The following is a 56,568-nucleotide window of genomic DNA, read 5'->3' on the forward strand; positions in this document are numbered from 1 at the left end:
GCGAACGAGAGCAGGATAAGGCAAATCGTGACGACGACGGCCGCAACGATCAGCCTGACCACGCCACTTTGCCGTGGTACCTTCGGGCCGGGTCCGGTAATCCCGATCGTCATGGCTTGATCATAGCGGAAACGAGGGACGCTCGCCGCTTGATTCGTGGGAGGGATTGCCCCGCCAAGGCGCGATGAGTGCTCGAAGCTCCGTCACCGGGACACGAATGAGCACAAGGCGGCAACTGCTCAGGCGGCCGGCGTGATCAATCAGTCGTCGAGCAGGAAGGCCTCACGAAAGGAGCCGTATCGTACAATGCCGTGGAATAGGGTATATTGGCGCTCCCTAGTGGAGAGCATCAACCTCGCGTTATCAAACACTTAGCCGATGATTTGGGGAAATCATCCAGCATTGAAACTCAAAGGGTTTCTGAGGCCGACCCCGAATTCGAGCCTCTCGAGCATTCCGTCTATTTCGGCCGCTAGCGGCTGGGGGCGGTACGAGCGCGTCTCGGCAAAGCGGTACGCTGCCTACGTTGCAGCCCCCGGGGCGCTTTGGCAGGCGCCGCGAGGCTTAGTCGGCCATCAGCCGAGCAAGCTTCCAGGGCCGCCCAATGAACGCCCTTTCGACCGCTGCGGCGGCTCTCTACGAAGCTATCAATTCCGCAACCTCGCCCGACGAGCTGGATACCGTTTCAGATGCAATCTGGCACCGCCACTGGCCCGTTGGAGCAATCAGCGACGATGAGGCTCAGTTTCTCGCTGAGGCCATTCAGAAGCGGAAACCGCAGCGCAGGTTCGTCGCGCAATCGCCTGTGGGCAAGCTTCAAGCACGCGTGTCGTCGCGCTTTACGACTCGGCAACGGCCACGTTCATCGGATCGTCAGGCCTCGCGGGGATCGGCGGCGCACGCTCGGCAGTTCGTCAGCCATGCCACCCGCAATGAGGGCGAAGGGCAACGCGCTGTGCTCGCCATCGTTGCTGGCGAGATCAAACATCACGGCGTTTGTGATCTGCCTTATGACAGTCGGATGGCAAGGCCAATGCTAACGCTGATGGTGAGAGAGGCTATGACGTACCCAACGTACACGGCCATAGATCGAGTTCACCCTGATGTGAAAATCGGTTCAGTTCATTGAAATCGTGATCGTGCTCAAGTTGGCGGCGAACTCCCAGCCACCCCTTGGACCGCGCAGCTCCATCGTGACGCCCTTGTCGTTCCGCAGGTGAACGGCACCAACGCCGCCGACGAGTGATGCCCCACCGCCGACAGAACTGTACGTACCGGCAAAATCGGAAATCTCTCGAATTCCTGACGCCGACCCCTCGAGTCGGCCGACAGTCGCGCCGGCCGTGACACCGAGGCTGATGCCAGACCAGCGAAAGCGATAATTGCGGCCCCGATAGCTCAACACGCCGCTGCCCGCGCCTGCACCCACGAGCAAGCCCGCTTTTACGATCTTGAGCTGGACAAAGGCGGGGGCCTGAGCGAAGGACGGCGTCACGGGCACGGCGAACGCAAAAAACGCGATCGCCGCAAAACCGGTGAAGCATGTCCGCAGGACAGTCTGCCTGCCCTCAGGGTTTCGTGGCATCGACTTTCCTCCAAGTCTGGTCCGGATCGAACAGCATGATCCGCTTGGCGATGATCCCAGTGTGCTTTCCCAGATCCCGCTGGTAAACGGTACCGGCATGATTGACCAGGAAGGTCATCACGCCGGAGTTGCCATATTCGGCAGGATAGGCGATCAGCGCGAAGCCGCCGATCATCTTGCCTCTGACGACGTAGTAGAGCGCGCCGCCCGGCGCATCGGAGCCCTGCCCCTTCAATATCCGGAAATAATATCCGTGATAGGGCGCCCCTTGCCCGTCGACCTTGTAGCCTTCATTTGATGCCTGCGCCGCCAGTTCGCCGAGCGGGCTCGGGTCGCGGTCGTCGCGCCAGAACAAGCCGTCCTTCTTGCCGGAACTGCTCACGATGCGTTGTGCATAGACGCCCGCGCCGTCGCCGCGATCCTTGTCCGCATATTCATTCTCGGCATCGACGAAGGCAAGGCAGGTCTTGATCGCGTCCAACTCATTACGACCGATGCGGCGATAGAGAATCTCGATGCGGCCTGCGTCCGTGTCGAACTCCCAGCCGCTCTTGGTGTTGACCAGCGGAATCGGGAACGGGAAGTCATCGGCGCCGAGAACGAGCGTGGCCTTCTTGTTATCCTCTGTCTTGACCGAATGCCTGGCATTATAAGCAGAAGTAAAGCCTTGGCGCGTCGCGGCATCCGCAACCTCATCGCCGGAGGCAACGAGGTCCTCGGCAGCGTTGCCGAGCACTTTCAAGACTGCCCGGTTTGTGCCGCTCTTGACCGCGGCAGCCAGCGCGGCTGCGGCGTCCTCTGGCGTCGGATAGGCCTGCTGCGCCTGGGACGCAGACGTCAGCAGTGCAAGCGCCATGATGCCTGGCAAAGCTGCGCGATGGAGCGTCCTCAAATTGTTCATGGCTTCATCTCCGCGGGGATCCTTGCACCTTCTGCGAGCCAGTCTCTGTAGCTACGCAGCTTCAATCCGAGCCTTTCATAATAGACACGCAAGTAGCCGTCGCGGCCGCGGGTCACGGCCTGCGGCATCACGCCTTCCACTTCCTGCGCTATGACGCCGACATAGGCCTTCTGGCTGCCAAGATAGCTGAAGCGATAGAAGCCGAGGCCGTTGGCGAGATGCCCGAGCAGGACGATGTCATGCTTCAGCGCAATGTCGGACCGCCGTCCTCCACCGCCTCCGCCACGTCCGCCTCCACCACCGAAGCCACCGCCACCACGCATGGCGCCACCGCCGCCACCGCCACGCCCGGCGAAGCTCGCCCCGCCGCCGCCACGGGCGCCCATGCTGGCTTGACCGCGGGCTGAGGCGGCGGCAGCCGCCCTACCCGACGACACGTTCATGGCGCCGCCGCGATTTTCGCCGCCGCGGCGCGCCGCATTGCCAGCATTGTTGGCAGCCCTCGCGCGATCTGCACCGCCTTTGGTAGCAGCTTTGCCGCCCCCCTTGGGAGCACCCTTGCCGCTTGCCTTAGCGCGATCTGCCGTGCTCGAGCGGTTGGCGCGATCACCGCTCCCGGGGCCGTCGCGTGCGCTCGCGCGATCGCCACCGCGATCCGCGGCCCGATCTCCGCCACGATCCCCGGCGCGATCAGCGACACCGGCACGATCCTTGAGCACTTGCTGTCCATCACGGCCGCGGAAATCCATTCGATCAGCAGCACCGGCCTTCAGATTGTTGTTACCGAAACGCTGCTGAACGTTTGTGTTATTGTATCGTACCCCTTGGCGATGCGCCGGATTGTGCTGCCAGTTGTTTCCGACGTTGTTGATCCTGTTGTAGTGGTTGACGTAGAGGTTGCGGTTGCCCCAGTTGCAGCCGCCGCCCCAGTAATTGCCCCAACGCCCGATTGCCCATCCTGCCCCAAAGGCAACGCCAGCTGCGATCACGCCTGCACCGATATAAGACGGATACCCGAAATAGTAGGGCGGATATTCCGTGTAGGGCCAAGTTCCGTACACGGTGGCCGGATCGTAATACGGCACGTAGATCGTATCCGGCTCAGCCTGTTCGATCACGACCACCTGCTTGTTCTCCTGAGTCTGAACGCTGACCTTCTGCTGTTTAGTGGTGACGAGTTTCTTGTTGTCGTACGCCTTGGTGCGCAGCCGCTGGATCGCGTCCATCACGTCCGGTTGCTGCGCGAGCACGGCATCACCCAGGCTTTTGATCCATTCGAGTTTGTCGCTCATCATCGTCAGGACATCGGCGGTGCTGGTGAGCGCCTTGATGCTATCGTCCCAAGCCTGCTTGTCGACCTCCTTCTTGAGCGCATCGCCCTTCAGGTTCTTGCGCTCCTTGAGCCAGCGGTCGGCCTGCACAACTTCCAGCGGGTAAGTCGACGCCGCCAGCACATTGGCGAGCAGTTCGTCCGGATAGAGCGCGATCGGCGCGACAAGCGCCTCGAGTTGCTCAGGCTTCAACAGCTGGTCGGCCGGTTGAGCCGGGCTCGCCGGCTGCGCCTGACCGCTCTGAGCAGGCGGCTTCTCGGCGGTCTGCGCCATCGCGGCGATCGGAATGCCCAGCAGCAACGCGAGCACGAACAGGATTTGGCCGCAACGAGACATCGACACCTCCCTCGCCTTCCAGCGGGAAACTTCGGCGTTGCCGATGGGGCAAGCTTGATCAAGATCAAGGAAACCGGTCATTCAGGGACGCGGCGCCTGTTGCAGAGCAAGAGAGATGCGGCGGTCGTGGATCAGATTTTCGAGGCGATGAGCCGCAACATTCGCAGCCGTGACTTCGCGTTCGGTTTCCTCGTCGGCCACACCCCTGGCCCGTTGCGCCCGCAGTACCCGGTCGATCTCCCGCTCGATCTCGTCGAGATCAGCCTCGCGGTCGCTCGCACGGATCCTTGGGCCGAGAGCATAGAGCGCATCCAGCGCCACCTCCGCGGGCAATGACACGTTGCCGGCGCGAAGGAATTTCCAGGCATAGGCGAGGATCGAGACAAGGCCGCCCGCGATCATCGGCGCAAGAAAGATCGCATTGCCCCATTTATCAAGGAAACCGAGCCGCGAGCCGTCATAGAAGGCGGCAGCGCCTGGATGCAGCTGAAGGTAGGCGTCCTTGCCGGTATCCGGCTCCGAACTCTGGGCCAGGATCGGCATCTCGGCAAGCAAATCCCTGCGCGCTTTCATCAGCGACTCCGTGAGGTCGGAGACAACATCGTTACCGAGCTTCTTCTGCGCTACGAGATAGAAGGAGGTCCGAAGTGTCGTGACATCGTCCGGCGGAATGGTCGGCGAACCGCGCAGCGTGCCTTTCGGGACATCGAAACTCTCGTAGGCACGTTCCCGCTCGGCGATCGCGCCAGCGGACTCAACCGCGATCAGCACCGGACCGCCTTTCCCCTGTGCAAACAAGCCGCGCACCAGAGCGAGATACTTTTCCGCCAGCGGAACGACCAACAGGACGGCGCGCACCTCCTTGGTTTCAAGCGACCGCCGCGCTTCCGCCGGCGCGAGAGGCTTGAATGTCACGTTCGCACGTCCGAGGTCGTAGGCATCGGTCAGAGCATTGATCAGCTTTTGATTGATCTCGCCTCCGATCACACCGATCGTTGCGCGCTTCAGCTCCGCCAGGTCCGTGACCGTGGATCCGGGCGGCGCGATCAGCAGAACCGCGACATGCGCAACAACGAGCACCGCCTGCGCCAGCCTGAGATCGCCGGCATCAGCTCGCACCACCGCGAGGTCGACGTTACCGGCCGCAAACGCTTTGGCCGCTTCGAGCGCTCCAGGCGTCGGAACGATAGTGAGCCGCACCGGCGCATTGGATTGCACGAGCTTGCTGGCGAGGGCATTAACGACCAAATTGGCTTCGCCATCCAGCGACCCAACAGCGATCGTCAACGTCACTGGCCGGGAGTACCAGCGATAAGCAAAGAGCCCCGCCCCGCTGGCCAGGATCACCAGCCCGCCTAACAGGACGACGCGAAACCATTTTGGCAATCCAGCCGCGCTCATCGGGTTGGGCGGTCAGCAGCGAATGCCGCTCGCCCGTGAGCATCGATGACCGGTGTGCATGTCGGCGCGACGCATGCGGCTGCGGCGCCAGCCGCGCGCAAAAGAACAGCGACGCTCAGCGCGGGTCGCATCATCAGTTCAAATGTCGTGACAGGCTCCATACCAGGACTCCATTGGCTCGAGGTATTTGAGGAATATCGGAGCGCCCTGGCTTTGACCCTGAATTTTGCAGGTTGATCGGCGCGCAGACGAGCCGGCGGGCTAGATCTTGCAACGGTGATAGTTCGTATCCATCCCGTCCACGCCCGGGAATAGCCGCGTGACCGTATCGTCATCGATGACCTTCAGGAAGAACTGGATGTTGGAAAGCATGACACCGTTCGCACAAGCGACAACCAGATTGATGGATTCACCGTCGTCCTTTCTGGCCTTGATCGTGCAGGTTTCAAACTTGCTGCGCAGGCGGTTGGCCTCGACGAGGAAGCCACCGCCATAGGCGCCAGAGAAGTTGGTGAAATCGACCTGATTTGCGCGCCCCTTCCGCGCAAACACCTTGCTGCATTGATCCGCTTTGGCCGCCCAAGCGCCCGCGAGCTCGAAGGCATCTGACCGCTGCGTTATCGTTTGGCAGGCGATGACGAACGTCGCCGCGACGAACAACCTGCATAACCTCACGGTACGACGCCCCCGCTCATGCGGACTCTCCTGGTTGCCTTCGATTTTATCGGATCGGGCAGCGGTGATAGGTGATCTCCATGCCGTCCATGCCGGGGAACAGCCGAACAATACTGTTCGCATCCAGTTCCTTCACGCTGAACTGAACGCTCGACAGCATGATGTCGGTTGCACAGCCTGCGATCAGGTTGACGCTCGGGCCGCTCTCCTTTCTGGACTTGATCCTGCAGTGCGCGAATTTGCCGATGATCTGGTCACCATCGATGATGAAGCCGCCGCCATAGACGTCGGACATCTCGGTGAAGCCGGGCTTTCCGCCCTGGCGGGTGAACACCTTGTCGCACTGATCGGCGTCGCCGACCCAGGCGCCATTGAGGTCGACAGCATCCGCACGCCCGGCCGTCGCGACCACTGAAGCGAACAGCAATCCAGCCAAGGTGCCGAGTTTTCGTGGACAAACCATCCATTCACTCCTTCTTACGTCTTCAGTGACCGCCCAGCACAAGCGTCTGGATCGGCAGCACTAACGCCTGGATTCGCAGAAGCATGGCATGTACGAGGCCGACGCCGTCGACGACGTGCAACGCGATCTTCCGACCGACGCTGGTGTCCTTGGCGGAAATCTCCTCGTGGTTGCTGGTGTAGGCGTTGACGATGCAACTGCTGCCCGCCGTGACCCCTTCGAGACCGCCTTTGTAAAGCGGCTCGAGGTACACCAGAATCGTACCGGGCTTTGCGATGTTCTGGGCCTCGATCAACTGCTCCCCACCGCGAAACTGACCTGTGGCGACGTAGTCCTGAACAGTCGTGACCACCATCGGAATAATCACCCATGGCTTGGACATGCAGGCCGCCTCGGCCGGCATTCCTTCCTTCATCACCTGGGCCTCGATCTGACCAAATCCGGCGAGCACCGCGCGCTGACCGGCGCCTTCGGGTATGAGTATCCCCGCGGGACGCATCAGCGGGTTGACAATATCGCCGACACGAAGAAGGAACTGCTCGACCCGGCCGTTGACGCCGGCGCGGACGACGGTCTTGTCGAGATCAACCTGGGCCTGCGCCAGCGCCGCTTCGGCGCTTGCCTTCTCCGCCGGCAAGAGTGCCGAGACCCGCAACGTCGTCGATTGCTTGGCCGCAGTGGCGGCATCGATTCCAGCCTGCCGCTGATCGACCAGTACCTGGAGCTTTTCGATATCGCGCTGCGGCACAATGCCGGGATTGCGGCGCTGCAGTTCGGTCTTGACCTCCAGTTCGTCCCTGGCTTGTTGATGGTTCGCCCTGGCCTCCTGGATCTGGGCTTCGGCCTTGACCACGTCTGACTGCGCGGTTTCCATGGACGCATCGACCTCGGCGACCTTGCGCCTGGCGGTTTCGAAGGCCGCCTCCTGCTTTGAGCTGTCAAGTTTGAACAGCACGTCGCCCTTCTTCACCGCTGCGCTATAGCCGAGATCGACCTCGGCCACCCGTCCCGAACCTTCAGGGAGAATTGGGATCGTGCGAAAATACAACGCGGCTGAGTTGGTCGCCGGATGAAAATAGAAGATCATCGTGATCAGCGATATCGTGAGCATCAGGCAGCCGGTGATGCCCCATCGCAGCTCATACCAGACCGAATAGAACGTGATCTCCTTGCCGAAGCGCTTGCCTTGGGCGTAGCGGCGGAACAGATAGTCAGGCAGTATCGTCAACAGGGAGCAGAACATAAGCTCAAACATTGCTTTGCTCCCTCGCCTTCACCGGACCGGGCTTCTCAGTCGGCGGAGAATTGGCTTGGCCGTCGGCCGGCAGAGGTGACGGCGCGGCTTCGTTTCCGTCTCCCGGCGTCGTCTCGGCGATCTTCTCCACCGAATCGGCAATGCTGCGCAGCGGGGTGCCGAAATCGGGAATATCGATCAGCGCGAGAAACAGTCCTATCACCCAGAAGAGATGGTTATGCGTGAACAAGGACAGCAGGCCGAGAATGGCCACGATTTCGAATTGCAGCTTCTGTGACTTGTGCGCCATCCGCTCGGGGAGGCTGTGCAGGCGCCAGTAGATCGTTCCGACCCAGAATACGGCGCCAACCAGGAAGATCCCCATCAGCACCATCAGCGTATCGGTCCCGTTCGCCGGGGCCAGATAGAAGGGCAGATGGTGCGGCGCCATCGGGTGAAGCTGCTCGCTCAACGTTCCCTCCCTTGACGGCAACCGGCCGGCTCCCGTAGCCAATCCCCAGATTGACCAAACCGGGGATGAGCCCGCTTGATCTGGATCAAGGGATCGAGCCCTTCCGGCCCTACCCTTACAGGAACGCTGGAGCAGCAAACCGACCGGGAGGCGTCAGCCATGTCCAACGCCATCGACGATCTCATTCCCAACGCGATGCAAATCCGGAAGGAAGCAGCGCTCAAGGAGGCCGAAAAGGTGGACGAATATGCCCGCCTTGCCGCCGCAGCCGAGGCCGAGAAACACGCCTTGATCGATCGATTGAGCAAACCGTCAGGCAAGACCGAGGAGGAAAAGATCAAGCTCGCCTCCACCATCATCCAGCGTGCGGTACGAAATGGGATGACGGACGTCCAGGTCTATCGCTTCCCCAATACGCTGTGCACAGACAAGGGCCGCGCCATCAATCAGATGGAAGCTGGCTGGGAGAACACCCTGACGGGAATCCCGAAGGAGATTTTCCAGCTCTGGACGGATTATCTGAAGCCACGTGGCTATCGCATCGCCTACCAGATCATTGATTTTCCGGGCGGCGTGCCTGGCGACATCGGCATCACCATCTCCTGGGGAGATTGAAGGCCGTTCGGTCGCTTTGAACCTGAAATAGCGAAAAATGCGCATGGCAAAAGACGAGCCCGCGGAGCGGATGAAGCGCAAGGAATACGAGAAGGAGCTCGAAAAGCTTCAGGTCGAGCTTTGCCATCTTCAGGACTTCGTGAGGGCGAATAAGCTTCGGGTCATCGTCCTGTTCGAAGGCCGGGACGCCGCCGGCAAGGGCGGCACGATCAAGGCGATCACAGAGAAGGTCAGTCCCCGCGTGTTTCGCGTCGTCGCGCTTCCGGCGCCGTCGGATCGAGAAAAAACACAACTCTTCTTCCAGCGCTACATGGAGCAGTTTCCGGCCGGCGGCGAGATCGTGATCTTCGACCGGAGCTGGTACAACCGCGCCGGCGTCGAATATGTGATGGGCTTCTGTACGCCCGCCGAGCACGACCGCTTTCTTTCGCTCTGCCCCCAGATGGAGAAGTACATCATCGACGGCGGCATCATCTTGATCAAGATCTGGCTCGAGGTCGGAATGGATGAGCAGGAGCGCCGCTTCAAGGCGCGTATTGACGATCCGGTACGACAATGGAAGCTGAGCCCGATGGATCTGGAATCCTATCGGCGCTGGTACGACTATTCGCGCGCCCGCGACCTGATGTTGAGAAAGACGAGCACGAAGCACGCACCTTGGTATGTCATCCGATCCGACGACAAACGGCGCGCGAGGCTCAATTGCATCGCGCATCTCCTGAAGGCGATCCCGCACAAGCGCGTCAGGAAGGACAAGGTCAAGCTGCCGAAGCGTTCCGACAAAGGGCGTTACAACGACCAGGCGGGCCTGCGCGGGATGAGATTCGTCGCGGAGCGGTATTGAGCAGACCAGGCCGCGCATCGCGCGGCCCAATCGCTCGCGCCACTATTTCAAGCGAATCGTCACACCGCCTACTGCGGCCGACACCTCCGCGCCTACTTTCGGGCCGCTGAGCTGCAGGATCACCCCATTGCTGTTCTGCAATTGCACGCCTCCTGCGCCAGCCGCAATCGCGCCACCCGCTCCGGCCACGGCGTAAGAGCCTTCGATCGAAGCCGGCCCCCTGAGATTGATGGCCCGGCCGACAAGCTTGGTGGTCGATGCGCCGATCGTGAAACCGACGCTCATGCCGGATACGGTAAATGGGTATCGCTTGCCGCGAAGAATGAGCACGCCCTCACCGCCGCCGACCCCAACGATGAATCCGCCTTTGGTGAAGATCACGCCGACCTGACCGGTCTCGGCACGCGATGGCGTGCTGAAGCCAGCTACGCCTGCAAGAAGGGCGACGAAAACGGTGGGGATAGCAAATCTTCTCATGGCTTTCTGTCCTCTGAGGTTATGACGCCAGGCTATTGGGCCAGGAGCATCGCGAAGTAACCGAATACGGTAAGCAGGATGCCCGAAACGGCATAGCCGACCGGGAATCCGATCCAGGGTACGGAACTCTGGATTTCCACCGCGGCCTCGCGGCACGGACCTGAATGCGATCGTGCACCGGCGACACCGCCCATCAGCACGGCTGGATTGATCTTGAAGATATGAAAGCCAATCGCCCAGACGATGAACGGGGGAATGGTGCAGGCGACGAAGCCGACGATGAATATCTTGAGCGCGACGGCGCCCGAGAGCTGTGCAAGCAGGCCCGCTCCCGCATTCACGCCGACGATTGCGACGAATACGATAAGGCCGAGATCCTCCAGCACATTACGCGCCGCGTTCGGCGTATTGCCGAAGAAACGCAGCCGCGACACGATCGACGATACGATCACGCCCGACAGCAAAAGGCCGCCGGCGTTGCCAAGACCGATCTTGGCGCCGAAGGCCGGAAATTCGATCATGCCAATCAGGAAACCGATGATCATTCCCACGGCAAGCGTCAGTAAATCCGTCGACGTGTTGGTTCGCGCGATGCGTCCCCACATCTCGCCAAGCTCGCTGACGGCGGACTTCAGACCGACCACCGAAATGATATCCATCCGTTGCAGCTCGGTCTTGAGGCCTGCCGGAATCTGCACGCCTCCGCGCTCGACTTTCGTGACCTGCAATTGGCCGGCAAGCGCCTTGTCGCGGAAGGATTCGAAGGTCCGCCCGACAACTTCCTTGTTAGTGACGAGAATATCCGCCTGATCCATGGGCACGCTGAGCGCCTTGGCGTCCGCGACCTCGGGACCGATCAGCCCCATTTTGTCGGTGAGATGCTCGGTCGCGCCACCCAATGCGATGACGTCACCCCTTTGCAGGACGAGATCGGGATCGGCCCCCAACGATTCGCCCGCACGCAACACGTTGATGATACGATACTCGGGATTGCTCTTTCGGAAGCCGGCGATGCTCATGCCGACTTGGGCAGCGTTTTCCAACCGGTATGCGCGCAAGCCAAATTGCCGATAGCCGGTGAGGCCGCCGCCTTCGAGATCCTTGACCCCGAATTCCTGTTCGTACTGCTTCGCCGCAGCCTTGGCGTCAACTCCCCACCAACGCGGCAGGTATTTGCAGATCAGGATGATGCCAACGGTGCCCCAGATGTAGGTGATGCCGTAAGACAGTGCGATCATGCCGGTCGCGTCCTCGGGCTTCATCCCTTCCGGCAGCTTCACCACGCCGGAAGTGATTGCCTGCTCCGCCGAGCCGATCGCCGCCGACATGGTCTGCGAACCCGCCAGCATGCCACCTGCCGCGCCGATGGGCAGCGAGAAGAGCTTTGCGCCGATGACGACAAGCGCCAACCCGAGCACGCTCGAGACCAGCGCCAATACGCAGAATTTGAGACCGTCACCCTTCAGACTGTTGATGAAGGAAGGCCCTACACGTAGCCCAACGCCGTACATGAAGAGGTAGTAAAACAGGCTCTTGGCAAAATTGTTCAGCTCGAGCTTGACCCCGTAAGTTGAACCCCAGACGGATAGACCCGCGCCGACCACGATGGCGCCGGCAACCATGCCGAGGCCATAGCCCTTGATGCTGGCCCGGCCAATCCACACCGCGAGCCCGACAACGAAGAACAGCAGCAAGAACGGATTTTGCTGAAGAAATGTGAAAAAGCCCTGCACGTTCGTTCTCCCTTATGACGCGGCCTTCAGTTTCGGCGCTGCGCCGGGCTTGAGCTTTCCGATCTTCATCAGGGCCTCCGCGCGCACGAGCTTCAGCCCTTCCTTTGCGTCGTAGCCATGGATTTCCTTGACATCGAGCTTCCGCATGAAGTCGATGGTTTCCTGCGTGATGACCTGGCCCGGTACCATGATCGGGAAGCCCGGCGGATACGGGATCACGAAATTGGCCGAGACGAGATCCGGACCTCCCTTCAGGCGACGATCGATCTCGGGATCGGCAAGCCGGATATATTCGCATCCTGCCGCGTCATAGGCCGAATAGAAGCCGCTGCGGATGTCGCCTTCGTTGGTCTTTGCGCCCGCATCGCCGCGGAAACTCGAGTGAAAATGCGAGAAATTCGGCAAGTCCGGCACGTCGGTCATCAGGCTCTTCACCCGCGCCTCGAAGGTCTTCCTTGCATTGGCGCCGCCTTGCGCCAGGCCCCGGTCGACCTCGCTGGCAATCTCCATCAGCACCCGGATCAGATGCGCGACGTCACTGCGCGTGTTGTTGATGTTGGACTGGAACAACACCGAATTGCGCGAGGTCTTGTTGACCTGGATGCCGTACTTGTTCGCCAGAATGCCCTTGAATTGAGTGCCATCAAAACCGGCGGTGCCGCATACGAGCGTCATCCGGGTCGGATCGAGGCAGAATTCATCCTCCTGGAAGCTCTTCAGAGCCGTAACCCAGTTCGTATCGGGCGCCAGGTAGTCGACGAACCCGGTTTGTCGATACTGCGCCGGCACCATGCCGTCCGCACCGAGGATGTGGAAATACTTCGAGATCAGCGCATTGTTGGCGACAGCCTGACGGATGGCGAACGCAATCTCAAAGGCATTGTTAACGAGGCCATAGCCTTCGAGCTCCATCTGTCGCCGCGCGACGTCGAGGCTCCCGATCAGCTGCTGGTTGGGACTGGTCGAAGCATGCGTGAACACCGCCTCGTGAAACTGGGCCTCGACGGTGTGGAATTCGACATCCTTGACGAACAGCATGGAGCCTTGCCGCAGCGCGGACATCGATTTGTGGGTCGAGTTGGTCTGGTACACGCGCAGGCGGATCTGGCGCGGGTCGGGAATCAGCCGGGTCTTGAGCAAGAGTTCATCAGACGGATTTTTGCCAAGTTCCGCCTGCTGCTTCTCGTAAGCCGCGACAGATTTCGGGTCGTGCATCCACGCCTCGATGTCGTTGGCGGCGCCCATCGCGGTCCGCGGCCTCAGGAACGGCGAGAAGCGTGCGAAGCCGAACCAGGCTTCATCCCATAGAAAGATCAGGTTCGGCTTGATCGCCAGGCATTCCTCCATCACGCGTCGGGCATTGTAGATGTGGCCGTCGAAGGTGCAGTTGGTCAGGTCAACCATCTTGATCCTGTCGAGCCGGCCGTCGGCCTTCGCATGCAGCAGAGCCTGCTTGATCGTCTTCAGCGGCACGGCTCCATACATCGAATATTCCGTCATCGGGAACGCTTCGACGTACAGCGGTTGCGCGCCGGCGAGCACCATCCCGTAATGATGCGACTTGTGGCAATTGCGGTCGACGATGGCGATGTCGCCCGGACCGAGCAACGCTTGCACCGCCATCTTGTTGGAGGTCGAGGTCCCGTTGGTCACGAAGAACACGTGGTCCGCGCCGAACGCGCGCGCCGCCTTGTCCTGTGCCGTCTTGATGTTACCGGTTGGTTCCAGCAAGCTGTCGAGGCCGCCTGTGGTCGCGCTGCTCTCGGCCAGGAACAGGTTCGGGCCGTAGAATTCGCCCATATCGCGGATCCAGTCGGACTTGAAGATCGACTTGCCGCGGGCGATGGGCAACGCATGGAACGTCCCGATCGGACGTTGCGCATATTTCTTGAGATTGTCGAAGAACGGCGTGTCATACCGATCCTGGACGCCTTCCAGAATGCAGAGGTGCAGCTCCAGAATTTCCTCGATCGAATAGAAGATGCGGCGTACCACGTTGGCCTCGGGGTTGCCGGCCATCTCCTCTACGTTGCGATTGGACATCAGATAAATATCAAGCTCGGGACGCAGCCGCTTGATGATCTGTGCGAGCCGCAGCGCAGAAAGATCGGACTCCATCTGTGGGCCCATCGAGGCCATCAGGGCACGAAGCACAGGCGCGTCATGACGCGAGCGAAGCGTGAAGCCCTCGTTGATCACGACGGCGGCAAGATCTGGATTCAGGACGGCTGCGCAGAATGCGTCTTCGAGGCTGCCGACAACGACAGGCTCGTAGACGAACGAGTCGATCGGACGCCTCAGCTTGCGCCATTCCGTGCAGAGCCCCGGCCAATTGTTGGAAGAAACGCCGGTGACGATCAGGGTCTCAAAGTAGGGGCGGTGCGCCTCTTTCCGTCCGAACGCGGGCGGCAGCAGATCCGGAACGTCACCCTCGGCTTCGTCATTTACATTCCAGTCGCCGGCGTGCTGACGGAAGGACTTTGTCGTCAGCGCCTGCGCAATCCGCGTCGAAAGCAGGAGCGAGGCCGCCGCGTCGCCGGACGTCGCCGCCTCTTTCAATGCGGCCATCAAGTACAAGCCGGGATAACCATGAAATTCCTCTGTCACCGCGATATCGGCCAAGACCGCATCGTAGTTCGCGCGGTCGCCACCCTGGGCCCATGCCTTTGCGGCTTCAACCAGGTCACGCCAGTCGTCCCCGCGCCCACCGGGGCCGGAAAAGAATTGATCGATCCGCTTCTGGGTGGGCTTGGCGTCCTTGGGCATGTCCCTGTCTCCCGACTGGTGGGCAAAGCTGATGAGGCACCGTGGCTCCCTTCCCTCGTGCTCCCTTGATCCAAGTCAACGGTTGCCGGCGATACTCAACTCAAGATTTCCGATGACGATCACGGGGCGCATACGTCATCGCACTGCAATAATGCGCCCGGGAGGCCGAGAGGATCGCCCGGCTCCGAGATCAGAGCGTCAGTTGGCCTTACCGTTGCCAAGCACGCTGTCGAGCGACCGGAGCCAAAGACCGCTGTCGGTCTTTTCCGCCAATCCTTCCGCCCGCAGCAGGTCGCGCAATTGCGCATGCGCGCCGACGATACAGAACGCGACGTGACGGGCGGCGAGCTCATCATGGAGATCGCGCAACATGCCCGCACCCGCCAGATCGATGTAGGGCGATGCCGAAAGGTCGCAGGCAACGAGCTTGATGTCGGACGATTTCCCGAGCACACCTAAAACAGAGCCCAAAATTGTCTCGGCGTTGATGTAAAGCAGCGAGGCTTCGGGGCGAAAAGCGATCACGCCAACGAGCGGCTCCACGCCCTCATGTCGGGCGCTGTCGGAATAACGCCCGGTTCCAGGAAGGCGCCCGAGGAACGCGATGTTCGGGCTCGATGCGCGTGCCAGCAGCAGGAATATGGACGCAATCGCCGCCAGCAGCACGCCCTGCAAAATTCCGAGGAGGAGTACGGACACCAGCGCAATCGCCGCGGCATAGAAATCAAGCCGGCTGACCTGCCACATCCGCATCAGCGCCCGGATGTCGACCAGCCTGTACACGGCGACGAAGACGATGGCGGCCAGTACGGCTTTTGGCAGATTAGTCAATAGTCCAGTGAAAAACAGCAGGCAGAGCGCCAGGGTCGCTGAGCAGATCACGAGAGCCAACGGCGTGCGCGCACCTGCATTATCATTCACCGCGGACTGCGACAGGCCGCCCGCGACGGGATACCCGTGACCGAACGCCGCCGCGAGATTCGCGGCGCCGAGCCCCAAAAATTCCTGCCGTGCATCCAGATTGTAGCCGTGCTTGGCCGCAAAACTGCGGGCCGCCGAGACCCCCTCTATGTAAGCCAGCAGCACGCATCCCGCCGCGAGCGGAAAGAGATCGTCGAACTCCAAAAGACCAAACGTCGGAAGCCCGAGTGCGGGCAGTCCCTCCGGGATTTTCCCGGTGACCGGCACGCCCGCGGCCGGAAGACCGAGCAGTGTTGCAACCACGATCGAGAGCGCCACGATCGTGATTCCGACCGGCTTGCCTGGCAGAAGCCGTTCGCCGAGCAGCAGCAGCACAAGCGCCGCCGTGCCGATCGCCACGATGAGGAGATTGACGCCGCCAAGCTGACCCGCGAGCTGAAACACGCGCTCGAAGAAATTGTGACCGCCACCGGCGACGCCAAACAGGCTCGGAAGCTGACTCACGATGATGGTGAGCCCGGCGCCGGCCTTGAAGCCGACCAGGATGCTGTCGCTGACCAGGCGGACGAGGACGCTGAGCTTGAACAGCCAGGAGATAAAGCACAGGACAGCCACTGCGAATGCCGCAAGACTGGCGATTTGCGCGTATCGCACCGCGTCTCCGCTCGCGAGCGCCCCGACGGTGCTGGCGATCATGAGCGAGATCGCGGATGTCGGACCAATCGCGAGCTGGCGGGACGAGCCGAGCACCGCGTAGCCGATGCCGCCAAGCATGTAGCCGTAGATCCCAACCTGGGGCGGCAAGCCGGCAAGCGCGGCATAGGCCAGCGATACCGGGATCGCGTAAGCGGCCAGCGTTATTCCGGCAATTGCGTCGAAGGACAACCATTCAGCGCGATAGCCGACAAGCCAGTCGGAAGGCGGAAAAAACCGTGTCCAACCTGCTCGCTGCTCAGATTGCGAATTCATGGGCTTGCCTCGTTAGGTTGAACTTCGCAACGCAGCATAACGATCACCAGGGCAGTCACGGGAATCCCGAGCGCCAGATCCGGGATGTTCTCGGTCGCAAAGGCACCGACGGCCGCCCCGAGGCCGAAGGCGATGCATAGCCCGGTAAAGATGCCCGAGCGGCGGAGCGTCCCGAGCGGACCGCCGCTGCATAGCGCAAGGAAAACGCCTTCGATCGCCTGGCGCATGTTGCCGGTGATCATCACCGAGCTGTAGGCCACGCCCTCGACCTTGGTGAAGATGGCAGTCTGCATGGCGGCGACGAAGGATATCCCCAGCGTTCCCGCGAGATCCGGCAGCCGGTTATGCAAAATGCCGATCGCGACCAGCAGCAGGATCTCGATCAACGTGTTGATCGCGCTGGCCCGCTCGCCGCTGGCCCGGCGCAGCCACGCGGCGGCGACGATGCCGATCGCAAATGCCAGGATCGGAGGCACGAAGCGGAGCGCGTCGCCCCAATTGCCCGCCGTGCCATAGACCCAGAGCAGAACGAGATTGGCGGTTTGGGCATTGGCCATTACGCCATGGATGATCCAGGTGTAGGCGTCGAGATAACCGCCGACAAACGCCAGCAGCAGTGCAATCGACACGGCTTCGTCGCGGGGCGGCAATGGAATGGCTGCGATATCCTGTGAACTCATGTTTGGGACGTTGTGTGTCACCGGTCATGCATCGTTGCATCAACGACGCCTCGGCGCGTGAGAGGATTGATTTGGATCAAGCCTTCATCCGGGTTGGAGGGCTCAATTGAACTCAATCAATGACACTTGGGGCGTACGGCTATGGATACGGTCAGGTGGATCATCGCCACCGCTCCCGAAATCTTTCTACTGTCAGCGATCGCGCTCGGCACCATTCTCGGCCGCGTCAAGGTACGTGGATTTTCTTTCGGCACGACGGCGTGCACGCTGATCGTGGCAGTCCTCATCGGACAGCTCGGCAGCTTTACGTTTCCTTCCGTGCTGAGGGTTGTTCTCTTCAGCCTGTTCGTATTCACCATCGGCTACCGTTCAGGGCCGGAGTTCTTTGCCTCCTTGAGCATGCGGACGCTTGCACAGGTTGCACTGGCGCTGGTGCTCGGCGGCACCGGTCTCGCCATCGTGCTCATTTTTGCTTTTGCCTTCGGGCTCGATCCCGGCACGGCATCGGGTCTCGCAGCCGGTGCCCTGACGCAATCCTCCGTGATCGGGACCGCATCCAGCGCGCTAAACCAGCTCGGGCTCCCAAAAGCTGCGCTGGAACAGCAGGAGGCGAATATCGCAGCCGGTTACGCGGTCACCTATGTGCTCGGCTACATCCTTACGCTCATCTACGTCCCGCTATTCGCGCCGAAGCTGATGGGGATCAACCTCAAGGAAGAAGCGAAGAAGCTCGAGATCGAGCTTTCGGGCGGCAAGCCTCCGAAGGCCGAGAACCTGCATTATCGCAAGTTCCAGGCCCGCGCCTATCGCGTTGCGGCGGCAGCCGGCCGAACCGTCAGGGCGATCGAAGACGAGATCGGCAGCCGCACTGTGATCGAGCGGATCGTGCGCCAAGGCGCGGATATCGAACCGCATCCGGACACTGTTCTCGAGGCCGGCGACGATATCGTGATTGCCGGACGAACGGCCGCCATTGTTGCCGCCAGACCCGTCATCGGCGCCGAAATCGATGCCGACGAGATTCTGAAGGCGATACCCGGGAATGTAATCGACGTTCTGGTGGACAGCCGCAAGCTCCATGGCCGGTCCCTCCAGGAGGTCGCCGATCGCGTCGGCGACAATGCACGCGGCGTCTTTTTGCGCACGCTGACGCGGATGGGCCGTGAGGTCCCATTGAGCCCGGATACCAGGCTCTACGTCGGCGACGTCATGACGTTGGTCGGCAGCACCCGCAACATCGAGCGCGCCGCCACGCAAGTCGGCCAAATCCTGCGTTCCGGCGACCGAACCGACATCGCCTTCCTTGCGACCGGCATCGCCGCGGGCCTGCTCGCGGGTCTCGTCAGCTTCAGGGTCGGCGGCATCGCGCTAACGCTCGGTGGCGGCGGCGGCGCGTTGATTGCGGGTCTCGTCTGCGGCTGGCTGCGCTCACGCCGGCCGACAATGGGCGCGCTGCCGCCCGCTGCGCAGCAGACCCTGAGCGACTTCGGCCTCGGCGGCTTCATCGCAGCTGTAGGGCTGGGCAACGGCCACGCCGCCTGGGTAGCTATCCAGGCGCATGGCGTTCTGCTGGTCGGCATGGGCCTTGTCGTCACGCTGGTGCCACTGATCGTCGCGACCTTGTTTGCCTATCACGTCCTTCGCATGAATCCGGTCATTACCTGCGGCGCGCTGGCCGGCGCGATGACGGTCGATGCCGCCGTGACCGGATGTTGCGACGTTGCCGAAAGCCAGACGCCGGTGCTCGGCGTCGCCGTGCCATACGCCGTCGGCAACGTCGTGCTGACCGTGCTGGGCCCGATCATCGTAGCTCTGACATACACCGGCTGAAGGAGGTTTCGATGCCTCGGCAACCTGCCGCACTGTTCGGCTCGCTTGTGACCGCCCTGCTCTGCCTCGCTTGTTTGATCGCACCGACACACGCCGAGGACAAGGCGGCCTCGCCCCGCATTCAGGAAGAAATCTGGGCTCTGCCGCTGCCATTGCCGATGTTCGCCTATGTGGTCCGCCCGGTCGGCGACGGGCCGTTTCCGCTCGCTATCATGAACCATGGTGTCTCGCTCAATCCGACCGAGCGCAGCTTCTTTCCGCTGGTTGAATTCCGCGATGCGGCCAAATGGTTCGCGAGGCGCGGCTATCTCGTGGTCGCGCCCGTCGGCTCGGGATACGGCGCGGCTGCCATCGATCTGCCGGAACGCGGGCACTACGGTCCATTCTTTTCCAAGGTCGGCAACTGCACCAAACCGAATTTTCGCGATCCCGCCATGGCGGTCGCCCAGGCTGACCTCTGGATCATTGATTACATGGCGGCCGAGAGGCGTATCGTGCCCAAGGATGTTATTGTGGTCGGGCAATCCGCCGGCGGCTGGGCTTCGATCGGGCTGTCGAGCCTGAACCCGCCACAAGTCAAGGCGATCATCACCTTTGCCGCCGGCCGCGGCGGCCGTGTCGGCGGCAAGCCGAACAACAATTGCGCGCCCGACAAGCTGGTCCAGGCAACCGGTGAGTTTGGCCGTACCTCACGGGTGCCGATGCTGTGGATTTATGTCGAGAACGACACGTTCTTCGGCCCAGCCCTGACCCAGCGCATGCACCAGGCCTTCACCGCCGCGGGCGGCAAGGCCGAATACCACCTATTGCCTCCGTTCGGCCACGACGGACACTTTTTCATCGGTTCACCCGACGCGATTCCGATTTGGTCGCCACTGGTGACGAAATTTCTCGACGAACAGCGTTAACGGCAAACGCCGACGCCTGGAGGTGCAATCGTGCCACACGATCCACGTAAGCAAGACCGGCTACAACGCAGTATCGCAAACCCCGCTCTCGCATCACTCCTGGTGGCTTTCGTTCTTGGTGCCTCCTCCATTGCTGACTCCGAGGCGCGGGACAAATCGTCCGTGACGTCGAAACCGATCGCTGGCGAAGCTTCGCCCCGCGGGGAGCGCACGACAAAGGACATAAAGTACGGAGACTGGCGGAAGCTCTGCTTCAAGGCAGGTGGCGCAAAGACGCTTTGCAGAACGACGATCACTGGAACATTCGAAACCGGCCAGATGGCAGTCCGCGTCGATCTGGTCGAGCGCGAAGGCGACCGCACCGCGCGACTTCAACTGTTCGTTCCAGTTGGGATGTATCTCCAGATCCCGGCCAAGCTCACGGTCGACCACGGTCCGCCTTACTCGATCCCCTATAGCTGGTGTCTCGCCAATGCCTGCATCGCGGCCGACGTCGCCGATCCGAGGCTCATCAAGGAATTGGAGGCAGGACACACCCTCGAGCTGGTCGTCGTCGACTCCAGTCTTCTGTCGCTCAAGACCGTACTGCCGCTTACACAGTTCGCCGATGTTCACCGGAGTGCGCCGGCGCCAACGCTTGAGCAGGACATCGATGAATAGCTGCCAGGATTCCTGCACAGGAGATTCACGCAAAAGCCCGGCATGCAAGCCGGGGCTCTGCATGGCTGAGTAGCGAACTTTCTACTCTTCAGCGGCGTCCGACGCGGTTGACGGGACCCCCGCGATTCATCGGCGTTCCGGGACGCACCGCTTCGCGGGCGGCAGCGCGGGCGACGGCGCGCGGCCGGAGCACGACGCCAGGCGTCACGATGCAACCAGAGGGATAGCCCACATATTGGCAGTGTACGGCGGCGCTGGCATCCTTCGAACTGACGGCCGCCAGAGCTGCGATCAACAGGACAGTTGCGAACACGATTGCTGACTTCAGCTGGGTCTCCTCTGGTTGAGTCCAATTGATTCTCGGAGGGCGACCGTAGCTTGATATGGATCAACGTATGCCAACCAAGACAAAGCATCGTCAAATCTCGACGTGAAGATACGGGAGATTCTAATGATCAGGATGATCGCAGTTGCTGCCTTTGCCCTAGCCGTCGCAACGTCGGCGCAGGCCATGTCACCCGCGCCGCTTCATCAGCCCGACGGCATGACCACAATGGTCGCCTTCGGATGCGGAGCCGGCCGAACGCGAGTTGGCGACGTCTGCGTAGCCAGGACCACCAAACGCCAGGTCCGCAGGTGTGCGGTGTGGGGCGTTGGCAACGTCTGCCGTCGGTGGCGTTGAGACGCCGCGGCACTAGCCGGCGAAGAACAACGCGGCGCTCTGCCTTCAGTTTCCCCGGTTGATTGCGGCTGGCTTTTTGGCATGGCTGAGGTGAATCCTCCCGCGGTACACCCAAGCCGTCCAACATCGATTCGAATGTCCGGACCTCACATCTCAACGACGGAACGCTTGCTGCGGGTCATCTTGGCCTGAGGGCTCAATCTTGTTGCTGCGGCGCTTTCGCACTCTCAACCGCCAACAACCTTATAAGCAACTCTCGCTCAGCGTCTGTCTTCACCTCTGCGAGACGCTTCCTGAACAGCGCAAGATTCTGTTCGTGAATGAACTTCTCCATCAGCGAATCGCCATGATTACGCACAGCGGCCTTTCGGACGAGCGACGCTTGCAATCCAGTTGCTCCAGGCCGTCGATTTCATAGGGTCTTCCGGGCTTCCGACTGCACCGACGACATGAATCGCCCTTGGGCATCCCTTGCACGCGGGAAACTCAAACACGCAGAACTCATAGCTCGAACGCGCGCCTGCTGCCGTCATGGAGAACCGGCACTGCACGTTGTCGGACTCATTCCGGTCTGGTTGAATTTCGGACACGTGATGCGCCCTCGTTTTGGCAGGCGGGAGCGCAACACTCTCTGTCACCGGTGAATGCCGAGATCGGAGCGGTGATGACGCTAGTGGATACCTATTGCGCTCATGAGTCGATTGAAAACTGAAGCTCGAGCCTCTCAGTTACCGACAGCGCTATTCACCTATCTTGACCTACGATCGTTGGAGTTCGTTCCCGAACCGGCACGTATAAGTACGGGTCACTCCGCAGGAGCACCGAATTGGCACGAATTGCATAGGCGCCTGCGTCAACTACTCTTCTTGACACATCTTTCGCCGAGGCGAACAAGTATGGTGAAACCGCCGAAGAACGTCCGTTGACGAATGCGCTGCCGGACGACCGTTCTCAATTGATTTTCATCAACAAGATTCCACCACGGTTTATTAACTAGGGCTGATGACGCCAACGCAGCCGATGTCCCACCACTTGGATCACTAGAATAGACTCATTTGCGAAGTAGGGTTTTGCAGCCGCGAGGCGGTGTGGCTGAAGTCATTTGAAATCGAGTTGATCGGTTGATGATCGAGACCGGCGCTGTCGGACGCCGCAGATCAACTGATGCGGGAGAGAAAAGCGCGGCGCGTTCACGGTGCATCTGGAAGGAATTCTGCGAAGTTCAGGAGTTCGGTCATGTTAGTGCGCATCGCGACAGGCCCGACAGGGCGCGCCAATTCCCTTGGCGACTTTGGAATGACCAGCGATTCAAATCCGATCGTCAGCTTGAGCGAGTTTACCTACAAGAGGGGCACTGAAATCTACGGCGAGAAGGAGTCCGCCGAGTACGTCTATCAGGTCAAGTCTGGTGCAGTTCGAAGCTACAAGCTGCTCGCGGATGGACGACGGCAGATCGGTGCGTTTCATCTCGCCGGCGACATCTTCGGGCTCGAGAATAGCGCTTCGCATCGGTTCACGGCGGAAGCAATCATCGAGACCACGGTTCGTCTGATCAGGCGACAAAGCCTTGAACTGGTCGCCGACCACGACCTAGTGGTTGCGAAGAATTTGCTCAGCATGACCACGACCAGTTTGCGGCACGCGGAAGACCATATGCTGCTGCTGGGACGCAAGACATCCCTGGAGCGGGTTGCCGCCTTCCTGATCGAGATGGACAAGCGACTGACCGCGGCGGGCATCATGGCGCTACCGATGTCGCGACGCGATATCGCCGACTATCTCGGCCTTACACTGGAAGACCGTGTCTCGCGCGCTATCGCGGCTGCATGAGCTCGGCATTCTCGGATTCATCGGCAGCACCCAGCGCGAGATCGTTCTGCTGGACCGGGTGCAGCTTGCTCACCTCGACCTTCAAAGCTGAAGCCTGATGGCCCGATCGCTGCGAGATCTTCGCCTCCGCATCGTATCGTTCGGGATCACTTGATGTGAGATCGCCGCCACGATGGTACGTTACCTTCGAAGTCCGCAAGGTCGGTACTTTGCCCAAAAAACGGAGCCCGCGAGAGACGAGAACCTTTCGAAGCGAAGCCGATGCCCGGAGCTTCGCTCGCAGCATAATCGCCGAAGGCCGCCTTGTATTCGCCGGCACGATTAATCCTCACACCCCCAAGCAACTCATCTCTCCCGAACGCATCTTTAGCTGGAGTTGCAATGGAGAGAGCGAGGCGCCGCAAACGTCCGACGAGCGTGCGGACTGAGCAGCAGCGCCGCGGCAAGCAAACCCTTCACGACCTGATTGGTGTCGCAGTCATATTTGCAATGCGCAGCTTTTGATTGAGTGTTGCCATTCTGACACATGGATCTTGTTGCTCGCGAACTAGGCTCGCGGAATAGATCAACGCAATTGCGCTTTACGGAGTAATGAGATGAAGGGAATTTCACTAGTTGCAGCCTTCGCCGTGTCGCTGGGCCTGATCGGCCACGCTTCGGCTGCCGATCTTTCAGCGCGCCCGGTCAAGGCGCCACCCCCCATGTTGACCCCCGTGTATGACTGGACCGGCTTCTATATCGGTGCGAATGGCGGGTGGGGCGAGAGCCGCAATTGCTGGGGCTTCGTTCCCGTGACCGGTGGCGTCATTCCTGATGGATGCAGCACGCGATCGGGCGGAGTTTTCGGCGGTCAGATCGGCTACCGTTGGCAGATGGGTCAGGCCGTTTTCGGCCTTGAAGGGCAAGGCGATTGGGCCGATCTGAAAAGCTCTCGCCTGAGCCTGGTCAACCCGGCCTTTTCAACAACGACAAAGATGGACGCCTACGGGCTCTTCACCGGTCAGATTGGCTATGCCTGGAATGCGGCCCTGCTCTATTTGAAGGGCGGCGCTGCCGTGACCAGCAACCGGTACGACGTGTGGACCACGCTTGGCGGAGTCGGGGTCGCATCTGCGACTTCCACTCGCTGGGGCGGCGCACTCGGGGTTGGCTTTGACTATGGCTTCACGCCGAACTGGTCCGTCGGCATTGAGTACGACCGGCTGTTTATGGGCGACGCAAACAATTCCTTCTCGGTCGCAAATCCGATTGTGGCCGGCGCCCAGAATCGAATCAGCCAGGACGTCGACCTGCTGACCATCCATCTCAATTATCGGTTCGGCGGTCCCGTCGTCGCCCGATATTGATCGTCGAGAACCAATAATCAGAAGGCCCCGGCAGAATTCTGCCGGGGCCTTTTCTTGCACGAACGATTATGCGGGCGAACCGAGGTCGAAGAACCCATATCAGCCGTTGATGCGATTTTCGACTACCGCCAACTGGCTGCGGCTAGAGCATGATCCGGAAAAGTGTGAAGCGGTTTTCCGAAAAGATCATGCTCAAACAAAGAGCTAAAGTGCGATGACGATTCAACCTGACCCCATCGCGCTTCTAGTCTCGATCTTCAGAACTGAAGTCCGGCGCGGCGATCGCCGCCAAATGCTCGAGCGTCTTGCGCAACACTTCGAACAGGACGGCGGTTGACCAGCCGAACATCAGGATGCCGTTCATGGCCGTCATCGGCCCGGTCAGGCGCCACGCCTCGACCGGCGTGATGTCGCCGTAGCCAAGCGTGGTGTAATTGACGAAGGCAAAATAGATCAGATCGCTACCGGCGGGTGCCACCCTGAAAATGCGATATGCCAGCGACCATACCAGGATCTCGAGCGTGTGCGCTATCATCAAGGCAGTCGCAGTCGCGACCATAACGGCCATCAGATGCAATCTCGGCCACGCCGTATGGCGTAGCCCGGCCGACCGGGCGATGCCGATGGCGCCGACAGTTACCATCGCGTGGATCATGATGTTGATCCCGCTGACGACGGCGCCGACCAGGAATTGAAGCGTCATATGGACCAGTCAAGCCTCAGCTGCGTTTAGGCTTGCTTTGGTCAAGACGCAATCTCTGCGCTCGCATCCGCCTGACCTCTTCATTCAGGGCCTCGGTCTTTTCATCGAGCTGCTGATCCCTCGATTTCAGCCGATCGCCACCGCGCAGCTTTTCGAGCGCCTTCTCGACCGAGAGTTTCGTCGTTTCTGCCATGAAGTTCCCCTACGTTCTCGCGATCTGACCGAGCACCGACGCGGCGCCAGGCCAGCTGGACGATTCCAATTCCGATGTCTCTACAGCTTCAGCCCTTGTGGCCGAACATTCCACTTGCAGCCTTCATGGCCGTCTCGCCCATGTTCTTGGCCTGGTCGGTCAGTGCTCGCATCTGGTCCTGGAAGAACTCCGACTGCGTCTTGAGCGCGTCCTGCATGTCCTTAGCCTGGACGAGCTTGTCGCCGAGGTCGAACGTCGCGGTAACGTTGCGCTGCATGAAGTGACAGAACTGCTTGGCCTGGTCGGCGATGGGCAGCGGCGAGGAACTCAAGCCTTTCTCCAGCAGCGCAAAATACTCCTCATTGGCCTTTCGGAGGCGGTCGAGTGTTTCGGTCAGCATCGCGCGCATCTTGTCGGCGGATGGATTGATCTCTGGCATGACAATGCTCCTTTGCTCGTTTGCAGTTACGCGGCAAGTCCCCCGAACCAGGCGCCGAAATAGCCGGCGTAAAGGGCCGGCAGCTCGAGATTCATTGAGTGCCCGATACCGGGTACGATGACGAGCCGACAATCCGGCATCGCCTCGGCCATTGCACGAAGATCCGAAGGCGGAATCCAGCCGTCCCGCTCACCCCACAGCACCAGATGTGGATGGCGGATGTCCCGCATGCGGCGTTCCAGTTCGCCACTCTCCCGCTCACGGGTGAGATTGACCGGCGTTCCGATCCAAATTCCTTCGGAGACGCCAAAGGTCTGTTCGATGATCCGGTCGAACAGCGCCTGGATATCCCCGAGCCCGTCGCGGAATCGCGGGATCGCATTCGGCGCCATGCTGTCCGGCACGAACAGCGAAGACGCCGCCGTGGCCATAACCGTCCGCGTCAGCTCCTTGCTTGCCATCATCGCACGGAAAAGGCCGATCTGGTCCGCATTGAAGGCCATGCCGAGCGGCGTCACCGGATCGAGCGCGAGTACGCGCCCGAACCGATGCGGGTGCATCTCCAGCATCCGCGCGGCAATGATGCCGCCGGTCGAATGGGTTGCGAGATGGCAGAACTTGATACCCAACCCATCCAGCGCCGCCAGCATGTCCTCTGCGTGCTGTTGCATGGAATAGTTGGAATAGTCGGCCGCGGGCTGCGGCCGATCGCTGTCGCCGCAGCCGCGCCAGTCGATCCCGATCACCCGCAGGCCGATGGGAAAGAGCGGCGCGGCGAGCTCTATCCAATCCTTGCTGGCGAGATTGCCGTGGATGAAGACGACGGTGGTGTCGCCTTTGCCCCACTCCCGCCAACCCAATCGCACTTCACCCGCCTGCACCGTTGACATGACCTGGCCTACTTGTTCAGGCCGGCCGTCGGCGCCGCACCGGCCGGCGTCGGCGCCACAGGCAATGCCGATACCACCGCTCCCTTGATCATGCGGTCGGTGCCGAGCGGCGAACTGGTATCGACCGTTCCCTTGGTCACGAAGTCCACGACGTCGACCGGAAACTCCACCGGATTATCCGTATGGATGAAATGCCCGGTCTCCGGGTAGATCTTCAGGATCGGCCGGTTGCCGGCATTGGTCATGCGCGACATGAACGGCGTAATGACGTCGCGTCCGAGGTCCGTCAGCCCGTTGAACGCAGGCGTCGGGATGAAAGGCTCCTTGTCGCCGAACGACAGGAAGATCGGCGCCTTGATCTGGGTAAGCCGTTCGTACAAGTTCTTGGGATCATCCTGCTGCAGCTCCGCCCCGATCGTGTAGACGTCGAAGATGAAGACGTTGCACCACTGCTCCAGCTCCTTGGGATTGCCCTTGGTCAGCCCGACGCGCTGCTCGGTGTGGAAGCGGGCATATTCGCTGTCGCTGAAGAAATAGCCGCTCTTGGCAGCCGACACGGCGTTGGTGTCCGGATCGCGCTTCTTGAAATAGAAGAAGTCGCGGATGTTCTGTTCGGAACGCCCCATCTCCGAAGCGAGGATGCCGGTCTGGTCCCAGGCCTGCTTCCACTTGTCGAAGTCGCGGCCGAAGGCCTCATCGAACAGCCGCGCTCTCTTGTCCTTGGCGATGGTGATGTCGCGCGGATATTCCTCCAGACCGGACGGCGCCTCGAGCGCGAGACCCTGCACTGCGTCCGGCCAGGTCAGGGCGTAGCCCATCACGAACTGACCGCCGAGCGAGTGGCCGAGATAATACGCCTTCTTGACGCCGAGCTGGTTGACCACGAGGTCATAAATGACCTCGCGCATGTCTTGCATGGTGCGCGCCGGGCTCTTGTCGAGATTGCCGGGCCCGGACATGCCGTAATGCGGCAGATCGGGCGCGATGACACGCAACCCGCTGCGCAAAGCATACTGCATGACATTGCCGTAATGCCCGGCGAACGCGCCCTTGCCATGGATGATGACAAGTACTTTCGGGTCCTTGTCGGTGCCGGCGTACTCGTCCATGTAGCCGATTTGCCAGGACGTGCCACGTTTGTCCTTCGCGGTCGCGTATTTGACCGGATACGGATAGGTCACATAGTTCTTCCAGAACGATTTGGTCGGGTCGATGTTCTCGGCAACGCCGGGCACGCGATAGTTCTTGTCGACGTACGTCTGCGCCCGGTCCAGGCTCGCCACATCATCCATGAAGGCGACGAATTTCGGGTCGTTCTTCCGGTGGTTGATGATCGGGAATACGCCGTAATGGGCAACTGGGCTTTCCTCGCCGATGATCTGTGCACCGGGGACCCGATCGACGGCGCGTTCGGCCAGCTTGTAGTTCAGCCACTGGTCGTTGGTGATGTGCATCACCAGGGTACGGGCCTGGATGCGACCGAGATATGGATTGACGTTGTGTGCCTCACCAACGCGGTTACGCCAAACGAGATCAACGGCGTCATACAGCTTGGCGCGCGTGATCACGCTGCTGCCCGCCTTCTCGTTCGGTGGGTCCCAATAAAACACTTCCGGCTGTACTGCCGAAAAGCTTTGCGTCGTTCGGAAGCCGAAATCATAGCCCGTCAAGCCGAGCACCGACCAACCGAATGCCACGCCGAGCATCGGATGCTTCTCTTTGGGCAGCTCATAGTAGTCGCCCTTCGTGGCCTGCCATACCGGATCGGCTTCGATGGCAGCGGTCATCAACTGGAACGTCCAGTTGCCGACCGGATCTTCGGCGTCCGATTGCGTGGTGCCGCCGATCGGCATCAGCCCACCCATAAAATCCGGATGCATGACGCCCCAGACATAGGTCTGCGTACCGCCCATCGAGACGCCAGTGATGAGCGCGGCGTGCGCGATCTTCAAGCCGTCGCGCAGCATGCGGTAGTTCGCCTGGACCATGTCGTAGTAGCTGTACTGCGGAAACTTGATGCCGAGGCCGTCGGACGGCTTGCTTGCGCCCCAGGTGCCGAGCGGATCGACCATGACGACGTAGTAGCGATCGGTATCGATCGGCCGACCCGGGCCAATGATCGGCACACCGCCCGACAGGGCAGCGCCCTTGACCCACTGCTCGTACATGTCGGTGGAATCGCCGGAATAATAGGAATTGATGATCACGGCATTGGTGATCTCGCCGGCGGCGTTGCGACGTGGCGTGCCGACCGCGATGTAGGCGCTATGCAGCTTGCCGGCATCAAGTGATTCCAGCGTGACGCCGCCCTCGCCACCATTCTCCCATTTCGAGGGATCGCTCAGATCGTATTTGCCGCCGAGGCGGAAGTTGGCAATCTCGATCGTCTTCTTGAGCTCATCATGCTGCATCTGCGATGAGCGGCGGGTAAGGGGCTGCGCAACTGCAAGGGCGGTGCCGATCAGCAACAGGAGCACGCTGACAAAGCAATGCCTTGCAAAATTTCTTGCGGTCATGGCCGATTCCTCCTGGCAGCTTTGAAAGGAGGCTAGGTACGGCGTCTCGGTCGACCGTTGATATAGCTCAAGGGATTACCGTTTTCATGGACGAGTATTTATTGTCATTCCTCTGGTGCGGACCGCCGCAATGCCCTTTCTCAGTCACGGCTCATATCGCATACGCTATGAGCTCGAGGGGCCGACGGATGCCCCCGCCTTTGTGCTGGTCAACGGACTCACGCAATATGCCGAGCTGTGGGCGGCCTATCGCGACGCCCTCGTCACGCGTCACTTTCGCGTCGCGACATTCGACCTGCTCGGCCAAGGTGAGTCCGACAAGCCCGCCCTCTTCATCAATCAGGACGACCAGGTCGCAGCGCTTCATCTTTTGATCGGCGAGCTCGGCAAGGTCCCCGTTTTTCTCAGCGGCATCAGCTTCGGCGGCCTGATCGCGCTACGCTATGCCGTCGCGCATGGCGAGCGGCTGGCAGGGCTGGTGCCGATGAGCTGCTTCGCGGAACTTCCGCCGCAACTCCTCCTGCTCGGCAATGCCCTGCGCACCGGGTTGATCCTCGGCGGCACGGGCTATCTACAGGACTTGCTGCTGCCGATGAACGTCTCCGATCAGTGGCTGGAGCCGGTGCTGGACAAGCTCGACAGCGTGAAGCGGCAGGGATGGCTGGTCAACGACGTCTACGCCCTGCAAAACCTGATGGAGTCCTTCCTCGACTTCCAGCCGCTGACACCGCAGCTGCCGTCGATCAGCGTACCGACCATGATCCTGAACGGCGAATTCGACTTCCTGACGCCGCGCGCACTGCACGAGACGCTGCGCGTCCATATCCCCGACAGCTCGCTGGTGATCATCCCGAGAGCCTATCACGCCTTCACGCTGGAAAAACCGGCGCTGACCGCGGACCTGCTCGCGCGTTTCGCGGAGGATGTGCTGGCCGGTCGCTGGCACGGCAACAAGGCGGTCTGGATCGCTCCGGAGGACGCCGGCGGCGAGCTCGTTCCATTTCCGGCCGGCTATGATCATCTACGCGCGATCCCGGTGCAGGGAACGACCCAATGAGCGCATTTTTCGGGCCGCTCGACTCCGAAGGCCGCGTGCCGCCGCGTCAGCAGACGCGCGCCGCCGCGTTCCTGACCTCCGCCCATGGCGCACTGGCACGCCAGTTCGCATTTGCGTTGCCCCCGAAGCTGGAATCCGCCTGGCAGACCGAATTGAACGCGCAGTTCTACCACGAGGCGGAGATCGTTTCTCTGCTGCTGCGCGCGACCACGTGGGTGCCGGATGTCGCGCTGGGCTATATGGCGATGTCGTGGGAGACGGCATGGTTCCCTCGGCCGCCCGAAGAGATTCCGGATCGTCCCCTGGCGCTGGCGCTCGATCTCGCAACGCTTGCACATGCCGTTCATGCCGGCATACGGCCGGCAGCCTTGCTCCCGCTAGAAGCCAATGCCAGCGACCCCTTCATGATGGCGCTGCGCCGCATCGAATTCGAAAGCGGCCGACTCCTGCAGGCACAAATCCTGTTCCTCAAGGGTTCGGCACTCGTGCCATTTCGCGAGGCCGTCAACGCGGCTCTTGAAAAACGTCACGCCGAAGTGCGCAAGCTTTGGAGCGAAGCGCTCGAAGGCGTCGGCGTCATCGTTCGCGAATGATGAGAAGCCTTGATGCAGATCAATGGAGCGTGGTGATGGCACGCCAACATTCATTCACCGTCGCCTTTCTTTGATCGCCTGCAGACCGGAGTTACAATCATGAGGGCCGTTTCCGTCGAAGAAGCTGTCGCGATGATCCCGGCCGGCGCCACCGTCATGGTCGGCGGCTTCATGGGTGTTGGAACGCCGGAGCGCCTGCTTGATGAGGTGGTGCGGCAGCAAAAGAGCGGACTCACCATCGTCAGCAACGACGCGACGGTGCCCGGCAAAGGCGTCGGCAAACTATTCGATGCTGCGCTCGTGTCGCGTCTCATTGCGACCCATATCGGGCTCAATCCGAAGGCACAGCAGCAAATGCTCGCTAACCAGGTCGCCGTCGATCTCATTCCGCAAGGAACGTTCGTCGAGCGCATTCGCGCCGGTGGATGCGGTCTCGGCGGCGTCCTGACGCCGACCGGCGTCGGCACGTTGGTCGCGGAGGGCAAGCGCCAGATCGAGGTCGACGGCAAGCCGTACCTGCTCGAGACCGCACTGCGGGCGCAGTTCGCCCTGGTGCACGCCTTTCTCGCCGACTATCTCGGCAACCTCTCCTACGCGCTGACTGCGCGCAACTTCAATCCGGTTATGGCGATGGCGGCCGATACCGTGATCGTGACGGCGGAGCACATCGTGCCCGTCGGCGTCATCGGGCCCGACCATGTCGTGACGCCGGCGCCGCTGGTCGACTATCTCATTACGAACCCGAACGGGTGAAAGCATGGACGCACAGGAGATCATCGCCCGGCGGGTCGCGCAGGAACTCCATTCCGGCGATCTCGTTAATCTGGGGATCGGAATTCCAACGCTGGTCGCGAACTACGTTCCACCTGGCTTGAACGTGTTCTTTCAGTCGGAAAACGGGTTGATCGGCACCGGGCCGATCCCCGAGCAGGGATTGGCGCATCCGTTGCTGACGGACGCTGGCGGTCGGCCAATCAGCGCCCTGCCCGGCGCCTCGACCTTCGACAGCGCAATGTCTTTCTCCTTGATCCGCGGCGGCCATGTCGATGTCACCGTGCTTGGCGGTCTGCAAGTCGACGCGCACGGACATCTCGCCAATTGGATGATCCCCGGCAAGATGGTACCGGGCATGGGCGGCGCGATGGATCTCGTGAGCGGCGCGAAGCGCGTCATCGTCGCCATGCAGCACGCGGCCAAGGGCAAATCGAAGATCGTCAAGCAATGCAACCTGCCCCTGACCTCGGCGCGGGCGGTTAGCCTGGTGGTGACCGACCTCGCGGTGATCGGCTTCCCCGACGGCAAGGCCACCCTGCTGGAAACCGCGCCCGGCGTCAGCGTCGGCGAAGTCATGGCGGTCACGGACGCCGAACTCGTGATTCCCGATACTGTCCCCGAAATGAAGATATGAGCAGGGAACGAACATGCGGATATTTAGCGACTTCAACGAGATCAAATCCGCCGTCGGCACTGAGATCGGGGCCAGCGATTGGGTCGAGGTGACCCAGGATCGCATCAACCGCTTTGCGGAGGCGACCTGCGACGAGCAATGGATCCATGTCGACCAGGAGCGCGCGAAGAAGGAGTTGCCCGGCGGCACCACGATCGCGCACGGCCTGCTGTCGCTCGCGCTCGCGCCGATGTTCATCCGGTCGGTAATGGGCCTGAAGGGACTGCGCAATACCCTCAATTATGGCGCGGACAGGATCAGGTACCTGGCCCCAGTGCCGGCGGGCTCCAGGCTGCGCGGCCGCGTCACCGTCGCCGAGACGGAGGACGTGCCGCCCGACGGCCTACGGGTCAACTATCATCTCGTCATCGAGATCGAAGGCGGCAAGAAGCCTGCCTGCGTCGCCGAGTTGATCGCCCTGCACTATCGCTGAGCGGTGCGCGCCAGACGCGCGCCAATCACGCTCAATCTATGATGTGATAGCCGCCATCGATATAGAGCACTCCGCCTGTGATCAGCTTGGCGCCGTCGAGCGCCAGAAATGCCGTGGCGTTGCCCACGTCATCGATGCTGACGAGGCTACGACTCGGCGCCTTCGATTGAGCCTTGTCCATCAGCTCGTCGAATTCGGGGATGCCTGACGCAGCCCGCGTGGCGAGCGGCCCCGGCGAGATCGCGTGCACGCGGATGCCCTTCGGCCCCAGTTCGGCAGCAATGTAACGGACGGCAGCCTCAAGCGCCGCCTTCGCCACGCCCATCACATTATAATTCTCGACCACCATCTGGCTGCCGTAATAGGTCATGGTGAACATCGTGCCGCCGTTCTTCATGAGCGGCTCAGCCAGATGCGCCATCCGCATGAACGACCAGCACGAGACATCCATCGTCTTCAAAAAGCCATCGCGGCCGACATCGACCACGCGTCCGTGCAGCGCTTCCTTTGGCGAGAAGGCGATCGAGTGCAGCATGAAATCGAGCTGTCCCCATTCCTTTCCGATCCGCTCGAACACCGCCTCGGTCTGCCCCTCCACCATCACGTCAAGCGGCATGAAGATCGGCGCTTCGAGCGCTTGCGCAAGCGGCTCGACGTGCTTCCGGGCACGCTCGTTCAGATAGGTAACCGCAAGCTCCGCCCCGAGCGCTCGAAATGCCCTTGCACAGCCCCAAGCGATGGATTGATCGTTGGCGATGCCGACGATGATGCCTTTTTTCCCTTTCAGGGCAACCTTGGTATCCGGAAATACTGGGATCATGACACCCTCGCTTGTTTGGGGTTCGGCGATGGCCTGTTGATCAGGAGCGACAGCGTGTGCTGCGCGATCATCAATTCCTCGTCGGTCGGCACGACATAGACCGGAATGAGGCTGTCGGGGCCCGATATGAGGGACGCGTGGCGGGAATTCTCGGCAGGATTCAGCGTGACACCGAGCCATCCCAGCTGCTCTCCCACGCGTGCGCGGATGGTTGCGGAGTTCTCGCCAATGCCGGCCGTGAAGACGAAGGCGTCCGGCCCCTGCAACGCGGCTGCAAGCATGCCGGCATTGAGTCCGATCCGATAAACGAAATAGTCGATCGCCAATCTGGCGTTGGCGTCTTCGCTGGCCTCAAGCTCCCGCATATCGTTGCTGATGCCGGAGAGCCCCTTCAATCCGCAATCACGATAGAGGAAATTCTGCACGTCCGATGCCGACATTCCCTTCTCGGATAGAAGATAGAGCACGACGCCGGGATCGATCTGACCGGGACGCGTTCCCATCGGCAGACCATCCAGCGCGGTGAAAGCCCATGGTGCTCTCGATGCTCCGCCCTTCCTTCAGCGCACACATCGAGGCACCGCTGCCGAGATGGGCGACGATCACCCCGCGCTTCGCGATATCGGGCGCGACCTGTGGCAAGGCTCTTGCGATGTATTCGTAGGACAAGCCGTGAAAGCCGTACCGCCGCACGCCATCGGCGTGGAGCTGACGCGGAATCGCGTAATGATCGGCGACCGCGCTGTGCGTGCGGTGAAACGCAGTGTCGAAACAGGCGACCTGCGGCAATGCCGGAAAGCCGGCGAGGATCGAGCGGATCGGCGCCAGATTGTGCGGCTGATGCAGCGGTGCGAGGCTGACGAACCGGTCCAGGCGGGCGACCACCCCGTGGTCAATCAGGACCGGCCGGTCGAAGTCCGGACCGCCGTGCACCACGCGATGCCCGACAGCTATCGGGTGAATGCGAAGCTCGTCTCGCAACCATGCGCCGGCGATGCCCATTGCGGCCGGGACATCCGGAATGGCTTCAATCGGATAGGCGCGGTCAGCCAGCGGATCGCCGCTCACACCTCTTGCCCGCAAGCGCGGCCGACTGCCAATTCCGTCGACCTGGCCCTTGATCTGCCGCCGCAGTCTGCCCTCCCCCTCGACCAAAAAGATCTGGAACTTTACGCTTGAGGAACCTGCGTTGACGACGAGGATGGTATCCATGCCGATCACGCAGCTACTGTTGGAGCACGCTGGCGTCGCGCATTGGCATAGAGCGCCGCCACGGCACACGATGCCATTCGCGCGCGCGCCGAGTCCGCGCGCGACGTCAAAACGACCGGAACCCGGGCGCCGAGCACGATACCGGCACCATCGGCCTTGGCAAAATAAGCGAGGTTCTTGGCCAGCATATTGCCCGCCTCGAGGTCGGGAACGAGCAGGATCTGCGCCCGCCCGGCGACCTCGGACTTGATGCCCTTTATTCGTGCTGCCTCCAGGTCGATCGCATTGTCGAACGCCAGCGGCCCGTCGAGCACACCGCCGGTGATCTGGCCGCGGTCAGCCATCTTGCAGAGCGCCGCCGCCTCGATCGTCGACGGAATCTTGGTGGTGACGGTTTCGACCGCAGACAGGATCGCCACGCGGGGCGTTTTGCCGAACCCGGCCTCGTTATAGAGATCAATTGCGTTCTGGATGATGTCGCGCTTGGCGTCGAGGTCCGGAAAGATGTTGATCGCCGCGTCCGTCACGAACAGCGTTTCGGCATAGGCCGGCACGTCCATCACGAACACATGGCTGATGCGACGATCGGTGCGCAGGCCGCCCACTTTTGCAGTGACAGCGCGCATCAGTTCGTCGGTGTGCAGGCTGCCCTTCATCAGCATTTCGCCTTTGGCAGCGTGGATCAGTTCGACACTCTTGGAGGCGGCTTCCTCGCTATGCGCGGCATCGACGATCTCGAAGCCGGAGATGTCGAGACCATGCTTGCTTGCAGTGTCCCTGATCTTCCTCTCGGGACCGACCAGGATCGGCCGGATGATGCCAGCCCTTGCGCTCTCGACCGTGCCGCGCAGCGAAGTCTCATCGCAAGGGTGCACGACAATGGTCGGGACCGCAGGCACGGCCTTGGCCGCCGCGATCAGGCGGTCGTACTTGCTGGGTAACTGCGTGTCGGCTGACATGATGCCGTCCCTTCCAACCGGTGTTACGACGCTTTCGCCTTGGGATCGAAAGGGGCAACTTTCGACGCCGCCCCTGCATCGACGCCGAACAACTCACCAACACGATTGAGACGATTGGCGACTTCACCCGAAATTTCGCTGCTGGCTGACAGCACCTCTTGGATCGCCGCAAAGGCCGCGCGACGTTCATTGGCATTCTCGGGCAACAATTTAGATATTGCCGCCAACGCAGCCTCCTGGTCCAGCAGCAGCATGAAGAACTGCTCCCGGACCAGCATCTTGAACTCGGACAGCGTCATGCGCGCACCTGTATCCTGGCGGCGCAAGTTGCGCAGCGCCTCGAGGCTGCGTTCGTCGACCATCCCTCGCACCGATCCGGCATAGAGCAGGCCACGAATTCCCGCTTCGCGAAGGCCGCCGTCACCGATCTTGGACTTCAGTTCCGCGATCCGCTTCTCGAGCATTGCACGGTGTTCGGGCGGCATTTCGCGCCTGCGCGATGGCTCGGCCTTCGGATCGATGCCGACGGCCGCCTGCAGCGCCGGCGAGCCATAGACGTTGAGGAAGATCGCCTCGCTCAGCGCCTCCTGCGAGTCGCGCCAGCTATCCAGCATATGCACGATCTGCTTGGACATCTGCTCCTGAAATACCAGGAAGGGATTGTCCTTCGAAACCGGCTTGCGGCTCTCTTCTATGTCGTCAGCGGCCGACTTAACTGCCGTCATCCACGGATTATGGCTGCTGAGGGCCTCATACTGGAGCCGCAGCGGATGCAGATTGCGCATCGTTTCCGCCATCTGCGGTGTCACCATGCTCTTGATCCACGGCTGGACGAATTTCTTGTAGGCGGCGAGATTGAGCTCCGAGACACGCTTGGCGGTGGCAAAGCGCCGCTCGTCCTCGGGCGAGTTACCGCCCATGGCACGAATGTCGTCGAGTGTCCGTGCTTCGCAGCGCATCACCCATTGGCCGACGACGAGATCGGAGCTTGTGGTTTCTTCGCCCTTGGCCTCGAAGGTCGCTTCGTAAAGTCCGGGCGGCAGCACATCGATCAGATCGATGTTGCTGGAAAATTCCGCATGCTCCTTCTTGGCGACCCCGCCGGACACGAAGATGCCGAGATGGCCGATGCTTTCGTGAACCGTGTAGACGATCGTCTGCCCGTAGGCCCTGATTTCGTCGACGTCGGCGTAGCAATCGAGGATCCAATCCAGCGCCTGCTGCGGCGGGGTGACATTGTCGCCCTTGGAGCAGAACACCACGATCGGAGACCTGATGTTGCGCAGGTCGACCTTCTGGCCGTCGGACATCTCGATCTTGCCGGCGGCGAGGTTGTTGCCGATGAAGAGCTCATCGACGATGAACTGGATCTCCTCGGCATTCAGGTTGACGTGTCCGCCCCACCAGCGCTCGAATTCGAGGTAGCGATCGGCCTCGGTGTCGGCCTTGGAATAGACATTGTACTGCTTGGTCCACAGCGTGTTCGAGGGATTCTGGTTTTCGAAGTTCTGCACCAGCCAGGCGCCGTCGAACTTGCCGGCTCCGAGATCGCTGGTCAGCGCGGTCAACCAGCTCCCGCCCAACAGGCCGCCCGAATAGCGCATCGGATATTTGCCGTGCACACCCGCCCAATAGGCGAGCGGAGCGCCGGCGATGATCAACGGCCCGAACAGCTCCGGCCGCAGCGACGCCAGAATCATGACGGCCCAGCCAGCCTGGCAATTGCCGATCACGCAGGGCTTGCCGTCAGCCTTGGGATGCAGGCTGATAACCTTCTCGATGAACCGCGCTTCGGCGCGCGCGATGCGTTCGATGGTCTGCCCGGGCATCGGTTCCGGCAGGAACCCGACGAAGTAGCAGGTATGCCCAGCCTTCATCGCAACGCCGATCTCGCTATCGGCCTTGAACCCGCCAATTCCGGGACCGTGCCCGGCGCGCGGATCGACCACGATGAACGGCCGCCGCTCCGGATCGATCTCGACGCCCGCGGGCGGAATGATGCGGACGAGCGCGTAGTTGACCGGTTCATCCAGCTTGCGACCGTCGATGATCAATTCAGCGGCATATTGCAGGACATGCGGCGCCGTCTGGGCGACGTGTTCACGGTACTGGTCGCCACGCCGGCGCATGATGTCCAGGAACAGCACGCTCCGTTGCCCTGCATCGACCATGTATTCCACTGCCGAGGCGACAAGCCCGGACATAGCACCGCCCGGCAGGTTTGGAGTTTCCGTCGACATGTTGATCCGACCTCACTGGTATCTCGTCTCATACAAGGTGAGTTGCGGTGCAGGACGTTGATTTAGGTCAACGCTCGCCGGTTACTTGCAAGCTGGCCCGATCCGATCGGATCCAAGGCCACGGCGAGCTCCCAAGCCACCGACAGGATGATCGGCCCGACAAAGAGGCCGACAATTCCGTGCGCAAGCGTGCCGCCAATCACGCCGATCAGGATGACCAGTGTCGGCGTCGTCAGCCCGCGCCCCATCAGCAGCGGCTTCAGGATGTTGTCGAGAATGGCGACGACCCCAAGGAACAACGTCAGCAGGAGTGCCGTGGTGATGTCCTTGTCGGTCCAGATCCAGATGATCACGGGCAGAATGATGATCGTTGCACCGATCTGAACGATAGACAGCAGCAAGACCAGGAGCGCCAACAGGCCGGCGCTCGGGATGCCGGCCATCTTGAAGCCGACACCGGCGAGCAGCGACTGGATGATCGCGACGCCGATCACGCCTTGGGACACCGCACGGATCGTTGCACCGGCCAAGTCAAGAAAATGCTCGCTTTGGTCCGGCACGATCCGCGACAGAAAACCCCTCCCGGCCGCCACAAGCTGCGATCCAAACGGAAGGATGGCGCCCGCCACAACCACGGAAAGCAGGAACTTGATCGCGCCGAGGCCAGCACCGCCCGCAAAGGCAAGTAAAGTGGCCGCGACGCTTTTCAGATGCGGCGCAACTTGATGCAGAACGGAGCGGAGATTGGTTGTAGCTTGGTCCCACAGCTCATAGAGCTGCGATCCTATCAGCGGCCAACTCTTGAGGGCCTGGGGAGGCGAAGGGAGCACCAGATCGCCCGTGGTCAACCGTCCGGCGAAGTCCTTGAGTCCATCCAGCGCGCTCAGGCCGAGCCAAGCCGCCGGCCCGATGACGATGACAAGATTGATCAGTGTGAGCGCGGCCGCCGCAAGCTTCGGCCGTCCGCCGAGGATTTTGGCAAGCAGGACGAACGCGGGATTGAGTGCAGCCGCGAGCACGAAAGCCCATGCCAGGATCGGCACAAACGGTCGCATCAGGACGAATGTCCAGAAGATCAACAAGCCGAGCAGTCCGAGCCGGATCAGGAGCTGGACCATTTCCTCTCCGGTAAGAAGCTGACGAAGGGTTTTCACGTCCGCGCCTCTATCCTCTAGCCGTGCCTGCTGCGACCAAGCGTAGCTGGCGCCTTCGCGCGCCTGTCTTGATCCAGATCAAGCGAACGCGGGCTGCCCGACGGATTCATTCATGGACGCCGGTCGAGATCGCTGCCCCGGCGTAAGACAGGAAAGCCTCTCAATGTCGGATTTCGCCAACTACATCGCCCACGAAAATTCGCGCGACGGTCGGCCGGTCGAAATTCGAGCGCTCCGGCCGGATGATGAAGCCGACATGCTGGCGGCGCTGGAGCAGACCAGTGCCCGGTCGCTCCAGCGCCGGTTCTTCGTGATGAAACGCCATTTCTCCGACAAGGAGCGTGCGTTCTTCCTGGACATCGACTTCAGCAACCACGTGGCGTTGGCGGTACTCGCCGAGCAAGCCGGCCGGAAGGTCATCATCGGCGGCGGCCGATATATCGTCTTCGCGCCCGGGCGGGCCGAGATGGCCTTCATGGTGATCGATTCCTGGCAGGCGCGCGGGATCGGCTCGATGCTGATGCGCCATCTCATCAAGCTCGCGGGTCATGCCGGGCTAAAGGAACTGACCGCGGAAGTCCTGCCGGAAAACGCGGCGATGCTGAACGTGTTCCGCAAGTTCGGCTTTAAACCCGTCTCGACCCGGGATCCACAAACGGTCCATCTTGTTCTGAAGCTCACGTAGCGCTGACGTGGCGGTGAACTTGAAGTGCCAGCCGCACCTGACGGACCCGCGTCAGGGGGCTTGCTGAGCTCCGTGGTCCCGTTCAAACCAGATATTCGCGCTCACCAAGAGCACCCAGAATGGGAATACGACAAGGCTCCAATCGATGAAATAACTGCCGATCAGCAATATCGCCGCCACTGTATAACCCCCATGCGCCAGCCACCGGGGAGTCAGGCCGGTGTAGAGTGCAATCGTCGACGTCGTGATCATGAAAACCGAAGCGGTCTTGACCAGGTAGACGTTGACCATTCCATAGGCCAAGCCGCGGCCAAAATGGAAGGTCGCCGAATTGATCAGCGTTCCGGGTGCTGCGTGAAAGGCAAGAATGACCGCGCCGATGACGGCCGCGGCGGTGAACAGCATAGCGAGCAGCAGTACCGCACTGCCGAGGAAGATCGTCGCAAAGAACTGATCCTCCTGCGCGCCGAGGCGATCGCGAAGAAACCCGACGAACCAAAGAAAGGCGACGCCGGCGAAGGGCACCAGATTGAGGGCCAGTGCCACATTCCCCGTTCCACCCTCGAGCCATGCTCCAGGTTCGAGCGGATCGGCCGGCACGGAGCCGCGCATCAACAGGAATACCGCAAGGAGCAGCAGCGAAAACAGGATGCCGGCCACTGCGGCGACCCGCGGAGCCCGCAGTCTTGCTCGCATCGATCCGGATGACCCGGCGGTCACGATGCAGCCCGTCCGGCCGATTCCATCAATGCGGACCGATCGACTTTGCCGTCCTCGTGCCGATGCGACAAGCCTAGCCCCTGCCGGTCTTCGATACGGGCCGCGGCGCGATCCTGCAGATCGAAGCCCGACCGTTCGATGCTGGAATCGAGATGGCTGAGATAAGCGCGAACTATAACCGCACGCTCACTGCCGATACAGTCGGCAAGCTCCAACAAAGCGGAGCGCAAGCGGCGCATGACCTGAATGGAAGTCGATCCGAACTGCCGAATCTCATCGAAGGCGAGTGCGAGGTAATCTTCCCAGGTTGGCATCCGGTAGATCACCCTCAGAACACCCTCCTGATCATGCGCGCTGCAGGTCTCCAGATCGCATTTTGCCAGCCGCCGCAGCAGGTCCTCGATCTGGTCGATAGCCTGAACCGCCGTTGTGGGATCATTGATTGCTGGAGACAGGGCCTTAATGGCGATATCGACCAGCAAGCGTAACGCGTACTTTGGATCCTGCTCGAAGGTGCGTTGGTCGCCGAGATGAATGCATGCGTTCCACTGCTCCTCCGAGACCAAGGCGACCTTGCCGTGAGCATGCAAGATGGTTGTATCCTGGAGCAACGTATCGCCGACGGCGCAATCCAATGTGACGACTCCGTCGATCCGACGCGCATAGCCTACCAACCCAGCGATATCGATTGACGTAACCGATCGCGGATTTCCGGTACGCTTGACCGTAAGCACCGTCCCTCTGGATGGTTGCTGCGCTTGAATCGTCTCGCCGGATGTCAACCATGGGGCGGCCTGATAGGTGCTGATGATGACTTCCCTGCCCTTATCTCCCAGAATCTGCAGCACCCGCGTAATCTGAAGATTGTTCAAGCGCTCGACCAGCCGCGAAAGCATCAGCACGCTAGCCATCAACATCGCGGCCACGATGGCCGCGGACAGCAAAGGAACGCTTGGCGCGTCCGCGCGATCGACCCAGGCCAGCGTCGCGAGGCTGTACATGAACGTCGCAACAAACATGCCCAATGAATGAAACAAGAGCCGATCGCGTGCGAACCAGACGACGAGACGAGGCGAATAGACGATAGCGTTGAATTGGACGAGCACAAAGGCGATCGAGAAAACGATGCCGGTCAAGGCCATCATTCCAGAAGCAACCGCCGACAGATACGCCTGGGCCGACGACGTCGAAAGGTGAAGGCTGATAGCGAGAAATCTGGACTCGAGGCGCGGCACCACGAAGCCGCCTGCGATGCTCAAAGCGGCATAGATCGTGGGTATGAGCCAGAGCTGCATTTCACGTCCTCGCGACGATTCATTGACTGCTAGTTTTCGGCGCCAGTCTTGACATAGGTCAATCGGGTACGGCTGCGGCACGGAAAGCTGTCCGCGACGGACCGGCGTGGTCCGTTCCTTCTGTCCCGTGCGCGAATTGGTCGCTCACCGGACAGATCTCGTTGTGCTTTGCGACGCAGGGGACACTTGAAGCATGAATTCCGGCTCCCTTCCCTTGCCCTCCTTCGAGATGACCACCAGCCAGTGGATACATTTGGTCGGCATAGGCATCGAGATATTTGGAGTCTTCATCATCGTCGCGGGAATCATATGGTCCAGCCGATACGTCTATCGTCGCGGACTCACGTCCCGTTACGAGGGCTACAAGATCAGCATCGGACGTTCGCTTCTGCTCGGGCTCGAAGTATTGGTGGCAGCAGATATCGTCAAAACGATCGCCATAGAGCTTACCTTTACGAGCCTGGGTCTCCTCGCCGGCCTGGTCCTGGTACGCACCTTCCTAAGTTGGACACTGGCGCTCGAAATCGAGGGGCGCTGGCCCTGGCAGCGAGATGTCGCGTCAATGCACCCGAACAAGCCTCGACAAGAGAGTACGGCTGGTTAGGCCTTGCGCTCCTCAGCCTGGTGGCGGGACCGCATCAAGGTCGATACCTTGTACAACCCGGACAGATGCCGAAATGAAGGCCTTCGAGGACCGATGGGCGTTTGGCACAAAGCAACGCGCGGCTTACGAGCTGATGCTCAACGTTGGCACCGCTCGCTCGCATTGACACCAGCCTGACGACATGGGTGCAGGCCGACGCTGGCGATTTCGAGTACACGAGGCGCAAAACCGGCGTTTCGGTCTTGGTCGAGAAAGCGCAATCCCTTTGCGCCGCCCTCGCCGCACTCCCTCGCAAGCACGTCCGCATCTTGACCACCGAATGGGGCAAGCCATTCACGGTCGACGGCTAAAGCGGATGGATGCGCGATGCGATGACGGAGGCCGGGCTACCGCTTGATTGCCGACCGCATGGCCTTCGCAAGACCTTTGGCCGACTTCTCGCAGACGCTGGCGCGACCGCTCACGACATCATGGCCACGCTGGGCCATCTGACGCTCGGCGAGGCTGAGCGCTACACGCGCGAGGCTGACCGTCGCCGCGGTGGCCGTCGCGCAATCTCAAAGCTTGAAGATCACAAGGCGAACAGAATTCCCCAAACCTCCTCAGTCAGTTTGGGGAAATTGTCAAAAACCGCAGGAAAATCAAAATGAATGGAAGATCACTGGCGCTCCCTAGGGGAATCGAACCCCTGTTTCAGCCTTGAGAGGGCCGCGTCCTAACCGCTAGACGAAGGGAGCGTTGAGGGGGAAGGCAATAGCCTCGAAATCGCCCCGCCGCAAGATGGCTTGTGCGTTGCGGTGGGGATTTTGTCATCCATGCTTACCATGCCGTGCCGGCGGTTTCGGCGCGGCAGCAGCCCCGGAACGCCCCCTGCGCCCTGCGGGGCCTCAGCGCGACGCACCCGCACGGACCAGCGATGCGGCCGCGCCGCTCGCATGATGGCCACCTCCGGATGTCATGTCTCCATCGTGCACGGCCCTGCTTTCGCCAAACGGAAATGCAAAACACCTGGCTGTGAAGTCACCCCGCGGCCTGCCTCTGCTAACATCGCAGTTCTTCACCATGCTGCGCCGGGCAAGGCGCTCGAGAAGCGAGAGGAGTGCTTGGAACAAAGCGCAAGCCTTTGACGTCACCCCCCTTGGCGCACGGCAATTTGGCTCACGAATATCTTGGCAAAAACAAACATCAACGCGGCCGCAGGCAATGGAAGACGTTCCGCCCTGCCCGCACCGGTCAATAGCTTAAGCAGAGCGAGGAAAGACCATGATCAAACTAAAAATCAACGGCCAGGAACAGAATTGGGACGGCGACCCTAATCTTTCGCTGCTCTGGTATCTCCGTGACGAAGCCGGCCTCACGGGCACCAAGTTCGGCTGCGGCCAGGCGCTGTGCGGCGCCTGCACCGTGATCGTCGACAAGGAAGCAGTGCGCGCCTGCATCACCTCGGTCTCCGACGTCGTCGGCCGCGAGGTCACCACCATCGAGGGGCTGCACCCGACCGGCGACCATCCGGTGCAGAAGGCGTGGCGCCAGGTCAATGTTCCGCAGTGCGGCTACTGCCAGGCCGGCCAGATCATGCAGGCCGCGGCGCTGCTGGACCAGAACCCGAAGCCCAACCACGACCAGATCCGCGAAGCCATGTCCGGCAACATCTGCCGCTGCGGCTGCTACCAGCGGATCGAGAATGCTGTCCATCTCGCATCGACGGGAGTGTGACATGAACATCCGCACCAACATACCCACCAATTCTCGCAAGCTCCGCGGCTTCGAGAAGCACGTGAAGGTCGAGAACGTCTCGCGCCGCAGCATCCTCAAGGGTCTCGGCATCGCCGGCTCTTTCGTGCTCGCCGCACCCGTGATGACGCGGCAGGCGTTCGCCTATGAGACCGGTGCCGGCAAGATGCCGCACGGCGTCGTGGTCGACCCGCGCGTGTTCGTCGCGATCGCCCCCGACGGCGTCGTCACCATCCTGGCGCACCGCTCCGAGATGGGCACCGGCGTCCGCACCAGCCTGCCCTTGATCGTCGCCGAGGAGATGGAGGCCGACTGGTCGCGCGTCCATGTCCAGCAGGCGCATGGCGACGAGGTCAAGTTCGGCAACCAGGACACCGACGGGTCGCGCAGCACGCGGCACTATCTGTTCCCGATGCGCCAGATCGCGCGCCTCCGCGCGTTCAATGCTGGAAGCCGCCGCCGCCAAGAAATGGGGCGTGCCGGTCGCCGAGGTGAAGGCGCAGAACCATGAGGTTGTGCACAGCTCAAGCGGACGCAAGATCGGCTTCGGCGATCTCGCGGCCGATGCCGCCAAGGAGTCGGTGCCGAGCATCGAGGGCCTCAAGCTGAAGGATCCGAAGAACTTCCGCTATCTCGGCAAGGGCGAGGTCTCGATCGTCGACCTGCACGACATCACCACCGGCAAGGCTCAGTACGGCGCCGATGTCCGCCTCCCCGGCCTGAAATACGCGGTCATCGCCCGTCCGCCGGTCACCGGCGGCAAGCTCAAGTCGTTCGATGACAGCGCGGCGATGAAGGTGCCCGGCGTCGAGAAGGTCATGGAGGTCAAAGGCTGGCCCTGGCCGTCCAAGTTCCAGCCGCTCGGCGGCGTGGCCGTGATCGCGCGCAACACCGGTGCCGCGATCAAGGGCCGCGACGCGCTGAAGATCGTCTGGGATGACGGCGCCAACGCCAAATACGACTCCGCCACCTATCGTGCCTCGCTCGAGGAGGCCGCGCGCAAGCCCGGGCTCGTGGTGCGGAAGGAAGGCGACGTCGATGCGGCGCTGAAGAGCGCCGACAAGGTGATCGTGGGCGAATATTATCTGCCGCATCTCGCCCATGTCAGCATGGAGCCGCCGGTCGCGGTTGCCGACGTCAAGGGCGACAAGGCTCAGATCTGGGCGCCGGTGCAGAGCCCCGGCGGCACCCGCGAGGACGTCGCTAAGACCCTCGGCATCCCCGAGGACAATGTCACCGTCAACGTGACGCTGCTCGGCGGCGGCTTCGGCCGCAAGTCGAAATGCGACTTCGCGCTCGAGGCGGCACTGTTGTCGAAGGAACTCGGCGCGCCGGTCAAGGTGCAGTGGACCCGTGAGGACGATGTGCATCACGACTTCCTGCACACGGTCTCCGTGGAACGGATCGAGGCGGGTCTCGACAAGAGCGGCAAGGTGATTGCGTGGCGGCACCGCAGCGTGGCGCCGACCATCGCCTCGACCTTCGCCGCCGGCGCCAACCACGAAGCGCCGTTCGAGCTCGGCATGGGCCTGATCGACAACCCGTTCGAGATCGCCAATCTGCAGTGCGAGAATCCGGAAGCGGCCGCGTTCACGCGGATCGGCTGGTTCCGCTCGGTGTCCAACATCCCGCGCGCCTTCGCGGTGCAATCCATGGTCGGGGAGATCGCGCATGCGACGGGCCGCGACCAGAAGGAAATGCTGCTGGAGCTGATCGGAAGCCCGCGGATCGTCAACCTGTCCTCGGTGAAGGATCCCTGGAACTACGGCGAGCCCTATGACAGCTACCCGATCGACACTGCGCGGCTCCGCAAGGTGGTCGAACTGGTCGCCGAAAAGGGCGAGTGGGGCCGTACCGTGCCGAAAGGCCATGGTCTCGGCATCGCCGTGCACCGCTCATTCGTCAGCTACATCGCGACCATCGTCGAAGTGGCTGTTGACGACAAGGGCAAGCTCACGGTGCCGCGGGTCGACACCGCGATCGATTGCGGCACCTACGTCAACCCGGAGCGGATCGCCTCGCAGATCGAAGGCGCCGCGATCATGGGGCTGAGCCTCGCCAGATATGGCGAGATCAGCTTCAAGGACGGCAAGGTGCAGCAGAGCAATTTCGACGACTTCCCGGTGATCCGGATCGACGAGTCGCCTGTGATCACCAACGTCTACATCGTGCCGCCCGGGGCAGACACCCCGCCCAGCGGCGTCGGCGAACCCGGCGTGCCGCCGTTCGCACCGGCCCTGAGCAACGCGATCTTTGCCGCCACCGGAAAGCGCATTCGGGCGCTTCCGATCGGCAAGCAGCTGGAGACCTGAAGCAGGAACGTTAGCTGAAGCGGGCCGTTCTCATCGATCCGCGGCATGATCCGGAAAAGTGCGAAGCGGTTTTCCGAGAAGATCATGCCCCAGCAAATCAGCTAAAGCGCGATCCAGATCGCGCTTTAGAGGAGCAGATCGATGAGAACCCCACCTCGAAAATTCAAGACGCTCGCGGCGATCTTGTCCGCGGGCGTCTTTCTCTTTGCGACACAGGCAGCGTTTGCGCAGACCGCCTCGCCGCCGAGCACGACCGCGACGCGTCCAGCGAAAGTGCTGCCCGACCAGACTTCGGTTCCGAGCAGCGGCCCGCCCTCGACCACCGGCCAAACTACCGGCGAGGCCAGCCGTGATCCTACGATCAAGCAGATGAACGAGGACGAGAAGCAGAAGGTCGACACCAAAGGCAAGTAGCGCATGATACGGAAGGATCATGCTGAAAGCCAAAGCGGACCGGGAAGCGGCGGTCTCCCCAACCGCCGCTTCCCGATCGCATCGCCCCCTATCGGCGAGAAGCGCTTTTCTGGAGCTTCGGTTCTGATTCAATAGAACCGAAGCTCCGATCGCGTGCCTTATTTCTTGTCGAGCGCGAACACCCAGATCACGCCGCCTTGCGGGACGTTGTTCTCGAAGCCCCCAACCTTGCCGGCGAGCGCATCCTGGATGCGCTGCGCGTCGACGCCCCAGCCCGACTGGACCGCGATGTATTGCGTGCCATCGACCTCATAGGTCATCGGCATCGCCATGATGCCGGAGTTGGTCTTCTGCTCCCACAGCAGTTCGCCGGTCTTGGCATTGAAGATGCGGAACATCCGGTCATTGGTGCCGCCGGCCAGCACCAGGTCGCCCGCAGTCGCCGTCACCGCGCCGAACAATTGCGAGGTCTTGTAGTCATGCTGCCAGACCTTCTTGCCGGTGACCGGATCCCATGCCTGCAACTCGCCGAAATGATCGGCGTTCGGTGCCGGCGTCAGGCCGATGTCCTCCGGCTTGGTGCCGAGCCAGAGCTGGCCGGGAACCAATGGCTGCTTCTCGCCCGTGAAGCCGCCGCAGAAATTCTCGTTGGCGGGAACATAGACGAGCTTGGTGTTCTGGCTGTACGCCGCCGACGGCCAGTCCTTTCCGCCCCATAGCGACGGGCAGAACTCGACCCGCTTTCCAAGCACGGGCTTGTGCTCGGGATCGAGGATCGGCCGGCCGGTCTCGGCCTCGATGCCCTTCCAGACATTGGTCTTCACGAACGGCCAGCCGGCGACATAGTTGATCTTGTCCGGCTTGCGCTCCAGCACCCAGAAGATCGCATCGCGCCCGGGATGGACCAGGCTCTTGAACGACCGCCCGTCGCGCTGCATGTCGATCAGCATCGGCGCATCGACCTCGTCCCAGTCCCAGGAATCGTTCTGGTGATACTGGAAGTGGGTCTTGATCTTGCCGGTGTCGGGATCGAGCGCCAGCACCGAGCTGGTGTAGAGATTGTCGCCGGCATGCATCGAGCCGGGCCATGGCGCGGCGTTGCCGACGCCCCAATAGACCGTCTTGGTGTCCTTGTCGTAGGTGCCGGTCATCCAGGCCGATCCGCCGCCGGACTTCCAGTCGTCGCCGCTCCAGGTCTCGTGACCGGGCTCGCCTTCGCCGGGGATGGTGAAGGTGCGCCAGAGCTCCTTGCCGCTGTTGGCGTCGAAGGCGACGACATAGCCACGCACGCCGAACTCACCGCCGGAGCCGCCGACGATCACCTTGCCGTCGACCACCAGCGGCATCAGCGTCATGTACTGACCCTTCTTGTAGTCCTGGACCTTGGTGTCCCAGACCACCTTGCCGGTCTTGGCATCGAGCGCGACGACGTGGTCGTCGGTGGTGGCGAGATAGAGCTTGTCCTCCCACAGCCCGACGCCGCGGCTGGTCGGATGCAGCTGGAACAGATCGTCGGGAAGCTGCCGCTTGTAGCGCCAGTACTCTTCGCCGGTCTTGGCGTTGAGCGCGATCACCTGCCCCATCGGGGTCGCGACGAACATGACGCCGTTGTTGACGATCGGCGGCGCCTCGTGGCCTTCGATCACACCGGTCGAGAAGGTCCAGGCCGGCTTGAGGTCCTTGACGTTGGACGTGTTGATCTGGTTGAGCGGACTGAAACCCTGTCCGTCATAGGTCCGGCGATAGAGCATCCAGTTGCCGGGTTCGGGATTTTCGAGACGCGCGGAGGTCACCGAACTGTAGTTTTCGATCGGCCCCGCGACGGCGTAGGTCGAAATGAGGCACGTGAATGCGACACAACTCGACAGTAATAACTGCTTGCTTGTCATGAGATGCTACCTCCCTGCTCTGTTTTGTTTTTTCAGTTTTGTTTGAGCATGATCTCCGCGCAAACGCGTTCCGCGTTTGTCGCGCGGAAAACCGCTTCACACTTCTCCGGATCATGCTTTAGGTCGTGCAGAAATCCCGATGTGGCCTCATCCTCCCTGCTGAGCACCCACCTTCCCGACGAATGGCGCGGCGACCGTGATCGCGCCGTCGGCAACCGTCAGCGGCAAGGCCGCGAGGCGACGTGGCGCCGGCCCGAACACGACCTGCGCATTCTGCCGCGGATCGTATTCGGAGTTGTGACAGAGGCATTTCAGAACGTTCTTGTCGCCCTGATCTTGCTTCACCCAGGCGGTGATCGGACATCCGGCATGCGAGCAGATGATCGAGTAGCAGACGATGCCGTCAGGCGCGCGGGCACGCGTGGCGTCGTCGAGCTCGTTCGGATCGAGCTTGACGAGCACGACCTCGTTGAGCCGCGAACCTTTGCGGACGACGGAAGTTTTCGGGTCCTGCGGCCAGGCGCGAACGGGCGGTCCGCCCAGCGTCAGATCATCCGACTTGATGACCTGGCCGGCCTTGTCGCCTTCGGCGCGCACCAGGACGTCGGCTTTTTGCGGTCGCTCACTGGCGCCGGGCTGCTCTTCATCGTCGGCGGCTGCGGGCTCGATCGCGGCGAGACAGGCGCAGCCCGCAAGCGCGGTCAACACCGCACGACGCGTCGGGTCGGTGCACGACGCTGCCGCTTCGGATTCACCGTACTGTTCGCAGGAAGCGCTGGGGTTGGACTCCGGCATGGCGCAAGCTGAGCGTGCAACTCGGCCGAAAAGATGGCGGCACACATTCTCGATACGCGAACGCATGCGCAAAAAATACGCTGCAGCTTTTGGTTGATCGACCGCGCCGCTTCGCGATTGCCTCGATCAGGGCTCGTTGACGAAGCTCAGCCGGCCGACAGGTTTCAGCGTCTTTGCATCAAATGTGCGGATCTCTGTTGCACCGCCTATATCAAGCGTGAGGACGAGCCGTTCGCCGGCGACGCCGGTTGCGACGATACGGGCGCCTTTCGGCAGCGCAGCAGTGACGTCGGATACGGAAACGGGGCTTCCCTCGCTGCGATAAAGGCGGTAGCCGATGGCAATCAACACGACGGCCACGGCCAATGCCGAGGTCAGGCCCGCGATCAGCATCATGCGCCGCACCCGCGCGATCAGCGCGGCCTGGTCGGGGGTCGGTTCGGTCACAGCGGTGTCGGTCATCACAAGGCTCTATCTTTGCAACAGGTCGATTTGAATCAGGTCTCTTCGAATGGCGGTCGGAAGCTGGAGGTCATCGTCGCGGGCGACGAGGGCTCGGCCCGGCTTGACCGCGTGCTCGCACAGCGCACCGCGGAGCTGTCGCGGTCCCGGCTGAAGGCGCTGATCCTCGCCGGTTCCGTGGCCGTCAAGGACGCCGTCGTGCGCGACCCCGCTTATCATGTCGCCAAGGGCGATACGATCATAATCGACGTGCCGGAGGCCGTGCCCGCCGAGCCTCAGGGCGAGGACATCGCGCTCGATATCGTGTTCGAGGACGACGACATCATCGTCATCAACAAGCCGAGGGGCCTCGTCGTGCATCCCGCGGCCGGCCACGCCACGGGAACACTGGTCAACGCGCTGATCGCGCATTGCGGCAGCAGCCTGTCGGGCATCGGCGGAGTCAAGCGGCCGGGCATCGTGCACCGCCTCGACAAGGACACCACAGGGCTGATGGTGATTGCCAAGAACGACCACGCCCATCAGTCGCTGACCGCGCAATTCGCCGACCACGGCCGCACCGGCCCGATGGAGCGCGGCTACATGGCGTTCGCCTGGGGCGTGCCGAACCGGCCCCACGGCACGATCGACGCGCCGATCGACCGCCATCCGCATGCCCGCGAGAAAATGGCGGTGCGCCAGAGCGGCCGCGAGGCGATCACCCACTTCGAGGTGCGAGAGAGTTTTGCCGGCCGCGACGGCAGGCCGGTCGCCTCGCTCTTGGCCTGCCGGCTCGAGACCGGGCGGACCCATCAGATCCGGGTCCACCTTGCCCATCTCGGCCATCCCCTGATGGGCGACAGCGTTTACGGCGCCCACTTCAAGACCAAGGCCGGGCAGCTCAGCGTGGAAGGTAAGGACGCACTCACCGCGCTCGATCGCCAGGCCCTGCACGCCTATCTGCTGGCTTTGGAACACCCCCGGACTGGGGAACTTTTGCACTGGGAGTCGGCTTTGCCGGAGGATTTGCTTCTCCTGCAGCAGGCGCTGGCAGCGGCGGTATGACGCACCCCCTGCTGAAAAGCCTTGCCATGACAACAGGTTATAGCTGCCACACGGGGACGTGACGTCAGCAATCCTTCCCTATCACGGACAGTTTGGTGTATGTTGCACCTGCGTTGAATATCCAACGCGGAACATCGCAGCATGGCCGGCTTTAACCCAGCGGCCACCTGCCGGGCCCGCCGCTATCGGGGGCCTGAACCACTGGAGGGCGCAAGTAATGGCCCGTACAGCTACGTTGCCGGTCCTCAATGGAGAATCCGGCCTCTCTCGATACCTCGCCGAGATCCGCAAGTTCCCCATGCTGGAGCCCCAGCAGGAGTACATGCTCGCCAAGCGTTGGCGCGAGCATGACGATCGCGACGCGGCGCATAAGCTTGTCACCAGCCATCTCAGGCTCGTGGCCAAGATCGCCATGGGCTATCGCGGCTACGGCTTGCCGATCTCCGAGGTCGTCTCGGAAGGCAATGTCGGCCTGATGCAGGCGGTGAAGCGATTCGAGCCCGAGAAGGGCTTCCGTCTCGCCACATACGCCATGTGGTGGATCAAGGCGTCAATACAAGAGTACATCCTGCGTTCCTGGTCGCTCGTGAAGATGGGCACCACCGCGAACCAGAAGAAGCTGTTCTTCAACCTGCGCAAGGCGAAGAGCAAGATCTCCGCACTGGAAGAGGGTGATCTCCACCCCGACCAGGTGAAGCTGATTGCCAAGCGCCTCGGCGTGACCGATCAGGACGTGGTCGACATGAACCGCCGCCTCGGCGGTGACGCGTCGCTCAACGCCCCGATCCGCGACGACGGCGAAGCCGGCGAATGGCAGGACTGGCTGGTCGACAACTCGCCCAACGCCGAAGCCTTGATGGCCGAGAGCGAGGAGTTCGATCATCGCCGCCAGGCCCTGAACGGTGCGATCGGCGTGCTCAACCCGCGCGAACGCCGCATCTTCGAGGCGCGGCGTCTGGCGGATGAGCCGATGACGCTGGAAGACCTCGCCGCCGAGTTCGGCGTGTCGCGCGAGCGCGTGCGGCAGATCGAGGTCCGCGCGTTCGAAAAGGTGCAGTCGGCCGTCAAGGGCACGATCGCCCGGCAGGAAGCCGCACTCGAAGCCGCGCACTGATCGCGCGGCGGCAAGCCAACAGACACGAAAGCCGGCGGCAACGCCGGCTTTTTTGTTGGCCGTTGACGGCGCGCCAGCTAACCGCCTCCCGGATGAGTAGGCTTGTCGTAGGTCGTTTGCGGGTGTATGTGCTGCCGCCCGGCGCCAACAGCCAACCCGCGCCTGTTCTGTTCAACGCTTTCAAGGGAGGCGGCATGAAGTTTAGATCGATACGTTCCGACCGCCGCCGCCCGTCTGTGATCGGCTAGAGCATGATGTGTTTATACGGAAACGTACCCTGAATTTTTGAGATAGTTGGCGCACTCCTCCTTGGAGAAGACGTCGAGGAGTTCGCCGACCTTGCGCCAAGTCGCTTCGACATCACGCGGCTGCGCGGCTCGCATCAGGTGTTTGAGCTTGGCGAAGACCTGCTCGATCGGATTGAGGTCGGGGCTATAGGGCGGCAGGAAGAGCAGATGGGCTCCTGTGGCGCGGATGGCGTTGCGCGCCGCCTTGCCCTTGTGACTGCCGAGATTGTCGAGAATGACGAGTTCACCCTTTGCGAGGGTCGGCGCCAGCACCTGCTCGACATAGAGGGTGAAGAGCTCGCCATTGATGGGGCCGTCGATGACCCATGGCGCGCTGATCCGGTCGTGGCGCAGCGCCGCGATGAAGGTCATGGTCTTCCAATGGCCGAAAGGCGCAGACGCCTGGAGACGTTGCCCACTCGGTCCCCAGCCTCGCAGCGGCGCCATGTTGGTTTTGATCCAGGTCTCGTCGATAAAGACCAGGCGCGAGGCGTCGATCCTGCCCTGATGGGTCTTCCAGCGCGTCCGTTTACGCGCGATATCGGGACGATCTTGTTCGGCCGGCAGGATCGTTTTTTTTGAAGCTCAGCCCTTCGGCATGGAACGAACGTCCACACTGCCCGCACGTCGGTCTTGATCCCGCGCGCAGCCAGTTCCTGCGTCAGCTTCCGCAAAGTGAATGGGCCGGAGCGAATGCGTTTGCGCAGCCAGTCGGCATCGGTGCCGGACAGAACCGGCTTCTTGTGACCGCCGATCTTGCCGGGAGAAACGCCTCCGGTCTCCCGCCGCAGATTCTTCCACTTTGTCACACAGGAAGGACTGATCTGAAGCGCTTCTGCAATCGAACGCACGGTCTCGCCCGCGTCAGCCCGCGCCAGAGCGAGTTCACGAAGATCTTCCGAATAGGGTCGCGTCATCCATGCTGGCCCCCGTTCCAGCATGGAGTTTGAATCAGAAATTGTCCCTTCTGGGAATCCCGATTCCGGCAAAAAACAACATGCTCTAGCGGTCACGCGCTGAACGCCGCTTCGCGGCAGTTCTTCCATTCATCCAATTTGGCTACGAGAGGCGTGACGCAACACGGCGTCGCGCCGTGTCGTCATGTATCTGCGGTTCGTTACACCGCTCATCCACCCGCACAGCCGTGTGGAGAGCGGCTTCTTTCGTGCGTCCTGGTATATCCACCGGAACGGCTGTCCGGATTGGATCCGGCAGGAGCTTTCGGAGCAGTTCAACTGGTACGGACAGCATCTACCGATCCCGGGCCGCATCGCGCGGCACTTCAAGCGGCGCGACTCGATCTGGGTGATTTGCTGGTTCGATCCCGACGCCCGCGAAGCGATCAGCCGCGCGCGCTACTGCGCCTGGCTGCTTGAGGAGGGCGGCCTGCCGGTGCGGACGATCACCACATCGCGCCAGCGCGAAGTGCTCTGGCGCGATGCGCACCAGGTCGTCACTAAGCCGTCAGCCGAACTTCCCAAGGCATTCTCCTGGACAAGGCGTTTGCCTAAACAAAGACCTTCCCCCCAACAGGCAAAGGTCCCGGCCGCGGAAAGCCAAATCCCCGACGAATGTACGCATCAAGCTCGAGAGCGCACATGACCGGCGCCGTCGGAATGCCCGCGACGGACCGTAGCCGAATCAAACCCGACCTCTCAAAGGTCTGCTTGGCCTCAGGTTGTAGATCTTAGACAAAGGAACTGAGTTATTGGGCATCGGCCATCTTCGGTCGAGCTGACAGCAACTGCACGTTCGTTGCCGAAGGTCGATTCGACGGCGACGCCGGGTCCTGCGTTGAGGCGGTGTAGGGCGGCGCTCCCTGGGATGGTCGATGGGCAGCTTGTGCCGAAAGCACGATCACTTTCGCGCCGACCTTCACCCGATCATAGAGGTCGACGACGTCCTCATTGGTCAGCCGGATACAGCCGGAGGAAACCCGCTTCCCAATCGTATCGGGCTTGTTGGTGCCGTGAATTCTATATTCGGTATCGCCGAGATACATCGCCCGGGCGCCGAGCGGATTGCCGGGACCGCCTGCCATAAACCGCGGCAGATAAGGCTGGCGCGAAATCATCTCTGCCGGCGGGCGCCAGTCCGGCCATTACTGTTTTGCGGGCCACGGTCTGTTCACCGGACCATGTGAAACCTTCGCGGCCGACGCCGATGCCGTAGCGCATCGCCTGTCCGTCGTTCAGAACGAGGTAAAGGAATGTGTTTCCGGTATCGATGACGACGGTGCCCGGCGGCTGGTGACTGACGTAATCAACCATCTGCCGAACAAATCTTCCGGGAGCATCAGCGGCTTTTGGTGTTTCGACCCGGAGCGCTGGGGCCGGGATCGGAACCGGAACTGACGCTGGTGCCTGAACTGGCGCCGATACGTGAACGGGAGTCGATGGCGTAGGACTGGATGGCGCCGGGACCTGGTGCGCGGCTTGCTTCCGTATCGGTTGAACGCTCGCCGGGCGCCACAGCAAACCGTACCCCAATGCGACAGCCGCCACGGCGCCAATTGCAACTCTTCCCGCCACCGGTAGCGCGAGCGCCTCAGTCTTCCCACGTTTGGCCCGCTTTGCCATGTCTTTCCCCCGATCCCTGTGCTTCGAACAGGTACCCAGCAAATTTTAACAAGCTTCGAAGCGATTTCGTTCAGGCTGGAATTCGCCAAGCGTCGTTAACGCCAGCTCTTGTTCCGCAAAGGTTGAGAGGAGCGCTCGACATCCAGGTAGTTTGTAGGACGGGTGGAGCGCGGCGATACCCAACATCCCACCGCGCAGCACAAGGTTGATGGGTATCGCTTCGCTACACCCATCTTACGAAGCTGTTTTTGGCATGATACTTCGGCGCGCACCTCGATCTGGGACGTGTACCCATAGATCCGCCTGCCGACGAATGTCCGCATTAGCCTCAGCAGCGGAAAAAAGAGGCTCTCTTGGCCATATCGGCTAAGGGGCCAGGAGGAGACAAGCACGACGTATTCGTGCCTTCGCTCTTGAACGTCGTCAGCTGTTTGTTTTGGCCGGCGCGACAGCAGAAGGGCAGATTCAAGCCGGCATGATTGTCAGCGTGCCGCTAAACTCTTCGCTATCTATCTCTGGACTAATTCACAGCATCGAATATGCCCGGACATCCAGCGGCCGAGAAGACGTCTGCCTATGCATTGCCTACGAAAACTCTGGTGAACTCGACATATGGAATAGCCTTAATCTAAAGAACGAGACGTTGGACGTACTGCCAGCTTCACAATCCATGTACCCCTCTTGCTGGCGGTCTTTGAGTGGCAACGACGTCCGCTTTGGGTCTTGGTTGTGTAAAAACGCTAAGATACCTGAGGGCGATAGAAGAAATTATCGTCTAAGACTGTCTTAGCCCTCACATTTGCAAGCTCATTTACCTCAGAGAGCGAACTGAGGAATGTAATTCTCGCTGCATTTCGATCTTTCGTGTTTTTACACAGCCAGGGCCAACAGGAGACACGCCGGCCATCGGTCTATGCCTGCCGCCGACGTCAATGCTCACGGTCGTCTCGCCGCTCGCTATAAACACTCAAGCACCCGCGGGCAACGAAGCAGGCCGCGGCCCCCCGCGACCGTTCGTTGCCCAGACTTCGGTGGCGCCGCTGGCGATCACCAGCGATAGCCATACCCGCGATAGTACCTAGGGCCGTAGGCGTATGCGGGGCGAATAACGCGCCGGTACGCGGGACGAGCATAGTAAGACCGGTATCCGCCGTAGTATGCGGGGGCGTAGCCGTAGTCATAGTATGCCGGCGCATAGCCGCCGTAATACGCGGGGGCGTAACCCCCGTAATAGCCATAACCCGGTCCGCCGTAGTAGCCGTAACCTGGGCCATAGGCGTAGGCGCTGGAGGCTATGCCACCAACTACCGCCGCTCCGA

General features: G+C 61.5%; 52 protein-coding genes, 1 tRNA gene and 5 pseudogenes (1 of these 58 cut by a window edge). 23 read left to right on the plus strand and 35 right to left on the minus strand.

From position 1 onward, the window contains the following. Nucleotides 1-113: the 5' end (the start) of a UPF0182 family membrane protein gene (locus ACVWW1_RS23045; protein WP_456657540.1), read on the minus strand. It extends 2,668 nt beyond the left edge of the window; only the first 113 of its 2,781 coding nucleotides appear in the window; its start codon is at nucleotides 111-113; its stop codon lies off the left edge, out of view. Between the two features lie 491 nt (nucleotides 114-604). On the opposite strand from ACVWW1_RS23045, the gene ACVWW1_RS23050 reads away from it, so the two are divergent. Next, nucleotides 605-1,129 (plus strand): hypothetical protein, encoded by a 525-nt coding sequence (locus ACVWW1_RS23050; RefSeq protein ID WP_456657541.1) that lies wholly within the window; start codon nucleotides 605-607, stop codon nucleotides 1,127-1,129. Here ACVWW1_RS23050 and ACVWW1_RS23055 read toward each other — a convergent pair. The 8 genes from ACVWW1_RS23055 to ACVWW1_RS23090 form a co-directional block, all read right to left on the minus strand. After that, on the minus strand, nucleotides 1,118-1,585 hold the full coding sequence (locus ACVWW1_RS23055) for a hypothetical protein (RefSeq protein ID WP_207832524.1): 468 nt from the start codon (nucleotides 1,583-1,585) through the stop codon (nucleotides 1,118-1,120). The two genes, ACVWW1_RS23050 and ACVWW1_RS23055, sit on opposite strands and share 12 nt — an antisense overlap. Further along, nucleotides 1,569-2,486: a DUF2950 domain-containing protein gene (locus ACVWW1_RS23060; protein ID WP_456657542.1), complete on the minus strand. Its 918-nt coding sequence runs from the start codon at nucleotides 2,484-2,486 to the stop codon at nucleotides 1,569-1,571. The genes ACVWW1_RS23055 and ACVWW1_RS23060 overlap by 17 nt, the downstream gene beginning before the upstream one ends. Further along, a complete protein-coding gene (locus tag ACVWW1_RS23065; RefSeq protein WP_456657543.1) occupies nucleotides 2,483-4,153 on the minus strand; it encodes a DUF3300 domain-containing protein in 1,671 nt (556 codons plus the stop codon). Before ACVWW1_RS23065 ends, ACVWW1_RS23060 begins: the two co-directional genes overlap by 4 nt. A gap of 81 nt (nucleotides 4,154-4,234) precedes the next feature. Then, complete coding sequence (locus ACVWW1_RS23070; RefSeq protein ID WP_456657544.1) at nucleotides 4,235-5,554, minus strand: TAXI family TRAP transporter solute-binding subunit; 1,320 nt, start codon at nucleotides 5,552-5,554, stop codon at nucleotides 4,235-4,237. A 261-nt stretch (nucleotides 5,555-5,815) separates the two neighbouring features. Beyond that, on the minus strand, nucleotides 5,816-6,214 hold the full coding sequence (locus ACVWW1_RS23075; protein WP_456657545.1) for a hypothetical protein: 399 nt from the start codon (nucleotides 6,212-6,214) through the stop codon (nucleotides 5,816-5,818). A gap of 61 nt (nucleotides 6,215-6,275) precedes the next feature. Continuing rightward, nucleotides 6,276-6,692, minus strand: a complete 417-nt coding sequence (locus tag ACVWW1_RS23080) for a hypothetical protein (RefSeq protein ID WP_456657546.1) — start codon at nucleotides 6,690-6,692, stop codon at nucleotides 6,276-6,278. A 22-nt stretch (nucleotides 6,693-6,714) separates the two neighbouring features. Then, nucleotides 6,715-7,947 (minus strand): HlyD family secretion protein, encoded by a 1,233-nt coding sequence (locus ACVWW1_RS23085; RefSeq protein ID WP_456657547.1) that lies wholly within the window; start codon nucleotides 7,945-7,947, stop codon nucleotides 6,715-6,717. After that, nucleotides 7,940-8,377: a hypothetical protein gene (locus ACVWW1_RS23090; RefSeq protein ID WP_456660657.1), complete on the minus strand. Its 438-nt coding sequence runs from the start codon at nucleotides 8,375-8,377 to the stop codon at nucleotides 7,940-7,942. Before ACVWW1_RS23090 ends, ACVWW1_RS23085 begins: the two co-directional genes overlap by 8 nt. Nucleotides 8,378-8,557: 180 nt before the next feature. Here ACVWW1_RS23090 and ACVWW1_RS23095 point away from each other — a divergent pair, with 180 nt between their 5' ends. After that, a complete protein-coding gene (locus ACVWW1_RS23095; protein ID WP_456660658.1) occupies nucleotides 8,558-9,013 on the plus strand; it encodes a hypothetical protein in 456 nt (151 codons plus the stop codon). Between the two features lie 43 nt (nucleotides 9,014-9,056). Then, entirely contained in the window at nucleotides 9,057-9,857 is an 801-nt protein-coding gene (gene ppk2 / locus ACVWW1_RS23100) for a polyphosphate kinase 2 (RefSeq protein ID WP_456657548.1), read from the plus strand. Between the two features lie 42 nt (nucleotides 9,858-9,899). Here the strand turns inward: ppk2 and ACVWW1_RS23105 are convergent, their stop codons facing one another. The 5 genes from ACVWW1_RS23105 to ACVWW1_RS23125 form a co-directional block, all read right to left on the minus strand. After that, nucleotides 9,900-10,334: a hypothetical protein gene (locus tag ACVWW1_RS23105; RefSeq protein ID WP_456657549.1), complete on the minus strand. Its 435-nt coding sequence runs from the start codon at nucleotides 10,332-10,334 to the stop codon at nucleotides 9,900-9,902. 32 nt (nucleotides 10,335-10,366) lie between these two features. Continuing rightward, nucleotides 10,367-12,067, minus strand: a complete 1,701-nt coding sequence (locus tag ACVWW1_RS23110) for an aspartate:alanine exchanger family transporter (protein ID WP_176529382.1) — start codon at nucleotides 12,065-12,067, stop codon at nucleotides 10,367-10,369. Between the two features lie 12 nt (nucleotides 12,068-12,079). Beyond that, nucleotides 12,080-14,833, minus strand: a complete 2,754-nt coding sequence (locus ACVWW1_RS23115; protein WP_456657550.1) for a decarboxylase — start codon at nucleotides 14,831-14,833, stop codon at nucleotides 12,080-12,082. Nucleotides 14,834-15,031: 198 nt separating this feature from the next. Then, the gene (locus ACVWW1_RS23120) at nucleotides 15,032-16,723 is read right to left on the minus strand and encodes a SulP family inorganic anion transporter (RefSeq protein ID WP_456657551.1); all 1,692 of its coding nucleotides are present in this window, start codon (nucleotides 16,721-16,723) and stop codon (nucleotides 15,032-15,034) included. After that, entirely contained in the window at nucleotides 16,720-17,403 is a 684-nt protein-coding gene (locus tag ACVWW1_RS23125; protein WP_456657552.1) for a YoaK family protein, read from the minus strand. Before ACVWW1_RS23125 ends, ACVWW1_RS23120 begins: the two co-directional genes overlap by 4 nt. Before the next feature lie 141 nt (nucleotides 17,404-17,544). On the opposite strand from ACVWW1_RS23125, the gene ACVWW1_RS23130 reads away from it, so the two are divergent. The 3 genes from ACVWW1_RS23130 (at nucleotide 17,545) to ACVWW1_RS23140 (ending at nucleotide 20,801) form a co-directional block, all read left to right on the plus strand. Beyond that, the gene (locus ACVWW1_RS23130; RefSeq protein ID WP_456657553.1) at nucleotides 17,545-19,233 is read left to right on the plus strand and encodes an aspartate:alanine exchanger family transporter; all 1,689 of its coding nucleotides are present in this window, start codon (nucleotides 17,545-17,547) and stop codon (nucleotides 19,231-19,233) included. A gap of 11 nt (nucleotides 19,234-19,244) precedes the next feature. Continuing rightward, nucleotides 19,245-20,141, plus strand: a complete 897-nt coding sequence (locus ACVWW1_RS23135) for an alpha/beta hydrolase family protein (protein ID WP_456657554.1) — start codon at nucleotides 19,245-19,247, stop codon at nucleotides 20,139-20,141. A 102-nt stretch (nucleotides 20,142-20,243) separates the two neighbouring features. Further along, nucleotides 20,244-20,801, plus strand: a complete 558-nt coding sequence (locus tag ACVWW1_RS23140; protein WP_456657555.1) for an invasion associated locus B family protein — start codon at nucleotides 20,244-20,246, stop codon at nucleotides 20,799-20,801. Between the two features lie 88 nt (nucleotides 20,802-20,889). On the opposite strand, the gene ACVWW1_RS23145 is transcribed toward ACVWW1_RS23140, so the two are convergent. Both ACVWW1_RS23145 and ACVWW1_RS23150 read right to left on the minus strand, forming a co-directional pair. Beyond that, nucleotides 20,890-21,114 (minus strand): hypothetical protein, encoded by a 225-nt coding sequence (locus tag ACVWW1_RS23145; RefSeq protein WP_456657556.1) that lies wholly within the window; start codon nucleotides 21,112-21,114, stop codon nucleotides 20,890-20,892. Between the two features lie 565 nt (nucleotides 21,115-21,679). Next, nucleotides 21,680-21,817, minus strand: coding sequence for a hypothetical protein (locus ACVWW1_RS23150; protein ID WP_456657557.1), 138 nt, complete (start codon nucleotides 21,815-21,817; stop codon nucleotides 21,680-21,682). A 902-nt stretch (nucleotides 21,818-22,719) separates the two neighbouring features. Between ACVWW1_RS23150 and ACVWW1_RS23155 the strand changes: the two are divergent. Beyond that, nucleotides 22,720-23,404: pseudogene (locus ACVWW1_RS23155) on the plus strand (helix-turn-helix domain-containing protein). Here the strand turns inward: ACVWW1_RS23155 and ACVWW1_RS23160 are convergent. After that, on the minus strand, nucleotides 23,297-23,512 hold the full coding sequence (locus tag ACVWW1_RS23160) for a hypothetical protein (RefSeq protein ID WP_456660845.1): 216 nt from the start codon (nucleotides 23,510-23,512) through the stop codon (nucleotides 23,297-23,299). The pseudogene ACVWW1_RS23155 and the gene ACVWW1_RS23160 sit on opposite strands and share 108 nt — an antisense overlap. 397 nt (nucleotides 23,513-23,909) lie before the next feature. Between ACVWW1_RS23160 and ACVWW1_RS23165 the strand changes: the two genes are divergently transcribed. After that, entirely contained in the window at nucleotides 23,910-24,659 is a 750-nt protein-coding gene (locus tag ACVWW1_RS23165) for an outer membrane protein (protein ID WP_456657558.1), read from the plus strand. A 244-nt stretch (nucleotides 24,660-24,903) separates the two neighbouring features. On the opposite strand, the gene ACVWW1_RS23170 is transcribed toward ACVWW1_RS23165, so the two are convergent. The 5 genes from ACVWW1_RS23170 to ACVWW1_RS23190 all read right to left on the minus strand — a co-directional run bounded on the left by ACVWW1_RS23170 (nucleotide 24,904) and on the right by ACVWW1_RS23190 (nucleotide 29,400). Beyond that, nucleotides 24,904-25,362, minus strand: coding sequence for a potassium channel family protein (locus ACVWW1_RS23170; protein WP_207832547.1), 459 nt, complete (start codon nucleotides 25,360-25,362; stop codon nucleotides 24,904-24,906). Nucleotides 25,363-25,378: 16 nt separating this feature from the next. Further along, nucleotides 25,379-25,555 (minus strand): hypothetical protein, encoded by a 177-nt coding sequence (locus ACVWW1_RS23175; RefSeq protein ID WP_207832549.1) that lies wholly within the window; start codon nucleotides 25,553-25,555, stop codon nucleotides 25,379-25,381. A gap of 88 nt (nucleotides 25,556-25,643) precedes the next feature. After that, nucleotides 25,644-25,994 carry a phasin gene (locus tag ACVWW1_RS23180; RefSeq protein ID WP_173638436.1) on the minus strand — a complete coding sequence of 117 codons (351 nt, stop codon included), beginning with the start codon at nucleotides 25,992-25,994 and terminating at the stop codon, nucleotides 25,644-25,646. Nucleotides 25,995-26,020: 26 nt separating this feature from the next. Continuing rightward, complete coding sequence (locus ACVWW1_RS23185; RefSeq protein WP_456657559.1) at nucleotides 26,021-26,884, minus strand: alpha/beta fold hydrolase; 864 nt, start codon at nucleotides 26,882-26,884, stop codon at nucleotides 26,021-26,023. An 8-nt stretch (nucleotides 26,885-26,892) separates the two neighbouring features. Continuing rightward, nucleotides 26,893-29,400, minus strand: coding sequence for an alpha/beta hydrolase (locus ACVWW1_RS23190; RefSeq protein WP_456657560.1), 2,508 nt, complete (start codon nucleotides 29,398-29,400; stop codon nucleotides 26,893-26,895). A 130-nt stretch (nucleotides 29,401-29,530) separates the two neighbouring features. Here ACVWW1_RS23190 and ACVWW1_RS23195 point away from each other — a divergent pair, with 130 nt between their 5' ends. From ACVWW1_RS23195 to ACVWW1_RS23215, 5 genes are all read left to right on the plus strand, one after another. Beyond that, nucleotides 29,531-30,457, plus strand: coding sequence for an alpha/beta fold hydrolase (locus ACVWW1_RS23195; RefSeq protein WP_456657561.1), 927 nt, complete (start codon nucleotides 29,531-29,533; stop codon nucleotides 30,455-30,457). Between the two features lie 35 nt (nucleotides 30,458-30,492). Continuing rightward, a complete protein-coding gene (locus ACVWW1_RS23200) occupies nucleotides 30,493-31,050 on the plus strand; it encodes a hypothetical protein (RefSeq protein ID WP_456657562.1) in 558 nt (185 codons plus the stop codon). 99 nt (nucleotides 31,051-31,149) lie between these two features. Beyond that, entirely contained in the window at nucleotides 31,150-31,803 is a 654-nt protein-coding gene (locus tag ACVWW1_RS23205) for a CoA transferase subunit A (RefSeq protein WP_456657563.1), read from the plus strand. A 4-nt stretch (nucleotides 31,804-31,807) separates the two neighbouring features. Continuing rightward, nucleotides 31,808-32,458 (plus strand): 3-oxoacid CoA-transferase subunit B, encoded by a 651-nt coding sequence (locus tag ACVWW1_RS23210; protein WP_176529367.1) that lies wholly within the window; start codon nucleotides 31,808-31,810, stop codon nucleotides 32,456-32,458. Nucleotides 32,459-32,471: 13 nt separating this feature from the next. After that, entirely contained in the window at nucleotides 32,472-32,930 is a 459-nt protein-coding gene (locus tag ACVWW1_RS23215) for a MaoC family dehydratase (protein ID WP_176529366.1), read from the plus strand. Nucleotides 32,931-32,961: 31 nt separating this feature from the next. On the opposite strand, the gene fabI is transcribed toward ACVWW1_RS23215, so the two are convergent. From fabI to ACVWW1_RS23240, 5 genes and pseudogenes are all read right to left on the minus strand, one after another. Further along, the gene (gene fabI, locus ACVWW1_RS23220) at nucleotides 32,962-33,750 is read right to left on the minus strand and encodes an enoyl-ACP reductase FabI (RefSeq protein ID WP_456657564.1); all 789 of its coding nucleotides are present in this window, start codon (nucleotides 33,748-33,750) and stop codon (nucleotides 32,962-32,964) included. Continuing rightward, nucleotides 33,747-34,962 (minus strand): annotated as a pseudogene (locus tag ACVWW1_RS23225) (acetate/propionate family kinase). Before ACVWW1_RS23225 ends, fabI begins: the two are co-directional and overlap by 4 nt. A 5-nt stretch (nucleotides 34,963-34,967) precedes the next feature. Further along, nucleotides 34,968-35,921, minus strand: a complete 954-nt coding sequence (locus tag ACVWW1_RS23230; protein WP_456657565.1) for a phosphate acetyltransferase — start codon at nucleotides 35,919-35,921, stop codon at nucleotides 34,968-34,970. A gap of 23 nt (nucleotides 35,922-35,944) precedes the next feature. Further along, nucleotides 35,945-38,161: a DUF3141 domain-containing protein gene (locus tag ACVWW1_RS23235; protein WP_456657566.1), complete on the minus strand. Its 2,217-nt coding sequence runs from the start codon at nucleotides 38,159-38,161 to the stop codon at nucleotides 35,945-35,947. Nucleotides 38,162-38,223: 62 nt separating this feature from the next. Further along, nucleotides 38,224-39,204 (minus strand): AI-2E family transporter, encoded by a 981-nt coding sequence (locus tag ACVWW1_RS23240; RefSeq protein WP_456657567.1) that lies wholly within the window; start codon nucleotides 39,202-39,204, stop codon nucleotides 38,224-38,226. Between the two features lie 274 nt (nucleotides 39,205-39,478). Between ACVWW1_RS23240 and ACVWW1_RS23245 the strand changes: the two genes are divergently transcribed. After that, on the plus strand, nucleotides 39,479-40,000 hold the full coding sequence (locus tag ACVWW1_RS23245) for an N-acetyltransferase family protein (RefSeq protein WP_456657568.1): 522 nt from the start codon (nucleotides 39,479-39,481) through the stop codon (nucleotides 39,998-40,000). 51 nt (nucleotides 40,001-40,051) lie between these two features. Here ACVWW1_RS23245 and ACVWW1_RS23250 read toward each other — a convergent pair whose 3' ends face one another. Both ACVWW1_RS23250 and ACVWW1_RS23255 read right to left on the minus strand, forming a co-directional pair. Continuing rightward, complete coding sequence (locus ACVWW1_RS23250) at nucleotides 40,052-40,660, minus strand: hypothetical protein (protein WP_224924580.1); 609 nt, start codon at nucleotides 40,658-40,660, stop codon at nucleotides 40,052-40,054. Between the two features lie 56 nt (nucleotides 40,661-40,716). Further along, entirely contained in the window at nucleotides 40,717-42,015 is a 1,299-nt protein-coding gene (locus ACVWW1_RS23255) for a DUF2254 domain-containing protein (protein ID WP_456657569.1), read from the minus strand. Between the two features lie 193 nt (nucleotides 42,016-42,208). Between ACVWW1_RS23255 and ACVWW1_RS23260 the strand changes: the two genes are divergently transcribed. From ACVWW1_RS23260 to ACVWW1_RS23270, 3 genes are all read left to right on the plus strand, one after another. Further along, nucleotides 42,209-42,619: a DUF1622 domain-containing protein gene (locus ACVWW1_RS23260; protein WP_456657570.1), complete on the plus strand. Its 411-nt coding sequence runs from the start codon at nucleotides 42,209-42,211 to the stop codon at nucleotides 42,617-42,619. A gap of 143 nt (nucleotides 42,620-42,762) precedes the next feature. After that, nucleotides 42,763-42,969 carry a hypothetical protein gene (locus tag ACVWW1_RS23265; protein WP_456657571.1) on the plus strand — a complete coding sequence of 69 codons (207 nt, stop codon included), beginning with the start codon at nucleotides 42,763-42,765 and terminating at the stop codon, nucleotides 42,967-42,969. Nucleotides 42,970-42,978: 9 nt separating this feature from the next. After that, nucleotides 42,979-43,269: a tyrosine-type recombinase/integrase gene (locus tag ACVWW1_RS23270; protein WP_456657572.1), complete on the plus strand. Its 291-nt coding sequence runs from the start codon at nucleotides 42,979-42,981 to the stop codon at nucleotides 43,267-43,269. Between the two features lie 12 nt (nucleotides 43,270-43,281). Here ACVWW1_RS23270 and ACVWW1_RS23275 read toward each other — a convergent pair. Next, nucleotides 43,282-43,356 (minus strand) — tRNA-Glu (locus ACVWW1_RS23275). 526 nt (nucleotides 43,357-43,882) lie between these two features. Between ACVWW1_RS23275 and ACVWW1_RS23280 the strand changes: the two genes are divergently transcribed. From ACVWW1_RS23280 to ACVWW1_RS23290, 3 genes and pseudogenes are all read left to right on the plus strand, one after another. Then, nucleotides 43,883-44,335, plus strand: a complete 453-nt coding sequence (locus ACVWW1_RS23280) for a (2Fe-2S)-binding protein (protein ID WP_173638451.1) — start codon at nucleotides 43,883-43,885, stop codon at nucleotides 44,333-44,335. Between the two features lies 1 nt (nucleotide 44,336). Beyond that, nucleotides 44,337-46,665: pseudogene (locus ACVWW1_RS23285) on the plus strand (molybdopterin cofactor-binding domain-containing protein). Nucleotides 46,666-46,806: 141 nt separating this feature from the next. Next, nucleotides 46,807-47,079, plus strand: coding sequence for a hypothetical protein (locus ACVWW1_RS23290; protein ID WP_456657573.1), 273 nt, complete (start codon nucleotides 46,807-46,809; stop codon nucleotides 47,077-47,079). Nucleotides 47,080-47,237: 158 nt separating this feature from the next. Here the strand turns inward: ACVWW1_RS23290 and ACVWW1_RS23295 are convergent, their stop codons facing one another. The 3 genes from ACVWW1_RS23295 to ACVWW1_RS23305 form a co-directional block, all read right to left on the minus strand. After that, nucleotides 47,238-48,968 carry a methanol/ethanol family PQQ-dependent dehydrogenase gene (locus ACVWW1_RS23295; protein ID WP_456657574.1) on the minus strand — a complete coding sequence of 577 codons (1,731 nt, stop codon included), beginning with the start codon at nucleotides 48,966-48,968 and terminating at the stop codon, nucleotides 47,238-47,240. 147 nt (nucleotides 48,969-49,115) lie between these two features. Continuing rightward, on the minus strand, nucleotides 49,116-49,763 hold the full coding sequence (locus ACVWW1_RS23300) for a QcrA and Rieske domain-containing protein (protein WP_456657575.1): 648 nt from the start codon (nucleotides 49,761-49,763) through the stop codon (nucleotides 49,116-49,118). Nucleotides 49,764-49,889: 126 nt separating this feature from the next. Continuing rightward, nucleotides 49,890-50,225 carry a hypothetical protein gene (locus tag ACVWW1_RS23305; RefSeq protein ID WP_050402671.1) on the minus strand — a complete coding sequence of 112 codons (336 nt, stop codon included), beginning with the start codon at nucleotides 50,223-50,225 and terminating at the stop codon, nucleotides 49,890-49,892. A 63-nt stretch (nucleotides 50,226-50,288) separates the two neighbouring features. Between ACVWW1_RS23305 and ACVWW1_RS23310 the strand changes: the two genes are divergently transcribed. Together ACVWW1_RS23310 and rpoH are read left to right on the plus strand one after the other, a co-directional pair. After that, complete coding sequence (locus ACVWW1_RS23310) at nucleotides 50,289-51,269, plus strand: RluA family pseudouridine synthase (protein WP_456660659.1); 981 nt, start codon at nucleotides 50,289-50,291, stop codon at nucleotides 51,267-51,269. 217 nt (nucleotides 51,270-51,486) lie between these two features. After that, the gene (gene rpoH / locus ACVWW1_RS23315) at nucleotides 51,487-52,383 is read left to right on the plus strand and encodes an RNA polymerase sigma factor RpoH (protein WP_021077401.1); all 897 of its coding nucleotides are present in this window, start codon (nucleotides 51,487-51,489) and stop codon (nucleotides 52,381-52,383) included. 260 nt (nucleotides 52,384-52,643) lie between these two features. Here rpoH and ACVWW1_RS23320 read toward each other — a convergent pair. Next, nucleotides 52,644-53,587, minus strand: a pseudogene (locus ACVWW1_RS23320) (IS630 family transposase). A gap of 184 nt (nucleotides 53,588-53,771) precedes the next feature. Between ACVWW1_RS23320 and ACVWW1_RS23325 the strand changes: the two are divergent. Then, nucleotides 53,772-54,272, plus strand: a complete 501-nt coding sequence (locus tag ACVWW1_RS23325) for a hypothetical protein (protein WP_456657576.1) — start codon at nucleotides 53,772-53,774, stop codon at nucleotides 54,270-54,272. A 103-nt stretch (nucleotides 54,273-54,375) separates the two neighbouring features. On the opposite strand, the pseudogene ACVWW1_RS23330 reads toward ACVWW1_RS23325, so the two are convergent. Then, a pseudogene (locus tag ACVWW1_RS23330) lies at nucleotides 54,376-55,249 on the minus strand (L,D-transpeptidase family protein). Nucleotides 55,250-56,568: the final 1,319 nt, after the last annotated feature.

It is taken from the genome of Bradyrhizobium sp. JR3.5, assembly GCF_054057015.1.

Coding starts and splice junctions, on each gene's coding strand:
- ACVWW1_RS23050 (WP_456657541.1), top strand. CDS start 605: ATGAACGCCCTTTCGACCGCTGCGGCGGCTCTCTACGAAGCTATCAAT.
- ACVWW1_RS23055 (WP_207832524.1), bottom strand. CDS start 1,585: ATGCCACGAAACCCTGAGGGCAGGCAGACTGTCCTGCGGACATGCTTC.
- ACVWW1_RS23060 (WP_456657542.1), bottom strand. CDS start 2,486: ATGAACAATTTGAGGACGCTCCATCGCGCAGCTTTGCCAGGCATCATG.
- ACVWW1_RS23065 (WP_456657543.1), bottom strand. CDS start 4,153: ATGTCTCGTTGCGGCCAAATCCTGTTCGTGCTCGCGTTGCTGCTGGGC.
- ACVWW1_RS23070 (WP_456657544.1), bottom strand. CDS start 5,554: ATGAGCGCGGCTGGATTGCCAAAATGGTTTCGCGTCGTCCTGTTAGGC.
- ACVWW1_RS23080 (WP_456657546.1), bottom strand. CDS start 6,692: ATGGTTTGTCCACGAAAACTCGGCACCTTGGCTGGATTGCTGTTCGCT.
- ACVWW1_RS23085 (WP_456657547.1), bottom strand. CDS start 7,947: ATGTTTGAGCTTATGTTCTGCTCCCTGTTGACGATACTGCCTGACTAT.
- ACVWW1_RS23090 (WP_456660657.1), bottom strand. CDS start 8,377: ATGGCGCCGCACCATCTGCCCTTCTATCTGGCCCCGGCGAACGGGACC.
- ACVWW1_RS23095 (WP_456660658.1), top strand. CDS start 8,558: ATGTCCAACGCCATCGACGATCTCATTCCCAACGCGATGCAAATCCGG.
- ppk2 (WP_456657548.1), top strand. CDS start 9,057: ATGGCAAAAGACGAGCCCGCGGAGCGGATGAAGCGCAAGGAATACGAG.
- ACVWW1_RS23105 (WP_456657549.1), bottom strand. CDS start 10,334: ATGAGAAGATTTGCTATCCCCACCGTTTTCGTCGCCCTTCTTGCAGGC.
- ACVWW1_RS23115 (WP_456657550.1), bottom strand. CDS start 14,833: ATGCCCAAGGACGCCAAGCCCACCCAGAAGCGGATCGATCAATTCTTT.
- ACVWW1_RS23120 (WP_456657551.1), bottom strand. CDS start 16,723: ATGAATTCGCAATCTGAGCAGCGAGCAGGTTGGACACGGTTTTTTCCG.
- ACVWW1_RS23125 (WP_456657552.1), bottom strand. CDS start 17,403: ATGAGTTCACAGGATATCGCAGCCATTCCATTGCCGCCCCGCGACGAA.
- ACVWW1_RS23130 (WP_456657553.1), top strand. CDS start 17,545: ATGGATACGGTCAGGTGGATCATCGCCACCGCTCCCGAAATCTTTCTA.
- ACVWW1_RS23135 (WP_456657554.1), top strand. CDS start 19,245: ATGCCTCGGCAACCTGCCGCACTGTTCGGCTCGCTTGTGACCGCCCTG.
- ACVWW1_RS23150 (WP_456657557.1), bottom strand. CDS start 21,817: ATGGAGAAGTTCATTCACGAACAGAATCTTGCGCTGTTCAGGAAGCGT.
- ACVWW1_RS23165 (WP_456657558.1), top strand. CDS start 23,910: ATGAAGGGAATTTCACTAGTTGCAGCCTTCGCCGTGTCGCTGGGCCTG.
- ACVWW1_RS23170 (WP_207832547.1), bottom strand. CDS start 25,362: ATGACGCTTCAATTCCTGGTCGGCGCCGTCGTCAGCGGGATCAACATC.
- ACVWW1_RS23175 (WP_207832549.1), bottom strand. CDS start 25,555: ATGGCAGAAACGACGAAACTCTCGGTCGAGAAGGCGCTCGAAAAGCTG.
- ACVWW1_RS23180 (WP_173638436.1), bottom strand. CDS start 25,994: ATGCCAGAGATCAATCCATCCGCCGACAAGATGCGCGCGATGCTGACC.
- ACVWW1_RS23185 (WP_456657559.1), bottom strand. CDS start 26,884: ATGTCAACGGTGCAGGCGGGTGAAGTGCGATTGGGTTGGCGGGAGTGG.
- ACVWW1_RS23190 (WP_456657560.1), bottom strand. CDS start 29,400: ATGACCGCAAGAAATTTTGCAAGGCATTGCTTTGTCAGCGTGCTCCTG.
- ACVWW1_RS23195 (WP_456657561.1), top strand. CDS start 29,531: ATGCCCTTTCTCAGTCACGGCTCATATCGCATACGCTATGAGCTCGAG.
- ACVWW1_RS23205 (WP_456657563.1), top strand. CDS start 31,150: ATGAGGGCCGTTTCCGTCGAAGAAGCTGTCGCGATGATCCCGGCCGGC.
- ACVWW1_RS23210 (WP_176529367.1), top strand. CDS start 31,808: ATGGACGCACAGGAGATCATCGCCCGGCGGGTCGCGCAGGAACTCCAT.
- ACVWW1_RS23215 (WP_176529366.1), top strand. CDS start 32,472: ATGCGGATATTTAGCGACTTCAACGAGATCAAATCCGCCGTCGGCACT.
- fabI (WP_456657564.1), bottom strand. CDS start 33,750: ATGATCCCAGTATTTCCGGATACCAAGGTTGCCCTGAAAGGGAAAAAA.
- ACVWW1_RS23230 (WP_456657565.1), bottom strand. CDS start 35,921: ATGTCAGCCGACACGCAGTTACCCAGCAAGTACGACCGCCTGATCGCG.
- ACVWW1_RS23235 (WP_456657566.1), bottom strand. CDS start 38,161: ATGTCGACGGAAACTCCAAACCTGCCGGGCGGTGCTATGTCCGGGCTT.
- ACVWW1_RS23245 (WP_456657568.1), top strand. CDS start 39,479: ATGTCGGATTTCGCCAACTACATCGCCCACGAAAATTCGCGCGACGGT.
- ACVWW1_RS23255 (WP_456657569.1), bottom strand. CDS start 42,015: ATGCAGCTCTGGCTCATACCCACGATCTATGCCGCTTTGAGCATCGCA.
- ACVWW1_RS23260 (WP_456657570.1), top strand. CDS start 42,209: ATGAATTCCGGCTCCCTTCCCTTGCCCTCCTTCGAGATGACCACCAGC.
- ACVWW1_RS23270 (WP_456657572.1), top strand. CDS start 42,979: ATGCGCGATGCGATGACGGAGGCCGGGCTACCGCTTGATTGCCGACCG.
- ACVWW1_RS23280 (WP_173638451.1), top strand. CDS start 43,883: ATGATCAAACTAAAAATCAACGGCCAGGAACAGAATTGGGACGGCGAC.
- ACVWW1_RS23290 (WP_456657573.1), top strand. CDS start 46,807: ATGAGAACCCCACCTCGAAAATTCAAGACGCTCGCGGCGATCTTGTCC.
- ACVWW1_RS23295 (WP_456657574.1), bottom strand. CDS start 48,968: ATGACAAGCAAGCAGTTATTACTGTCGAGTTGTGTCGCATTCACGTGC.
- ACVWW1_RS23300 (WP_456657575.1), bottom strand. CDS start 49,763: ATGCCGGAGTCCAACCCCAGCGCTTCCTGCGAACAGTACGGTGAATCC.
- ACVWW1_RS23305 (WP_050402671.1), bottom strand. CDS start 50,225: ATGACCGACACCGCTGTGACCGAACCGACCCCCGACCAGGCCGCGCTG.
- rpoH (WP_021077401.1), top strand. CDS start 51,487: ATGGCCCGTACAGCTACGTTGCCGGTCCTCAATGGAGAATCCGGCCTC.
- ACVWW1_RS23325 (WP_456657576.1), top strand. CDS start 53,772: ATGTATCTGCGGTTCGTTACACCGCTCATCCACCCGCACAGCCGTGTG.